Here is a 41,436-nt window from a genome sequence, read left to right as displayed (position 1 = left end):
GCTTCTTGCAATGTGTTGTGTTGCACTTGAAGCGCACTATGGGCTTCTTGCAATGTGTTGTGTTGCACTTGAAGCGCACTATGGGCTTCTTGCAATGCGTTGTGCTGCCCCTGAAGTGTATTGTAACGTTCCTCTGATTCTTCACTTCGCGCCTTATAGCGATCTACCTGCTTTTTCAGCCACCAGAGAGTGATCATACAGATGCCGAGCACACTGATGTCTATGAGGGCAACGGTAACAAAACTGAATTCCATTCTTTTTTGCCTTTGTGCTGTAGGTTTAAGATTTATCGTTGCGGTGTCAATACCTGACTATCTAAGTATAACATTTTTGCTGAAAGGTATCAAGCCTTTTTTGCGAAATTAGCAATGAGCAACTGATGGGTGAGGGAGCGAGCCTCGTCTGCGAGCGGTGAAGAATGCTAATGATTCGCTGCTAACTTCTAAAGAGATTCAGATATTCCTCTAAGACAAAGAGACGGTTACGGGAAAAGCCAGTGACTTCCTTTAGTATACCGAGGTCAGTCAAAGATTTTAGAAGTCTATTTGCAGTTGCAAAGTTCATGTCCAATCCTATTTCAACTAATTTTACGTTGACAATCGGCATAGAGTACATGAAACGAAGCAATTCTTGTGCATTTTTTGCCCGAGACCCCAAGGTTAATATTTTATCTTGATATTCCTGCCGCAGTTCCCTAATCGCTTTAAAGGTCGTGAGCCCGTGTTGAGCGGTGTCAACGATGCCGTTTAAGAAGAATGTAACCCATTGTTCGAGATCGTTTGATTTACGCACCATGGAGAGTGAGTCATAGTATGAATCTCTATGTTTCTCAAAAAATGTAGACATGTACAGGATAGGTTTTCTCAGTATCTTTGCATTAATGAGTTGCAAGATAATTAACAACCTTCCACTTCTACCGTTTCCATCAAGGAATGGATGGATGGTTTCAAACTGGTAATGGGTAATTGCAATTTTAATCAGTTCTGGAATCTGTAGTGATTCGTTATGCCAAAATTTTTCAAGATCGCTTAAAAGATCTGGAACTTCTTCTGCGGAAGGAGGCACGAAAAATGCATCAGAAGGCGATGAGCCGCCAATCCAGTTTTGACTTTTACGAATTTCTCCAGGAGCTCTGTGTTGCCCGCGAACACCGGAGAGCAATATCTTGTGTGCATCTTTTAAGAGTCGTATACAAAGTGGAAGTTCGGACAGTTTGGCTATTGCGAAGTTCAGGGCTTTGACATAATTTTGAACTTCCTCCCAATCATCTCGCCTTTCTGGACTAATCTCTCCTTGTGGTAAAATGGCTTCATCAAGTTCAGTTTTTGTGCCTTCAATTCGATTAGAATCTGTTGCTTCTTTCAGAACGTTCATTTTGATGAAAAAATCGACATCTGGTATGAAATTGGCATAAGCGTTTAGTTCTCCCAAAAGCCTGCCCGCTCGTTCCAGAAGGATGTTTATCTGTGGATTTTCCCAAGCAAAGTGACGGTTTACGATGGACGGCGTAAAACTTTTATATTCTCGCTGTTGTCTGTATGTTCCTGCTATGAAGTCGTTCATATTCTCGTTTTCACCTGTTTTTGATAATACAGAGTTATATATTATCATTTTTCGGTGTTTTTGACAATATAAAATTCTGTATTATCATTTTTTGGTATTTTTTGATAATAGTGAAATTATGGCATTGGCGTTATGGTGTTACGAACTTCATTAACAATAACGTCCGGTTCAATACCTTCGCCTTGACCTTCGAAGTTGAGGAGGATGCGGTGACGAAGGGCAGGGAGCAACACAGTATCAATATCCGTAAAAGCGACGTTGTAGCGTTCATCGAGGAGAGCCTTGATTTTAGCTGTGAGTGCTATCGCTTGCACACTCCGAATCCCGGCACCGAGGTGAACGTAATTTTTCACAATCTCCGGGGCATCCTCGGAATCGGGATGTGTGGCGCGGACAAGCCGGATGATGTAGCGTTCAACATGCTCAGCGATGATGACTTGCGGGACGAGTCGGCGCATCTCGTTGAGGGTTCCCGCATCCGTCACTTTATCTATTGTGATGTCAGTGCCGGATGTCGTGCGGCGGAGAATTTCCACGATCTCGTCTTCACTTGGGAAGTCGATAAGAAGTTTGAATAAAAATCGATCGAGTTGCGCCTCTGGGAGCGGATAGGTGCCTTCCATCTCCAATGGGTTTTGCGTGGCGAGGACGCAGAAGGGTTCTTCTAACGTGTGGCTGGTGCGTCCGACGGTGACAGTGCGTTCTTGCATCGCCTCAAGGAGTGCGGATTGTGTGCGAGGTGTGGCACGGTTGATTTCATCGGCGAGAATGAGTTGCGAGAAAATGGGTCCCTCTTGGAACTCAAACTGTCTTCTACCGTGTTCGTCTTCAACGAGGAGTGTGGTGCCTGTGATGTCCGATGGCATCATATCCGGTGTGAATTGGATACGCTTGAAGGAGAGATTGAGTGCTTCGCTGAGGGTATAGATGAGTTGGGTTTTGCCTAACCCTGGGATGCCTTCAAGGAGTGCGTGTCCGTTGGCGAGTAGACAGAAGAGGACCCCTTCAATAATCGCGTCTTGACCGACAATGCGCTTTTGGACTTCGGCTTTGACATTGTAAAAAGTTTCTCGGAATTGCTGGATTTGGGTCTCTAAGTTCATATTCTCTCAGACTCGGTAGGTGCGGTTTCTAACCGCACCGGACATTACCGAGTTTATTTTTAACTTCATGAAAGCGCGCCAACTGAGGTGTGAGAAATCTTACCAATTGTCTCGCGTGACATAGAGGGAACGGTTTTCCATTGGAAGTGAGATGTGCTTACCGCCCAGTCGATGCGATTCAATCATGCCCATGAGTGTTTCTTGACTGCGCCGCGCAAGGTGGACGGGTCCCTTGGTTTCACGGTCTTCGTCGAGTGCTTCGGCGATGTCGGTAATGCCCATAACAGTACCAGTGGCACGAGAGGTTTCCGGGAACGGTACTTCTTCAAAAAAGCTCCCGTCCTTTTTTCGGAATTGGATTTCTCGGCTGTTGTTCTGAATGCGGATTTTACCCTCCGTGCCGCAGACCTCGTATTCGGGTCCCGTACCTGCGGTGTTGTAGCCGTGGACACCGTTGGCGTAATGGATGTAACCACAGGCGATACCCGGATCAACATTGAGGCGGTTACCATCCCAATCCGAATCTTCGCAGATAATCGCACCTTGCACAAAGTCCACCTCTGGATCACCCGCGAGGAAGAGGAGCATATCGGCGGCATGGGTCAAACCCCAGAGTGCGGAACCCGCGCCGTATTGTGCGATGGAGCATAGGACCCGACCGATTTCGCCTGCATCGACGAGTTCGCGCACTTTGCGATAGATCGGCATGTAGCGACGTTGGGTCCCGTAGTTGAACTTGACACCGTGCTTTTGAACGATGTCTACCATAATGTCTGCCTCTTCCATCGAACAACAGAGCGGTTTTTCGCAGTAGATACCCTTGACACCGTTTTCGGCAGCGAAGACAGTCATATCGGCATGTGGACCCGGCCGCGTGGCGATACAGACGATGTCGGGTTTCTCTTTTTCGATCATCTCTTGGTAGTCTGTATAGGCGCGTTCGGCTCCGTAGCGTTGCCTGATGGCTTCCGCTTTCTCGGCGAAGACATCGGAGACAGCAACGAGGTCTGTTCGTTCACAGGCGACAGCGGCTGCTGCATGAGAGAAGGGTTGCCATATAAAGGCATCAGCTCTGCCTGCAACTTCGTCGTCAATCGTCGCGCCCATCCGTCCGCATCCGATGAGACAGGCTTTATATGTACGTGGCATGATTTTCTCCTTTGTGAGAGGGACGTTTGGTGAGTTGAGCTTCAAACATCCTGTTTAAAATCGGCCCAACTTTTAAGTCTACCGGCTTTCACATCGGCTTCGGCTTGTTCAAGGCTTTTGACAGTTTCAGGATCACTTGCCAATTCATAAGTTGCTTCCCATGCTTCCTTGTCATAAAGGTAGGTCATATAATCTATAGCGGCTTTGAGTTTTTTATTTGGGAGTCTCTCGATTAACATCATAGCTTGCTTTTGCAGTTTTGCATTCTTCATCACAGAACTCCTTAAAAAAGGGTAATTTGCCTTGGATTTTATTAATATGGTATCAGAAGTCTGAAGCGTTGTCAAGTTTTGAGGTGCGGTTAGAAACCGCACCTACCGTGGTTGGGTGAAGTAAAAAATCACTCACCCGTATAGAGTTTCCCAAAGTAAGGTCGGTATCCTGCGGGACCGGGATAGCCGTTCCAATAAGTCGCATCCGTCGGGAATGCAGCTTCACCGCCGCTGCGGAGCCATGCCATCAATGCCGGATCCGTACCCCGCCGTTCGATTTCATCAATCGCTGCAGCATAAAGTTTCACAACAACGTCTGGATGCTCATTGGAAACGTCCTCTAATCCGCCGAGTCGGACGAGTTTTGAGTTTTCAGGTGTCGTCCCGACCTCTAAGCTCCACTCACGGGTGAAGATAGTAAAGAGATTGATGTTTGGATTTTCTGCGGCGTTCTGCCACCGCTCAATGCTTCCGCCTGAGAGCGCGAGTTCTCTATCACCAGATTCTCCGGCGCGCGCAGGCGTTACGATGTCGTGTCCTTCGATACCGTCAGGACGTACCTCACCCAAGATATTAAGGATTGTCGGGAAGAAATCTTGGGGTTGCACAATGACGTTGCTTCTACCCGTGTCGCCTTCGGGGAGTCGGATAAAGAGTGGCACATGTGCTTCCTGCTGACGAACGGGTTGTCCTTTGCCGAACCTACCGCGTTCACCGACGTTTGTGCCGTGGTCAGCGGTAAAGATGACAGCAGTGTTCTTGTCAAGCCCTGTGGATTCGAGTGCGTCAAGGAATTGTCCGAAGCAGTGGTCCATCCATGTCGTTTTCGCGGCGTATTGCGCTTTGATGTGTTGTTTCGCCTCATCTGAGAGTTGTGCGTTACCGCGCGCACCGAGACTGCGCGGATCCACACGACCGTCGTAACCCGGACGGGTATCGTATTTTTTCATGAATTCAAGTGGTGCGTCCCAAGGTTCATGCGGATCAAAGCAATCTACCCAGAGGAAGAAGTTGTCTCGGTTGACGTTATCTTTTAGGAATTGCGCGGCGGTGTTGAAAAGCCTTGCGCAGTTCCAGTCTTCCGGTTTTTTACGATTTCGATTGGCGCGTGCGTAGCTGCGGAGCATGCCAGATTCGGCGGCTTTGTCGTCGATGCAATCAAAGAGTGGTTGGCGTGTCCAGTTGTCGGGCCATACTACGGTATCGGTAATCCAGTCTCTATCGACTTCTGCGCCGCGAACGAAGGTCCAGGCGTGGAAAGGCCAATCGAAATTATGTCCACCGTTGACGAGATGTGGTGTATCGTGAATGAGTTGGGTAGCATAGCCATTCTCTGCGAGCGTCCACGGTAGCGTTTGACGTTCGTGCCGAAGCGGTTTCCACGGATGGATAGGCGCGCCGTATTGTCCGGTGATGACATCCGTCCGATATGGGATTGTCGGAAAACTGGCACAGAAAGCGTAATCGAATGCCAAGGCTTTAGAGGCGAACCGATCAATGTTGGGTGTTTCTATCCAGTCGTTCCCGTTCGCGCCGATGTAGTCGTAGCGAAGTGTATCAATAACGATATAAACGAGATTCATTTGATTTTTCCTTTGGCGTTACCATTTTGGGATTGCGCCGAGCAGAAGTTTCTGTTGTGATGTCCCTTCTTCTCGGAGTTTTGTGACGCGGGGACCGTCAAACGGTTCACGAGATTTCATCCATGCATTTTGGTAGCACATGAGACAGACCCGTCGGCGTTGTGAGGAGGTATTGGCAGCCCCTCGATGCCATGTCCAACCGTCGAACATGACCGCTTGCCCTGGCGATACGAGTACCCGTTTCTCGTCTGGCAGTTCGACGGGACTCGGCGGCGGACGGAACGGTGCCCTATGGCTACCGGGTTGGATGACGGTCGGACCGGTATCGTCGGTAATTTCGTCGAGATAGTATCCGCAGTTAATCTGTGCGGGGAGACTGCCGTAAGGTGTTCCGTTGGGTGCTACGGGCCAGGGACCGTCGCGATGCCAGTTCTGGTCAGGCGTTCCGGGTTCGGTGATTCGTGCTGTCGCGCTGTGCAGTTGGACGCAGGTACCGAGTATGGCTTCCATCCGCTTTAGAACAGGTGGATTGTCGAGTAAGAACGCGAACCTGTCGTCTTCCTCAAGCAGCTCACCGATGAATTGACTTTTATCGTTGCGCTCGTAACTTTCATCGAGTGCCTCGCGCAGCGACGCAATCTGATCGGGTGTTGCAGCGTTATCAATGATGAGATACCCCCAATTCAGGAAGAAGTTGACCTCTTGTTGCAGCTGGTGATCTAATTCGACATTGAGGGTTGGCGGTACGACGCTGGGATTCGCCATCGGTTATACCTCCTGTATTGCTTCTCGGTCAGCAGTTGCCCATTCTTCCCATCGCTCTTCATCGGCGTGGAGGAAACCGGAGTTGCATCGCGGTTGAAGGTGTTCATCCACACCGAGGAGTCGCATGTGTTGATGATTGTTGGCGGCTTTTGCTGCTTCAATCAGTCTTTGTGTATGTGGACCTGTGTGATGGTCGGTGTGTTTCAGCCATGTCAGATTGTAATAGATGCTGAAGAAATAGCGTAACTTCCCGGAGGTGTTTGGTGTACCCGAGTGAATCAGCCCGTTGTGTGTAATGACGACATCACCGGCTTTCATGTGGATAAGCGTTTCATCGGGATGCGGTTTTGCGCGTTCCGTATCTGCCATCGTAATCGGCTTGCGGTGTGAACCGACGATGACGCGAAGGGGACCGAATTCGTCTGTCAAGTCTTGCAGATAGGAGATGGCGTTGATAGCGTTCGGACGGTGATATGCGTCGGTATACGGCACATGCGCCCACCGGTCGCGGTGCCAACCAGAGGCTCTGCCTTCCGCTTTTTCCTTTTCAATTGACGGAAACGCCGCGAGCGTGAGATTGTCTAATTGCACGAAAGGTCCCATCACCTTTTCGACAAACGCAAGGATTGTGGGATGTGAGACAGCGTGCCACATAAGGTCAGGTGCGAGTTCGAGGGTGTTCCCGAACCATGTTTGCCCGTTGTTGGCTGTGGAGAGTTCGGCATGCTTTTCTCGCCAACTTTGCATCTGTGGTTCGTCAAACACCTTCTCAAAGACTGTGAATCCGTCTTTTTTATACGCTTCAAAGCGTTCGTCAAGCGTTGGCATTGGAGTGTTCCTGTTAATTGTTACGGCACACGGCGTGTGCCTACTACTTTAGCGGAGTCCACTTAGGATTGCTTCGCAGAGTTCCATGGTTTTGACAGCCTCATCAAGGTTCGCAGCAGGAAATGAGACAGGTGTATCGGATTTGACGCAATCGAGGAAATACCTGTTTTGTTCAGTCGTGCCGCCGGTGCCTGCATTCGTAATTTTGTGTTGAGCACCGTCGCAGAAAACGGTACCCTGAGAGACCCCTTCAAGATAGGCGGAGATGTCTCTGCCATGAATCTCATAACGTTCAAGGCGAGCATTCGTGGTATAGTTAGCGATGTGTTGGGCAACGCACCCGTTGTCAAAAAGGATAAGCGCGGCGTGAACATCTTTGTAATCAGAGATTGTTCGTCTGACAACGCTATGGACTTCTTGAACTTCGGCTTCGGCGATAGCGCGGATTGCATCGAGGGCGTGGATAGGGGTCTCCAGAAACATATTGTCCATTAGGTGTTCAGGGAATCTACCGCCTCGTGCCAATTGCGTGATGCTCTTATGGAATTCCCCAACGATTTGTGTTACGGGTCCGCGTGCGGTGACTTGCCGTTTCGCTTCAACAATAATCGGATGAAAGCGACGGTTCCAGCCGACCATTCCTTTTGCCCCTGTCCGTTCCGCTGCCTCGCGCAATCCGACCGTTTCTGCAACGCTCATACCCGGCGGTTTTTCTAAGAGCGTGTGGACACCGCGTTCAAAACACGGGAGTGCCGCTTCGCCGTTGAGGTGTGCAGGGGTGGCAACGAAGATAGCGTCTAAGGTCTCGCCGTCCAATAATGCCTCGATGCTCTCATAACGTGCTGAGATGTTGAACATATCTCCAGCATTGTTCCGTGCTGCTTCAATCGGATCACAGACAGCGACAATATCTGTGTCGTCGAATTCTGAGAGGATTTTTATATGACCGCGGCCTCTGCTGCCGCAACCGATGACAGCCACTCGTAGTTTTGACATGGTTTGCTCCTTTCTGATTAGCGTCGGAGATGGGGTGCCTCCATGACCTCGCGCTGTTCCGGGGACATATCCTCAATATAATTTGGATATGAAATTTGGTGCGCGCCTGCGCTGTAAGCTTGGAATCCGGGGCTGAATTTGTAGAGAAGTGCCCGTCGCTGATGGCTCCCCTTCCATGGGAGTGTGCCGTGCGTCAGTGTTTCGGTGAAAATCACAGCGTCACCTGCCTTGACGTTGACTTCGACGACGTGTTTTTGGTATTGTTCGTACCGTTTCATACTGCTTGGACAAGGAAGGTTTGCCTTATGACTTCCGGGTATGATGGCTAAACCACCATCACCGGGACCTTCGTCAGCGAGCATATATTCCACGACAGTCAAACCCGTGTATATCCGTCCGTATTTGAAAAAATAGGCTTCAGAGAAGTTAGGACGTTCAATCCCACCCCCGTGCAGTGTGCCACCCTCTGTGCCTTTTTCCATCGCTATTAATCCGGGACCGTGGTCGAGTCGATATTGTGTGCCTAAAACCTCTGCAAGGTGGGGTTTAATCTTCGGATGCACGAGCAGGTTGCGGAAAGGTTCACACCAAGGTTTTTCCCATGCGAGCATGCCACCCATATCCATACGGTGTGCTGTGCCAACGAGTGCCGGCGACCCACCCGCTAATGAACTGTCGCGTTCTCTCAGTGCCTCAATATGATGGTCAATGGCGGCGTTACATTCTGAGACTTCTTCGGTTGTTAAGGCATTTTCGATAATGAGGTATCCGGTCAAATCGAATAGATATTTCTGATCTTCGTTCATTGCTGGTTCCCCTTCTGTTACGGCACACGGCGTGTGCCTACTACTTTAGCCTGTTGCTTCTTCAATACTTTGCGGTCTACCTGTTACGTCACCACCGAGCCATCGGTAGGGACGCGGGTAGAGTGCTAAAGATCTGTCTTCCAGTGGGAGTTTGATGGGAACGCTGTTTCGGGTCGCCGAGAGTTTTGCAGCGATTGCGACCTCCAGTGCCTGCCGGAGATCCGCACCGGTAATCCATGGACAGCCATCGCCATCGACAGCCGCCAAAAAAGATCGGATTGAGCCGGTAAGATAGCTAAATTCGCTCCACGGATACGGACTATAGTTGGGGGCAAATCGGATACGGTTGCCGTGCGAGTCATAGCCTTTGAAAATCTCAGGAGGGTTCCAATCCCATCGGACGAGGCATTCATCTGTCCAGACATCTACACCCCGGCACGGTGTCGGTGTTCCAAAGACATTACATTCGAGTCCGTTAGTCAACTGAAAGCGTCCGTTGATGATTAAGCCTTCATCGGTTTCTGCTTCTAAAGCCTCTGAAGGTGTTCCCCACGCAATCACTTCTTCAACTTCGGTGTTGGTGAACAACCGCAGTACGGAGATATGTTGACATCCGCCGCCGGAGATTTCGCCGCCAAATCCGTGAACGCTCGCGCCGCTAATGTCCCCAAATTCGCCACTGTGTAACCGAGATGCTGCTTCCTGAACTTCGTTCATTGCGCGTTGTAGGTTCCCGCCAGCGAATACCACGCCTCGTTCACTACACGCTTCGACCATCGCATCTGCATCTTTAAGACGCGCGGCAATTGGTTTTTCCGTGGAGATACCTTTAACACCGGCTTCAGCACAGGCGATGACGGTGTCTTTCATGTATTTCGTGGGTGTGACAACAACAGCGATGTCTGGGACGTCGTTTGCCAATAGGGTTTCTACATCTGGGTAGAGTGCGGCAACATTGAAGCGCGTGCCAAGGACCTCTCGCCGCTGTGTATTGGCATCGGCGATTGCGACAATCTCTGTGTCGGGATAGGTGGTGTATGCCGCTGCGTAGTTTTGACCCATCCGTCCACAGCCGATGATGGCTACCCGATATTTGGTATCGCTCATTTTCAAGTCCCCTGATTTTGCATGTTAACAACGTTACAAAAGTGTGTCAAGGAAAAAGAGCATATTTCAGTCTAAAAACGTGTTTATTTTTTTTTGTTTTTCGTGTATAATGAATTTAGAGATAAAGATGCTAAGTCATTTTAGTGTTGATGGAAACGACACGATAATTAGGTTGCTTTGATACACTCGGGGTAAGGGAAAATGGCTACAAAAATCGAAAAAAGACTCAATGGTTATGTCCCGAACCTGAATGTGCCTTTTGAGGATTTTCAGCAGCAATTAGCTGCTTTCATTCAATCCGAACGCGAGCAACTGAAAGCCCGTATCTTGGCGGGTGAAACTGGGTTCACGGCGTGTAAAGCCCACACGGAGATGTGGGATACAGTTATTCAGAAGGTTTACGAGGTAGCCTCCTTTCAGATTCGGGATGAATACCAGAAGCAGATTGAAGTGCTAAAGATGCTTCCCGATGTTGATACGGATGACTTAGAGGCAGGATTAGAGGAGTGGTTGCCGGATGTCGCACTCTATGGTGTTGGCAGTTACGGTAGGAATGAGCTCTGCTATTTTTCGGATGTTGATGTTGTATACACCTCTTCTGTGGACTTAGAGGATATTTACGATGAGAGTACACTTGAACTGATCCGATGGTTCTACGACTTTTTTGACAGTCTCCATTCGGTGATTCCGGGGTTTGAATTCAGTTTTATTTATCGTCCGCTCGCAGATATAGCGAAGTGGAATTATCAGGATATGACTGCCTTGATTGATATGCGGTTTATTGCTGGCAATGCGGAACTGACAGAACAATTCCGGAGAGCCGTCCGTTCTGAGAAGTCGGATATTTCCCTCGTGCTGGATTTACTAAAATCAAAAGCGGATGCGTTCAAGGCATCTGAGGACACAATCTATCTGAACCAACCGAATGTGAAGACCGGACGCGGGGGATTACGCACGCTTCAATACGCGCTCTGGATATGTGGGCTCCCAGACTTTACAGCGATTCTGGATCTCTACGAACGATACGCTGACGAGCAGCTCATGCCTTCCCTTGATTTCATGTTTAAAGTCCGAAATCTTCTGCATGTTCTCGCCGATGCACCACACGATGATCTCTCCTATCACCCTGAAAGAGGAGACGCGCTTCAGACGGAAGTCGCTCGGGTCCTCGGATTTACAGACGAAACCGACGAGGGACGTTATGCGTTTATGGCGGCGTATTATGCTAAAGCAAAATATCTCCATTTCAAGGCGGAACTTCTCATCCGGAAAATGTTAGCAAACGGGATTCCAATCTCGGATGTCTTGGCTGTCAGAACGGACATGTTGTATTGCATGGACAATAACTTCGGTGAGCTGGATACGAACGAACTCTTTCAGTTGTTCACCTACTTCCAACAGTACGACTTTGAGATTGATGCGTCTCTTTCTACATTTATTTCTCGGTATGTTCATGCGTTTGATTGGCGTTCTTTCCAGAAGCGGATGGTGGAATTGATAAACACACCCGGAGATGTTGAGAAAACTTTGACCCGTCTACACCGACTTAATATTCTGTCGCGTCTGGGTGAAGGGGGGGCACTCTTTGAAAAGGCGATGATGACCCGGAGCGAACGGAGTCTGGATCCATATACTGTCGGGAAGCATACACTCGTTGCGATTGGTCATCTTGATGAAATTCGGGCAACAGAGCCGAGTAGCCCGTTTGGTGGTGCCCGATTTAGCTCGCCGATGTCGCCATCGCCGGCTTCTGAATTGGAGGATCTTAATGCAGCGTTTCGTTCCCTTTCGGATCCAACGCCTCTCTATATGGCACTTTTCCTGCACGATATAGATAAACCCGATCCGACGCATCCAGCGACAGGCGCAGAGAAAGCGAAACGTATTGCCCCGGAATTCGGCTTCAACGCACAGCAGACAGATGACATTTGCTTCCTCATCCGAGAACACTTGGAGATGATAGATTTGGCGCGTTATCATCATTGGGATGAAAGGACGATTTCCGAATTTTGTAAGAAGGTGAACTCTCTGGAACGTTTAACGGCACTCTATCTACTGACGTATTGCGATTCCAAAGCCAACGGTTCACAGAACTTCAGTCATGTCGTTAAACATAACCTGAAGAGTTTGTACGAAGCCGCGCGGACCCGCTTTGTTGGACAGGAAGAAACACAGTGGGGTGCCTTCGCACCTGTTGAAGAATTCCAGCAATTTTTGCACCACATGCCGGTTTCCTATCGTATTAGTGTCTCTCCTGAAGAGATAGCGATGCATATAAAAATGACGGCGCAAATTGAGAGCGCAACGCTGAAAGCAGAAGACACGCCGAGTACGGGAGTTGTTCAATTTGTTGACCGACCTGGATTTACGGAGCTCCACCTATGTAGTCCGAGTCGTATCGGGAAATTGCACACAGTGAGCGGACTTTTCTTCGCCAACGGCATAGATGTCCGAGACGCGCGCGTCTACACCAAGCAAGATATCAACGTTGAATTGGAAATCTATCGGCTCGTGCATCAACCGCCGCATCATAGTGGGGAGCCGATGCCGCTTGATGAGGAACTCAAACGCGATCTGGATTTTGACATACGCAGTCTGCTGGCACAGGAAGTGACGCTTGAGGAGGTTTTTGATAGACACTACGTGAATATGAGTGAAACATGGCTGGTTGATGAAGTTAGTGTTGAGACGACGCGGAGTTATACGGAGATTGTTGTCGTTGGTGAAGAAAAGGTTGGATTTTTGCATTACTTCAGCGGTATTCTTACCAAACTCGGTCTAAATGTTCAGATGTGTAAGTGCTCAGGTTTAGGTGGACAGGCAATCGATCGGTTCTATGTGCAACAAGTGATTGATCCAAAAGCGGTGCACGCCGATATTATGGCTGCATTAGACGCTGAGAACGGAAAATAATTTTGGTTGAGGAGAGAGGTATGAAACAACGCGTCCTTATTACAGGTGCGGCTGGTCAAGTCGGTACGGCACTCTGGCAGGCATGGGAAAAACAGGACACCTACACACTAACGTTGATGGATATTAATCCCATTGCGCAGGCGGAGTCGCGCGTGGTGATAGCAGATATTCGCGACTATGCTGCGATGAGAGAATTATGTCAGAATCAAGATGTCTTGGTACATCTGGCTTACATCCGTCAGGACTCGCTTGGAAAGAATCCGGGTGAAGTGAGCGACATCGGGGCATCTATGACCCTGTTTGAGGCGGCACGCGAGCAAGGTGTCCAAAAGATTGTTTATGCGAGTACGAATCACGTTTCAGGATGGAATGAGCGGTTGAGTTCGCCACCCCGGTTCTCTACCGGTGATCAATTTCGTCCTGATAGTTGGTACGGTGCGATGAAGGGGATGGCAGAGATTGCAGGACGTTATCTCGTTGATGCACACGATATGCGGTTCATCAGCATCCGAATCGGGACTTTCAGCGGCACATATCAGCCGAGTGGAATCCGCCACTGTAGCACACTGCTAACACCGCGAGACTGTGTACAACTTTTTGGATTGGCTGTGGATTACGACGGACCTGTTAAATACTTGATTACTTATGGACGTTCGGCGAATTCCGATGGGTATCAGCAGAGCTTCCTTGATATAAGCGGTGCGGTCGAAGTTCTGGGATATCAACCGGAGGATAATTTGGTTAAAACCCATCTTCACAAATTTCTGTCGGAATAGTCATCGGCTTGTCCCTTGGGTGCCTTATGCGTGAAAATCCTGACTACAACGACATCTACTATCAGAATATGACTGCCCACTCCCAGATAATTGACATTGTAACCGAACGTATTATCCCACTCAGCGAGGTAGCCGCGCCTATTGATTGGGAGGTGCTCTTCGGGAATTCACATCCGGTCGAAATAGAAATCGGATTCGGTAAAGGACGTTTCCTACTTGAAGCGTCGAAACGACATCCGAAAGTTAACTATATCGGGGTGGAACGTGCACAGAAGTACGTCGGATTGACGCGGGAACGGTTTGAAAAGCACATGCGGCATTTCGAGGTGGATAAAGCGTCTGGGACATTCTCAAATGTGCGTCTCGCGTGGACAGATGCAAACTACTTTGTGACCCGATATGTACCAGCGGCATCTGTACAGGCGTATCATATCTATTTTCCCGATCCGTGGCCCAAAAAACGGCAGCGAAAACGCCGAATCTTTCGGAATCAGGAATTTTTGTCTGCATTGACATCTACGCTCAAATCGGATGGTGGTAGACTTTATATCGCGACGGATTATGAAACGTATTTCTGGGAGATTCAAGAACGGCTTTCACAGGTGAATGCTTTACGTCCTGTTGCGGAGAATCTCGGTCCAGATCGCGATATTGCGACGAATTTTGAGATGAAGTATACCTTGGAGGGTAGGGAAATCTATCGGACGGTATATGAGAAATCCTAATTTATCACTAACGCCTTGAGAACTTAAAAAAATGAAATCAGAGCAACTCAGTAATACCACACCTGAATTGTGGCACTCTCTTCCAAATGTGCCGGGGGTTTACCTAATGAAAGCCTCGGACGGCACTGTTATTTATGTTGGAAAGGCTGTCCGTTTGCGAAGTCGAGTACGTTCCTATTTTTCGGTGCAGCTTGCAAACCGAAAACTTGCAGACAAAAGTGGTGAGAAATCCGTGCACGCTCTGACCTCGCAGATGATACGATATGTCACGGAGATCGATTACATCGTCACGGAGACCGAGGTTGAAGCACTAATTTTAGAGAATAATCTCATTAAGGCGCATCAGCCTCGCTATAACGTAAAGCTTAAAGACGATAAACGCTATCCATATCTACGCGTGACCGTCAATGAACCCTTTCCACGTATCCATATTACGCGTAGAGCCGAGAACGACGGTGCGCGGTATTTCGGACCCTATGTTCATGTGCGTTCCACACGCCATATCCTCAAGCAGTTGACGAAACTATTTCCTATCCGTACCTGTACCCTGCCACTCAAAGAAAAAGGCAATAAATATCGGGCCTGTTTGGATTATCACATCGGACGCTGTCCGGGTCCGTGTGCCGATAAAATGGATGTTCGAGATTACGCCGAGATTGTTCGCAAGGTGTGTCAGTTCTTGGGTGGGAATACAGACGCTGTTGTTAAAGAGTTGACAGTGCAGATGGAAGCGGCTGCGGAGGCACTCGATTTTGAAACGGCGGCGAAATATCGGGATACGCTGAAAGACGTTCAACAAGCGATTACCACGCAGAGTTTAGATAGTGTTTCTGCTGCAGATGAGGATGTTATCGGGATTGCCGCTCGGACTGATATCGCCTGCGTGCAACTTCTGCGGGTACGGGATGGTAAACTTCTTGAACGTGAGCACTACTATCTCAACGATGCCGATCCGAAATCTCTCGCGACGGCGTTGAGTGCTTTTATTTCGCAGTATTATCAGAACGCTGTTTTTGTGCCAAAGACGATTGTTTTACCAATGCCGATTGAAGGTGCGGAGCTGATTGAAGCTTGGCTGAGCGAAAAACGGGGGAACCGCGTCGCGTTGCACGTGCCGAGAGCGGGTCGGCTCAGGAAGTTGCAGGCTTTGGCATCGAAGAACGCCGAGATTCTGCTGACACAGCGTGAGCAGAATGTGGTTTATGGCAGTGGGGTTGATCCTGCGCTCGTTGAACTACAGGAACTGCTTGGGTTATCGCATCCCGTCAGACGGATTGAGGCGTATGATATTTCAAATCTTGGTGATAGGTTCGCCGTCGGCTCGATGGTGGTTTTGGAAGATGGAAAACCGGCTTCGGGGGAGTACCGCCGGTTTAAGATTCGTACAGTTAAGGGTCAGAACGATTTCGCGATGATGCAAGAGGTGATCACCCGCCGTTTCCGCCGTGCCCTCGCAGATGATGAGAAATTTAATAAGCTGCCCGACCTAATGTTGATTGATGGGGGCAAAGGACAACTCAGCGCAGCGCAGAAGGCTATGAACTTTTGCCGCAGCTTGCGAGGCAAAACTTGCTATTCAAAAGATGCTGCGTCCAGTCTTCCTGATATTCCGATGATTGCGCTTGCGAAACGGATTGAAGAAATTTTCGTTCCCGGTAAGTCAGAGTCAATTGTCTTGCGGAAAGATAACCCGACCCTACATACAATTCAGCGGTTACGAGACGAAGCGCACCGATTTGCGGTGACCTATCATCGACGGCTCCGGCAGAAGTCGCTAAGCGTCTCGGTACTTGACGAAATTCCGAACCTCGGTCCGAAACGGAAACAGGCACTGCTGCAGCATTTTGGTTCGATTGAGGCGATTCGGGAGGCGAGTTTGGACGGCCTGCTCTCTGTGAAAGGAATACCCCGCAGTGTCGCAGAGAATATTCGGAAGCATCTCTGATTTGCAATGTTAAAGTGCCGCGGCGGACTGCACGGATTTGTGCAATTTGTTTACTGTGTTGCACTGATCTGGGCAGTTACAACACGCAGATTCGCGGACTTGTAGCGTGAGTATAGTGTTTTTGGGTTGGCATGTTATTTGCAACAACTATTTGCAGTCTTAATGTTGGTGCTGGCGCGATTGCAAAATGCGAAGCAGTGTGTCAGCTTTAATTTTGAGTATCTTAAATCCTACAAAATATAAAATAAAAAAATGAGAGAAAGAAACATCAAAATCGCGGCTATCTTACTCATCCTATTGAGCGTTGTCGCGTTGCACGTCCGGCTCTATCGGTTCGCAGAAATAACACATGATGGTGCGTTACAAGTGCTGGTCTGCTTGGGACGCGTCGTCGGGATAGACACAAGCGACGAAGCAGATCAAGTTTTATCGTTCCGAATCCTCTCTGGACAATTCCGTGGCGAGATGATTCAGGTGAACAATATCTGGACGGGCCGCGCCTTTGGGGACCGTGTCATACGGAAAGGTGATGTCCTGTTTCTTGATATTCCGCTTCGCGATCCGATGAATCCGAGAATTGACACCGTTTCAATGCGTGAGTACTTTCGTACGCCGTTTCTGCTTTATCTGGCGGGTGTATTAGGGGTGTTGATGATACTCGTCGCTGGTATGAAAGGGGTCCGGGCGATTCTGACACTCTTTGTTACTGCGCTGACTGTGCTTTATGTCTTAGTTCCGCTAACTGTTGCTGGTTACAATCCGATCGCAATTGCCCTCCTGATTGCTGCCTTTCTGACGTTCACGACTTTCCTACTCATCACAGGGTTTAGTTACAAATTGATCTCTGGTGTAATTGGTACCCTCGGTGGATTAGCTGCTGTCGGGGTATTGTCCGTCCTGAGCCAACACGTGATGGCACTAACGGGCTTGGCGCAAGAGTTCGGTTTCTTGGAACTCGGTCTTGCGTTGTGGCGTACCTCCAGTTCGCATGGCTGGAATTTCACGGGTATTCTCTCGGCGGGTATCATTTTGGGTGCCGTTGGTGCGATGATGGACGTGAGTATGTCTATCTCTTCAAGTGTGCATGAGGTCAAGCAGGTGAACCCGAACATCACCGTCCGCCAAGCCATCCGCGCCGGGCTGAATGTCGGTCGCGACATTATGGGAACAATGGCGGATACGCTCATCTTTGCTTACCTCGGTGCCCACATGATGACAATGCTTCTACCCCGCATCGACTTTCCCGAAGTCGGGATCCTCTATCCATTCCTACGTCTCGTTAACGATGAAGCGACAGCAGTTGCGATTATTCAAGCGGTGGTAGGGACGATCGGATTGGTACTCACGGTTCCGATTGCTGCAGCGGTTGCCGGTTTTCTGACCCAATACGCAAAGGTTGATAAGTCCGAGATTCACGAGGACTTGCCTTCGGAGGAAGAATTAGAGGAGTTATTCCGTGCCGATCCGCCTCGCAGCAAAGCCCGGATCGCTGTACCTATTGCTATGGCGCTCGTCCTGATTGGTACGGTCTTTGTTTACTATCGTACACACGAACTCTCTGCGACGATCTCTGAGCAACGCGATGCCGAAGGAAATCCGATTAATAAGTCGGAGTACGCCAAGGGTAAAGTCATCCGATTGCTTGAGTCGAACGGTAATTTCCTTTTTAATATTGATGGCAGTGCTGCAGGTGAGTTGGACAATCGTATCGTGCCACAAGTTTTGCGTGAGGAATTCAAGCGTCAAGACATCCTATTTTCAGATGAGGTGAATGTCTCAGTCAAACCGTGGAAAGACAGCCGTTGGCTGCTCTTGGATGAGAAGTACGAGCAGACCTATAGCGTCCGGGCAATGGCGGATAGCGAGGAGAATGTCCTCAAGGTCTATGAGTCAAAGAGTGAGCATCATATTCTTGAGGTGGAGATGCTCAGCGGGATGTATAAGGGCAGACGCTTGGTCTTACGGAACATTGTGAATCACAATATGCCGTTGTTGAGCATTCCGGCGGAACCTGGAGATGTTATTCTCTGCCGTGTCGCCGGAGACCCTGATCAGATAGGTCTCGTGAACATCGTTCAAGATTACGGCAGAGACCGGTTTCTGATTTGGATGGTAGGCGGGATGCTCCTGCTGATTATCGTCGTCGGTAGGCTTGAGGGGATCCGGACGGCGTGTGCGATGCTAATTTCTGCAGCGGTCATCTACTTCTTCATGTTGCCCTTAATCTCGGAGGGTGCGAATGCTGTGTTCGTTGTGACGCTGACATCGGGTGTCGTGGCATTTGTGTCTCTCGTATTCGTCATCGGTCCGAGTCGAAAAACTTTTGCAGCGGTGCTTGGAACGATGGGTGGGATTTTGGTCGCTGGCTTAATTGTGCTGTTTGCGCAGCAGCACCTCCATTTTTCGGGGTTGGAGAATGCGATTTCCGCCGATATCGTTGAAGCGACGCGCACGCCGCCGTTCGATTTCGTGCAAATCCTCTTGGCGGGTATGCTGATGGGGGTATTGGGGGTCGCTGTTGACGGTGCGATTGAGGTGGCATCGAGTATGGAGGAGATTCGTAGAGCGAATCCGAATATGCCGACATGGCGACTGATCGCCTCCGGTCTGAACGTAGGCACGGACATCCTCGGCACGATGGTGAATACGTTGGTCTTCGCGTATCTCGGTGTGGAGCTGCTTTTGGTCGTTACGATTGCAGCACCAAATCTCGACTTTTTCAAATCACCGCCGGTGCAGTTATTGAGTATTGGTGTTGTCTCTGCAGAAATCGTTCGGTTGCTCGCTGGAACGTTGGGTCTGGTCTTGGCGATACCGATTACGGCGATAATCTGTGCGTTCTGGAATCCGAAATCTTCAGCATAAAGATGGGATTAATCCGCTATATACTAAAGTTGAACTTACCTTAGTTAGGGGGTCCTCCCGGTGTTAGAGGGTACTTTCCTTCGGCGATCAATCTTTGTCGGGCTTCTTCCAAGCGTTCCTCCCAATTAATCGCTGTTGGATTTTCACCATACGCTTTTATAAGTTTTCCTGCTTCTTCATCCATAAGCCTCTCTCGCTCAAGATAAACCTCGACTTCTTCTTTGTTGGCAAGGTAATAAAGGATGGTGGCGTAGATTTTTTCCATGGATAAAGTCGGAAAACGGCGTAGCAGCTCATCAGGTCCTTTACCTTCTTGATACTTGTTCAACACATGTTGAATAGCGATGCGATGTCCCTTAATACGTATGTCAATTTCGCTATTGAAGTCGAAGTAATCTCGGAGTTCCATTTTCTACCTCTGGTTCTGCGGGAAATATTGTATGACATCTTGATATTGTTCAGGCTTGAAGGATTCCCAAATCCTACGCAACTCCTTGATGTAAGTCCCAATAGAGGTCCGTTGTGGAAAGCAGAGAATTCCCGGTACATGCCTACCCGCCTGCAAATGTTCAATAAGATGCCTGGACATTGTGGTTCGATTGTTCGTAACGAGAACATAGTTGTTGCGCTCAATCCACATCAGAATGTCTGGATCGGGTGTTCCGAGTGGAGGCACGTCCGCGTCTCCAATGAGTCTGACGTGCATTTCGGCGAGTTGTTCCTGAATCGCCCGTTTGAGATGTTCATCTAAGAGAAACCGGGGTTTCATGCAGGTTCATCCCAGATCGGATCAAATTTCCCTTCGGCGATCTGTTTTTCCCGATCTTTTCGCAAGTGTTCTCTTTCTTCAACGAGTCGTCGTATTGACCTCTGAGTTTGCCGCCATTCCTTGTCTAATTTTTTTTTCTCTTGTTTCACGCGTTCTAAATAGGCTGTGACCTCCGTTTTGTTTGCTTCGTAGTAAAGGAGTGTGGCATATATTTTCTCTAAAGGCAGTTTTGGGAAACAACACAGAATTTTCTCGGGCTCTTTGCCTTGTAAATGCTGTTCTAACACTTCGTCAATATAGACGCGATACCCCTTGATGCGGATGCTGGTTTCATCAATGAAGTCAAAATGGTCTCGTACATCCATAGTTTGCCTCCTTTTTGGCGATATTAAAATTGTACATGGAAGCGTGAAAGAAGTCAAGAATAGTTGTCGGTCATCAATTTTAGTTTTCTCTGAGAGAAAAACGCTGACTGCTATGAAGCACAAGCCCCACGCTTTAGCGTGTGGGTACCTATGACGTTGAAGGGTTATGGCATTGGGCACCACGCCATTACCGTCCCAAAGCTCGCAAAGGTGCTATTTTCACCGCTTGTTAGGATGCGCGAACCTTGGACGACAATCCGTGCATCGCGACTCGTAATTTTATAACTGACGGGCGCATCTTTGGCAATCAACGGTTCACCGTTTGCGTCCTTGAGTTTGTCGAGTCGATAGTGGACTGAACGATGTGCAGGTACCTTGAATTCGCAAGAGACATTTTCCAGACTCAGATCCTCATAAAGCACCTCTAAGAGGCAACGCGTATCTCTATCAGCGGTGTTAGAGATACAGATAGACTCATGTGAGAAATACCCGCCGCCGTGCGCTTCCCATTCCTGTTCCGCTGGGGTTAATACCGCCATGTAGCCATCTGGAATAACCCACAGATAAGCCCCATCGCCGTCTGAAGTGTAGGATTTAAGTGCCTCTGCTATTACCTCCGGTTCTTCTGCCACCTGATCCAGCGAAATCACAAGAAATCGGGAGTAACTTCTAATTCCGTTCACAGAGCTTTCGTGTGCTAACTCCCCTCTCACGTTCAAGCATAATGTATTATCTCCTAACATCATGAGGTGACTTACGCCTTGTGATGCAAGCCAATCGCCGAATGCGTCATTCAAGAGGGTTGTTAGGGTTTCAAGCGAGATACCCGCTTGTTTATAATGTTCAATCGTCGTCAGTACTTGTTCAAAATTCATCTAATTCTCCAGATTTACGGGCATTCGGGCGTAAAGCCCGATGCTTTAGCTTTGGGATATAAGCCAGTTGCGTGCGTGTGTCAAGAAAATAAACTTGACTTTTAGTGTAAATTGTGGTATAATTCTTCTATCAGGCTGGCAGACATGCAAAGCATTGTCGCTTGACAATGTGTCTGCCTACCCACTTTGCAGGGGTTAAAAGTCTGATGTCTGATATACCATGAAAACCTACAAATACAAAATCGGGAAACAATCTAATTGTGTTCGTCTTGGCAACCTGCTTGACGATCTGTGGCAGGTGCATAAGTATTTCCATGAGTGGCAACGTCAACGTTATAAGGACGGTCTGCCTTATGCGAACCACGCTGCGATGTGTGAACATTTGACTGATTTGAAACGCACGACGCACCCGCATTGGAAAGCACTGCCGAGTCAAGCCATGCAAGAAGAATTGAAACGGATACACTTGGCGTATGAACGTTTTTTCAAGAAGCTTGGCGGTAGACCGAAGATTAAGAAACGGCATAAGTTCAAGTCCTTGACGCTGAAACAAGCAGGTTGGGTGTTAAAAGACAATCGCCTCATCCTCAACTTCAGAAAATGGGAAAAAGGGAAATGGCGACATGACAAAGTGGCGTATACGTTCCATAAGCATCGCCAATGGCATGGAAATATCAGTCGTATCACGATAAAGCGTGGGGCTTGCGGTAATTATTGGCTCTATATCTTGACCGATTTTGTAGAAACCAAACCGCTGCCAACAACGGGTAAGAGTGTTGGGGCAGACTTCGGTATGAAAGACGCATATTTGACACTTTCGACGGGTGAAAAGATACAACACCGCCAACCTTTGAAACAATCCTTGAAGAAACTTCGGTCTCTCAACAAAGCACTTAGCCGTAAGGTCAAAGGCTCTAATGGTTGGTGGCGGTGTGTGGGACAACTCGCCCGCCTCTATCGGAAAATCAGCAATCAACGTAAAGACTTTCAGTGGCAACTCGCCAGCAAACTCTGTAAGAAGTTTGATACGATTGTGCTTGAAACATTGAACCTTGACGGCATGAAACGCCTGTGGGGACGCAAAGTCTCCGACCTTGCTTTCTACCAGTTTGTTGAGATTTTGCGATATAAGTGTGAAAAACATAAGCGTCAGTTTCTTCAAATCGGGCAGTGGACGGCTACAACGAAACCGTGTAGCGACTGCGGATTTCATAACGAAAACATAACTTTGAACGATAGGCAGTGGATATGTCCTGAGTGTGGGTCTCACCACGACCGAGACATCAACGCTGCAATAAACATTTTGCGGGCAGGGATAGCCGTCCCTTGACGATATGCCTGTAGAACACTACAGGGAAACGCCCGTTGGTGGAGACGGAATAAGACGGTGGACTCTATGAGAAAACCGCACTGTCTATGAAACCGAAGCCCACGCCTTTAGACGTTGGGTGCTATCACACCATCCATCGTTCACCGATACCGAGAAATGCCATCAGTACCTCCAAAAGCACGCTCTCAGCATCTTTTCCGACGAACTGACGGTGTATATCAATATAAGTGCCGTAATCGGTCGCCCATTCACGAAAATAAGTTTCATATTCCCATCCCTCTGCGGTACGGCGTAAAGCCGATCTGTCGGGATGGGGGAGTTTCTGTGTTAAGAGCTCCTGAAGTTGTTTAGCGGTGGGTATCCACAAGTCTTTTGCGTTTTCTGAATCAGGTTGAAGTGCCTGAATCTTAGGGTGTCGGCATTGTTCTAAGTATTTTTGCGAAAGCATCTGTTTTTTGGATGGCTTCATTTTCGATGCCTCTACGTCAATTTTAGAAATATTATAGGGTGAGAACGTTTGGGTGTCAATATTTTCTGTTAATTCATCACAAATTTTTGTCACCTTTTCACAGATATTGCGTTTTACTAAAGCATGTTCTCATATTTTATTTACACATCAAAAATCTCGAAAAACCAAGAAAGGAAAGGACAATGAATTTCCTAATTGTACTCTCTGTGGTATGCGTGAGCGTGCTTGTCAAATTTTCCAGATACGAATAGCCTATCACACAACGAAATTTCGCTTGCAATTTCGCCCTAACTCATGTATAATTTGGCATCGTTTCGTCCGCTGATAACGTCCGGAGAAAATAGATGCCAGACCTTAATATCAAGCCCACGCACAAGCCCATCAAAACGTACTACACCGAACTCGAAAAATATGCACGGCACGGTGCCGAAAACGAAGGCACCGTTCGTGCTGCCTTTCAAAATCTCCTCCAGCATTACTGTTCCCGATCCGATCTCACCCTCCTCTGTGAAAAGACACATTACACGCCAGAGAAAAAACGGATAACGCCTGACGGTGAAGTTGTTGATGCCTTTGGCTTGCCATACGGCTATTGGGAAGCAAAAGATACATAGGATAACCTCTACACTGAGGCAGACAAGAAGTTCGCCGCAGGCTACCCCTCGAAAAATATCGTCATCCAGTCCCCAACCCATGCCCTCCTCTATCAACACGGGCAGCTCCAACTTGACCTTGACATCAGCGAGCCGGGAAACCTCGTCCACATTCTCCAGACCTTCTTCGCCTATCAAGAGGAGAACATCTCCGCATGGTACACCGCAGTCGCCGAATTCAAAGAGACAGTCCCGGAGCTCGGTGAAAAATTAGCAGCACTAATCAAAACCGAACGCCAAAGTAATCCACATTTTCAGGAAGCGTTCACCAACTTCCATCAACAGTGCCAAGCCTCCATTAATCCGAATCTCTCCGTTGCTGCCGTGGAGGAGATGCTCATCCAGCATCTCCTAACAGAACGCATCTTCCGCACTGTGTTTGATAATCCCGACTTTACCCGCCGAAATATTATCGCCCGTGAAATTGAAAACGTGATTGATGTACTAACCGAGCGAACCCTAAACCGATCCGAGTTTCTCCGCCCTTTAGAGCCGTTCTACGCCGCGATTGAGCAGACTGCCGGTACGATTACCGACTTCTCTCAAAAACAAGGTTTTCTCAACACCGTCTACGAGCAGTTTTTTCAGGGTTTCTCCATCAAGGTTGCCGATACACACGGCATCGTCTACACACCTCAACCTATCGTCGACTTTATGGTGAAAAGCGTTGAACACATCTTACAAACCGAGTTTAACCGCTCTCTCGCGGATACGGGTGTGAATATCATTGATCCCTTCGTCGGTACTGGGAACTTCATCGTCCGCATCATGCAGGAACTCGACCCCATCTCGCTGGAGCGAAAATACACTGCTGACCCACCCGAACTTCAATGTAACGAAGTGATGCTCCTACCCTACTACATCGCCAACCTGAATATCGAACAGCAGTTCTACACTGCCACGAACCGATATGCCCCTTATGAAGGTATCTGTCTGGTAGACACGTTTGAAGTGGCAGAAGAACGCCAGATGCATCTCTTCACGCCTGCCAATACCGAGCGCGTCGAAAAACAAAAAGAGACCCCGATGTTCGTCGTTATCGGCAACCCACCCTACAATGCAGGACAGGTCAATGAGAACGACAACAACAAAAATCGCAAGTATGAGACGATGGATGCGCGAGTGCGAGAGACATATTCACAAGACTCTCAAGCGACGAATAAAAACGCACTCACGGATCCTTACGTAAAGGCGATTCGATGGGCATCGGATCGGATTGGTGAGGAAGGGGTTGTCGCTTTCGTGACCAACAACGGTTTTCTTGACGGGGTAGCCTTTGATGGTATGCGAAAACATCTCGCTAAAGACTGCGATGCGATCTACATTCTGGACTTGGGCGGGAATGCAAGGCGGGGATTGAAGGTCTCCGATGCCAATGTATTCGGGATTCGGGTGGGTGTGAGCATCAACTTTTTCATAAAGAGGAATTCTGTAGGAGTTGGGTCTCCGAACCTTTACTACTATCAAACAGACGAACTGTGGAACAGAAAACAGAAATTCGATTTTCTCAATGAGAGTCAACATGCAGGCGGTGTTGTGTGGGAATCTATTCAACCTGACTCGCGACATACATGGTTTACTAAAGGTCTCCACGCCGAATTCGACACCTTTATCCCTATGGGGAGTAAAGCAACGAAAGCGGAAAAGGGCATAGCAGCGAACGTGATTTTTAGTATCTATGGTCGCGGAGTTGTAACCTGTCGCGATGCTTGGGCTTATAATTTTAACAGAAACACCCTCATAGAGAATATGCAACGGATGATTGAAACGTACAACACAGAAACGGATAGATGGAAACGGCAAGAAAGCAAGGGAACAGACATTGATAGTTTTGTAGTTTCTGATGACACCAAAATCAGTTGGAGTGAAGCACTCAAACGAAACTTGCAAAGGGGAAAAACATCTGATTTTTCACAAGAAAAGGTCAGAACCTCCTTCTATCGACCTTTTACCAAGTCAAACCTCTATTTTGACAGAATGATGACGGAGCGTGTATACGTCTTTCCATCTATCTTTCCGATACCAGAAACAGAAGCAGAAAATCGGGTGATTTGTGTTCCGGGAATCGGTGGGCGTGCTGCGTTTTGGTGCTGTATCACGGATGTTATTCCTAATACCTCCGTTATTCCTGTTGATGCCAATCAGTGCTTCCCTTTCTACACCTACGACGAGGACGGCACAAACCGCCGCGAAAACATCACCGATTGGACGTTGACACACTTCCGAACCCATTACCGAGACGACACCATCACCAAATGGGACATTTTCCACTATACCTACGGACTCTTGCATCACCCCGACTATCGCCAGAAATATGAAGCGAACCTCAAACGCGATCTGCCGCACCTCCCAACCCCCTGTCAAGGGGCGAGGGGGTTGCAGCCGATTTCTGGGGATTTGCCAAAGCAGGCGAACGGTTAGCAGATCTCCATGTCAACTACGAATCCCAACCCGAATACGATAAACTCAAATTCGTTCAGAACCCTGACGTACCGCTTGATTGGCGTGTCGAGAAGATGAAACTCTCCAGAGACAAAACGCAGATTATCTACAACAATTTCCTCACAATCGATGATATTCCTCCGAAAGCATTTGACTATCGACTTGGCACCCGTTCTGCTTTAGAGTGGATCGTGGATCAGTACCGTGTCAAAATAGACAAACGGAGCGGCATTGTTAACGACCCGAACCGTGCAGACGATCCGCAGTATATTGTCCGGTTGATTGGGAAGGTGGTTACGGTAAGTTTGGAGACGGTGAAGGTTATTGAAAACTTACCTGAATTAAGTTTCTGAAAATTTCGGTAAGAGTTGTTCCACTTCCTGTCCGTTCATGAAGATTGCCTTTATCTTCGCTGGCGAGGTTTCCCAACCTCGCCTAATTTCCAAGACGCACGTTGTATCAAAGATAAGCCTCCTTAGCCCCGTAGGGGCAGCATATTTATAGACAGAGATTCTACCCACCGCTTCAGCCCCGTAGGGGCGGCATGTTTATGTCATCTCGATTTCTCGATTCCCCTTGATTTTTCCTGTTAAATGTGCTACTGTTTTAACGAGGACAGCAATGGAGGGTTGGGAGGATCTATTATGGGCAAGTTACAATTTGAAATTGAGCAAACCCATAATTCTTTGCATGAATAATTTAGAAATTTTTACGTCCAAAGAATGGGACGAGAACGAAGAACGAAAGCGGGAGTTGATAGAACTTGTTGCCTCTGGCGAGGCTATGCTTATGGTTGGATCCGGGAGTAGCGCGCGTGTTCGCTATGTAACTTGGGATGGACTTCTGCAAGAATTAGAGAATTTAGCTAATAGATGTGGTGCCGGTCTTGATCAAACGCGGAAAGGTGATGCATTAGCATACGCTGAAGACATCAAATCACACATCAAAAATAAAACGGGTGACTTAGGCAGATATTATGCTTTGCTTGATGAACTTTTTAAACCTAAATCTCCAGCCTATGATGAATTCCACAGAATGCTGGTTGATCTTCCTGTTAGAGGCATCTTAACTACAAATTACGATACTGTCCTTGAAGCAGCATTGGTAGAAAAAAAGGATGAAGCATTACGAGAAGGTAAAAAGATTCCTCCTATAGATGGGACCCCTTTGGTAATTGGACCAGATGCGCCTCGACTCATTCACGAATTCTTGCTATCAAGACATAATGATCCTCATATACCACAACGAATTGCACATCTACATGGAATATATAGGTATCGAGAGAGTATTATTTTGAGTGTCTGTGACTACATTAAAAATTACGGGCTGCGCGTTGAACAACCGGATGAAGATCCAGAAACTGAGGACAAATGGACGTTCCATCGGAAATTGTTGTGGGCTGTTTTAGCAACCCGTAGGGTCGTTTTTGTAGGGTTCAGTATGGAGGATCCCTATTTTAAGAAGATGTTAGAAATTGTCAGTGCAGACTTGTGGGGGTGGAACAAATCCATTCACTTCGCAGTTATGGGTATATCTACCGGAGATGATGAAGATACCAAAGATTCAAAGGACAAAGCCAAAAGGCTCAAGGACAAATATGGTATTGCCACCGTATTTTACGAGGTTTTTAAAGATTCACATCAGCGTTTGGAGGATCTTTTCACTGAAATCGTAGGGCAATGTGAGAGTAGAGAGCGATCTATTGAAAATGCCCAGAACCTATCAGGCGATAGTGATCCTTCTGACGATGACGAATCGAAATCCGTGTCAAGTGGATCGAGAGATATATTGAATTGGATTAAACAAGAAGGTCGGCGTATAATAAGGAGAATGAGCGATGAAGATTAAGCGGGAAAAACTACTTAATGATTTGCGAGACTTTGCCGCGCGAGGAAATGGAGTCATTATAGGAAGTCCGGGGGTCGGGAAAACGTACTTACTAAAAGAACTCTACCTAAGCTTAGAATCTCTTGAAATACCGGTATTCATACTTCCTGTTGATCAACTTGGAGATGGTACTGACAAAACTTTACGCGAAGAGTTGTCTTATGAGGGCGATCTGATTGAAAGATTGAAATCCGTTCCTATCTCAGACCAGAAAGCAATCTTATTATTTGATGCCTTTGACGCAGCGCGGGACGAGCAGACGCGCAAAAATTTTCTACGTCTAATCCGAAGCGCAATTCAAGAATTAAAAGGTATATGGAATGTCGTCGTCACCGTCCGAACTTATGATGCAAAAAAATCACAAGAACTTTTAGATCTGTTCGGTAGCCCTGATGACACCAAATATCAGAACGAAGGTGTTTTATGCCGCTATTTCACGATTCCATCCTTCAATGAAGTGGAGATTCTGGAGGCTTTTGACCAGATTAGATGTCCGAAAGCTATCTACTACGATGGTACCCAAGACTTTAAGGACCTCCTCGCAAACCCTTTCAATCTCTGGCTATTAGAAAAAGTTTTGAAATCTTCACAGGATATCCCCGATTTTAGTCAGATTCATTCTGAAGTCCAGCTACTTGATCTGTTTTGGCGACGGCGAGTTAAAAATGAGATCAGCGAGCGCGTTTTGCGCCGAATCTCAAACCCAATGGTTGAGAAATGTTCGTTGACCGTCAAAGTTGACGATATTTATGATGATGTGGACCTTGATAATCCGGTGAGAAAAACCGCGTGGGATAAGCTTCAGAGTGATGAAATCTTGACAAAGGTTTCGTTGAACGGGCAACGGATTGCTTTTTCTCATAATATCCTTTTTGACTACGCAATTAGCGTTCTGCTCATTGATGAGGAACCGCAGCACCTTGAAGATTTTGTCCTTGAAGACCCATCACGCCCGCTTTTTCTTCGACCGAGTCTCACCTACTTTTTCACCCGTCTGTGGTATTATGACTCAGAAAGTTTCTGGAAGGCGTTTTGGCACCTTTTTCCAAGCGATCAATCTGTCCATTTACGCCTTGTGGCGCGTTTGATTCCGACAAGCGTTGTTGCAAATGAAGCACGCGAGATTGAGGATCTGTCACCAATTTTAGAGAAGTTCCAGAACGGAGAAGAAATCGCCAACGAGGCAGTAACACGACTTTTTCAAGCACTCCGGACACTGCCAATTGAAAGGGACGTTTTCTGGAGCGAATTTTTTGATCATGTTTCGGAATACTTGCACGCTAGCTTTGCTTGGGAGTTGGCAACCCACACATGGGATATTCTTGAACAAGCAATAAAGTACAAAAACACGGAAATTATAAAAACTTGTGGGCGGATTGGTCGGCGGTTACTTACATGGGTATGGCGGGAGAGAGAAACAAATGAGAACGACTGGTATAATCGATTTGGTGGTCGTTGGGCTGTGACGCTTGTTGCCAAGACCTATCATACGAATGTCGAGGAATCTCGTGCCCTTCTCGAAAAAGTTCTCCATCTGACGAAAGAAGAGAATTTCCCAATAAGTTTTTTGTCATGGTTGACTGAGCATGTTAATAGTATTTGGACACATGACCCCGAGCTTGTCGTCTCAATCTATCGCACTGTTTTTGCCTACTATGAACTCAGTGGTGTAAAAACAAGTTTCGGTAGTAGCAGCGTTATGCCTATGATAAGTACTCGCCGTCAGGATTACAGGATGTGCCAATATAGATTGGTAAAGCATTTTCCCAAGTTTCTGAAAGCAGCACCGTCCCACGCAACACAAGCAGTAATCCAAAGTTTGAATTTTTTTATTGTGACAGAACATATTGCTCGATATCTTAAAGATAGTGTGACGCTTAACGATATGGTGGAAACATTCAATTTTCGTGGAAAACCTGCTTACTTTATGGAAGACGGCAGTTATATATGGGATGCACGAAATTCCTCCGATGAACCTATTAAAATGGCAGACGCGCTATTTGAATACATCGGAGAATTGGCGAGGTCAGAAGATTCGCGTCTTGATTCACTCCTTTGTATTTTTCGTGATGAAGTAGTAGTCGCGTTCTTCTGGAAACGGCTCTTGAAAGCAGCTTCACAATTTCCCAAGGTTTTCGCTCAACACCTTTTTGAACTTTGTATCGCGGAACCAATCCAGAGATATCCCGAAACCTATTACGAACTCGGTCTATTCTTAGAAGCTGCCTCATCAGAGTTTACGCAGGAACAACTTTGTCAGATTGAAGAACGCATTTTGGCACACCCTATAGAAACAGCCGATGATGAGCATAATGATCTACTTGAAAGACAAAGAAACCGACTTCTTGCACAAATTCCTGTAAATCTGTTGACTACAAATGAAGGAAAGAAAATTCGAGAGAAAATGGCACATGAGAACGATGTCCCACACAATAGACCACTGGTTAGCGTTGAACCTCCCACTTGGTCGGCATATACTGAAGAAGAGGATTTCCAAAGACAAGGTGTTGATACAAGCAAACCACAAAATCAGGAATTACGACGCTTTTCTGGTCCTCTCACTAAATTCAGTTCAGATTGGCAAAATGGTGTACCAACTCCAGCAGCAGCTCGGTTAATTTTACCACGGTTACAAGAGGCGTACACTGCTATAAAAAGCGATATAGGGGCTGATAAAAAAGTAATTGATTCGCTTTGGCATAAATTGAGTGCTTGTGTGTCACTTCTTGGTCGAATTGCTAATAGTCTTGAGAGTGATGCCTTCGCTTTTTGCCGAGAGGTACTCTTGGCAGCGGCGAAACATGAACAGCCCAAATTTAATCCTGAATACGATACTCAATTTGATTTTCCGGGTTATTCGCCTTGTCCACGGCATGAAGCCGCTAGTGGACTACTGAGACTCGCACTTCACCAATCTGATGCCGAAATATTGGACGCAATCGAAATGCTTGCGAATGACCTTGTGCCTTCTGTGCGGATGGTAACAGCAATGGAATTGTTTAAGGTTTCTGTCAAAACGCCTGAAGGATTCTGGCGCATTATGAACAATAGGGCAAGACATGAACAGAATCGCGTTGTTCAAAAGTATCTCTATCATACATTAAATTGGGTTGCTGCAAGAGAAAACGAAAACGAAGATAGGACGACCCGTGTGATGGCGAAACTACTGGCACATACACCACCACCTACAGAAGGATTAGAGCCGTCAGATCCGTTCATCGCTTTATTGGTGGGACTGACAATCGTTCGCCAGAATGGATGGACATCGAAAACAATTGAAGATACGTTTTTCAAAGATCCGATCCGATTTGCTAATCCTCTAGCTCGCCTTGTGACTCAGATCATGGATGATTATGTTATCCCAAGAAATCTTGAAACTCCTGATGGACAGGAAGTTATTGAACGAGGGATTTTGTGGGTAAGCAGGGCAATTGCTGTAGCTGCCGATGCGCTTAAGAAGTTAGGTCCAGCATTATTTAAGAATCCTAACGATGAAGAAGTAAAGGGAAAGTTGCAAGACACATACGGAGTGATTGATGCAGTGATAACGCGCCTTTACTTTACAGTAGCTTACGAAAGAAATAAAGGTGAGGAATCAAAAAATAAAATTCCGTACGAGTTACGCTGCCGCTTCTACAATAAGATCAAGCCTTTAATGGAACAAGTGATTGATTGTGCTCAAGAAAAAGAGTCTGGCATGATGTTCGCACCGACGGCGCACTATTTCATGCAACTCCTAACAAGTTTCCTGAGCTGCAATCCTAAAGAGGTATTGCATTTAGCAGCGGGAGTCGTAAGATCAAGCGAACGGTTCGGTTATAACCTCGATTCTATTGCAGTGAGAGATGTGGTTGAATTCGTTGAAATTGTCCTTGCTGACCACCGGGACAAGGTGCGAGATGGTGAGGCTTTGGAAGACTTACTAAATCTGTTGGATATGTTTGCCAAAACAGGTTGGACGGATGCGCTTAAGCTCATTTGGCGGCTTGATGAGGTTTTTCGGTAGGTTTTCTTACACTTATGTTTTCTGTTAATGGTAGATCTCAGATGAATTGGTTAACAAAAGAGATTCTGAAAATTAATTTTTGAAGGATTGAAAATGAATAGAAGCAGATTTTTTTTCTATGTGTGGCTTTTGTTGAGTGTTTCATTAGCTGCTTATCCGCAAGAACCCATTGAGGTTATCTATCTGATACCTTCAGACCAGCGCGAAGTTGAAGGTAAGTCCAAAGTCTTGGGCGAGATAGTTTCAGCTGTCCAAGCCTTCTATGCTGATGAAATGGAACGGCATGGGTTCAAGCGGAAGACGTTTGAATATGAAAGGAATATTCGGGTTCATAAGAGCATCTATACACTCAAAGAATACCTTTTGGATAGGAATAAGGTATGGTTTGAGTTGGGTCCTGACTCACTCTATACAGGTAGATTTAGGAACGAGAATACGGCTAATATTGTTTTCATGGAAGGCACGGATAGATTAGGGGGCGAAGTTGTTGGGAAACATATTCATTTGCGATGGGGGGAGAATGGGAGACCTGGGGGTAGAGAATTTGGATACCATTTATTGTGGTTACCCGCAGCAGAAACGGATTATTTAGACTGGGCATTGGCACATGAACTTGGGCATGCATTTGGTTTAGGGCATCCGGATGATCCTTTCGTGGAAGGCAAACGTCATCTGATGGGAAAAAATGATCTGACGACAGATGTTCAAGACCTTGTTTTTACTTCAGATGACGCAAGGATTTTAGATACATCGCCTTTTCTTTCTATCCATCATTTGCTAACCCCCACTGAAATAGATGCTGATGTGAACAATGATGGACGTGTGGATTTGTCGGATGTCCTACTTGTCCGACGTGCTATGCAGACTACAATTTTGTATGACACGGACGTGAACAATGACGGCGTAACAGACGAAGTAGATGTCCTGCTCGTGAAACAGAAAGCCATGGAAGCGATCGTTGCAGCTGCTCCGATGCTCCGGCGGAAGCGGGAATTGAAGTTTGTGCCGTGGGGTGCCTTGAAAGGGGGCAAACAGCTTGGAAAATAGAAAAAATCTCTGTATAATACCATTTCTGATTGAAATTGTAGCATAAACTTTTAGTTTGTGCGTTTTTGTAGCATAGGCTGTTAGCCTGTGCACTCAGGTAGGGTTAATGCAATATAAACTTTTAGAAATGGTATAAATCCATTTTTTATCCCAAGGAAAAAACCCATGGAAAAAATAAAAACTGTCGAAATTCACGACAAGGTGTTCGAGGAGACCTATACCGCTCACATCCAAAAAAACGGTGTGAGTTGGCTGGGGTGGATTCCGGAGGTTTCAAAAGTCAAGTGTGAGGAGCCTACAGAAGCCGGATTGCTAAAAACCCTTGAAAAGAGACTACATGAGGCACTCATAGCCGAAGAAGAAGCCTGGGAAAGGAAGTTTGAGGCGGACGTGAAAGCCGGACGGTTAGATCACCTCGCTGATAAAGCATCTAAGAATTATCGAGAAGGCAAATACCGTAGCATAGAGGAACTACAAAAGCTGTTGTAGTATGGCACATATTCTTGATGATGATTTTTGGGAATTTCGCGCAAAACTTCCGCCCAATGTCCAAAGACGCGTTCCTCAGAAATTTCGACTCCTTCGGCAAAATCCCAGGCACCCTTCTCTTCGTTTTAAAAAAGTGGGGGACCTTTGGGTAATACGGGTCAGTAGAGGTTATAGGGCGTTAGCTCGTGAAGAAGATGGGAATTTCGTCTGGTTTTGGATTGGAACGCATGATGAATACGAGAGACGAATATGATAAGCATACTCTTCGTTTCTATACTATAGTTTGGACAATTTGTAAGAATTATAGTGAATCCCGTAATTAGTTATACACTTTTATAATATCATCAATAGAAGTCTGAGCGTTGTATTGACGTATGCGCTTGATGTTGGCAAAATCCTTCTCAATCGGGTTCAACTCCGGGGCATACGGTGGTAAAAACAATAAACTCGCACCTGACCCCTGGATCAACGCCGCCGTCTCAGCACCTTTGTGGAAAGACGCATTATCCATGATCAGAACATGCCTGTCGTCAAGCATCGGACATAACATCTCCGAAAGCCAAGTGTTGAAGGCAACCGCATCGCAACTGCCCTCGAAAAGCAGCGGGGCTGTGAAACAGCCATTCAAGCGTGCAGCAATCAACGTCGTGGGGGTATACCGATGACTTGGCACTTTATCTTCAACGCCGACCCCTCTCGGGGCATAAGCATACCGGCGGAAAGCGGTTTCAGTAAAACCCGTCTCGTCAATATAAACGGGTATTTTGCCATGCGTCTGGGTCGCTGCTTGAAATCCTGACTTTTCGCAACTCTTATTTATGAAACACCCTCATTTTAAGTTAGAATATATAAAAAGAAGAAGTCGTCTAGACGAAAATCTCGTAAGTTTTCCTGCTTGGAAAAATAAGATTCTAAAAATCCAGAATAGATTTTCAGAAATTATGTTAAGAAATATGCTATAATATCTTAAAGCATTTTTCAGAGGAGGTCAGGTAATGCAACGCTACAAAAAGCAGGAAGACTCTGCAACCTAATTATTTTTTTTCAGAAGAGAAAGTTAAACGTCAATAAACCTTTACGGTGACTGGGTTCTCTAACGTTACATGGCACACACTAAATGTTACACCAGTGTAACATTTTTAAGGCGAATTCTCAATATACGGATTGACGCAGATTTCACAGATTTTCCCTCACTCTGGGACAGCAGAATTGACACCGCACAGTCGCTGATCGCTAATTCACATAGACAGTTTGCATGGATATTTTGTTAAATCTAATTTACCATTCCGTGTTTTCACGGAGACGGAACATATTACGTTCAACGAACCCACAGACCACCTGACCTTAGAAAATTCTCCGTGAAGCCTCCGTGAATCGTGTCTATTGGAAGCATCGCGAACGTCGGGAAATCCGCAAAAATACCCCACGGAATGCCACACGCGCATTCCCTGTTGATTCGCAAAGACTCTAAGCAAAAACACTCGCTCCTACAAGAAGTTGTCATCTATTAGCAAGCAGCAGTTGGGATTCGGAGATCTCGCCGACTAAAGAATAACGACTGAGTGTCCACCTCTGAAATTTCAGAGTAAACTTTTTAGAACCTCCTGCAAAAATCTGTAAAAAGCCAGTCACAGTATAGGTTTACGGCTTTTTCTGAAACCTATCATTTTTCAGGTTTACTCTGAAATACTCTGAAAAGCGCGCTATCTCCTTTAAGGAACAGGCTGGGGACTCGCGATAGTCGGAGAAGCTGCGGAACGAAACAAACTTGAACTGAAGGTTCTTGAACCCGAGGAAGGTGCCCATTTCATACTTCAACCTAAAATGGAGAGTGAAAAATGAGTACGATGAAAATTTTGCTTGTCGAAGACGCAAAAATAGAATCTAGTCCTGCAGAGATACCACAAACCTACACAGCTCTCATTCGAGAGAGCGAAGGATGGTGGATCGGCTGGATATTGGAAGTTCCAGGTGTTACGTGCCAAGAGCGGACGAAAAATGAATTATTAGATACGTTGCAAATCACGCTTCGCGAAATCTTAGAAGATGAAACGCTTGAAGTGTCTCGTCGAACAGAAAGCGAGGCTGAAGCGGTAAAGACTTCTGACATTTTGGAATTCGGCGCGCCGCATCAAACAGAGGGCGGGTTTGAGGAAGTAAGAATTGATGTATGAAACGCAGACAGTTGATTAAGCATCTTGAAGAGCATGGCTGTGAGTTGTATAAAGAGGGTCGTAAACATTCGCGATGGCGGCATCCAAAGTTAGGCACTCACACCACGGTGCCCAGACATACCGAAATTCCCAATGATCTTGCCAAGCAAATTTGTAAGCAATTAAAAATTCCGACAATATAATCTGGAGGAAGACTTTGCTGACATGAAAATAACAGAAATTCAGCGTGAATTAGCAACATTACGATTAGATGCCTGGCTCCTCTACGATTTCCGCGGGATAAACCCCATCGCACAGAACGTCGCCAGCTTATCAGGAAAAAATATAACGCGCCGCTGGTTCTGCCTCATTCCCGCACACGGTGAACCGCGATGGTTGGTCCATAAAATTGAGACATCCAACTTCGTTGGGGTTCAAGGACAGATGACACTTTATGCCGGTTGGCAGGAACTGAACGAAGAGATGCGAAAGTTGCTTGCGGATATTAAAACCGTTGCGATGGAGTATTCGCCAAATGCCGAAATTCCATACATCTCACGGGTAGATGCGGGGACATTGGAGTGGATTCGTTCCTTCGGTGTTGAGGTACATACGTCCGCGGACTTAGCACAAAGGGTGGAGGCACGTTTGAGCGACGCACAGGCAGCAGGACATCAAGCCTCGGCACATTTGGTGCTGCAAGCAAAAGATTATGCCTTCGCATGGATCGGTGCACAACTGAAAGATGGGAAAACAATTACGGAATATGACGTTCAGCAGGAGATTCTCGGACAGTTTGATGACATGGACCTCGTCACGGATCACCCACCTATCGTTGCTGTCAACGCTAAGAGCAGCGATCCGCATTATGCACCCACTGCGACAAATACCCAAGAAATTAAAAGTGGAGACTTCATCTTAATCGATTTGTGGGCAAAACAGAAAGAGTTAGATGCTGTTTTCGCAGATACGACATGGGTGGCTTATGCCGGAAAAACCGTCCCCTCACAATATGTTGAAATCTTCGAGATTGTCAAGGAAGCGCGGGACAGAGCCGTTCGATTCATCCGTGAAAAGTGGGGACGCGATGAACCGATTCACGGTTATGAGGTAGACGATTGTGTCCGTGGGTATATCACTGAAAAAGGGTATGGGGAGTTCTTTATTCACCGTACCGGACATAACATCGGCACTGTTATCCATGGGAACGGTGTTAATTTAGATAACTTGGAAACACGCGATAGGCGTACCTTGATTCCAGGGGTTTGCTTCTCGATTGAACCCGGTATCTACCTTAGCGATTTCGGCGTTCGGACAGAAATTGACGTTTTTTTAGCCGGTCGAGGGAGAGACGGCGTAAAAGTGACAACCGCTCCCGTTCAAAATCAGGTATTGCCGTTGCTGTGACCTGATAATTCCGTTTTTTCAGGTCTGTGAGGATGTGGGTCAGATACGTACGTGCGTTCAGTATCCACTGTTCTGCATAGGCGGCGGCGAGTAAAGGAAGTGCCGCAGTTAGACGATGGGAGTCAAGTAGCCACTGCTCTGCATACGCCGCATAGTCTGTGTCCACAAGTCCGTTACTGCCCAACGAATAGACCACGTACCGTTTGTCGTCCCGGGTTTCGATTCTTGGGTCGAGCCGTGTGTCAAGAGATAAGCGTCCGGTTCCATCAATCTCCAGAACCCAAAAGAAGTAGTCTTCATTATGTCCGAGGTAACCAATTTCTACATCGAGTCGGTGTCCGACCTCGGTTTGTATCGGGATGACTGCCATGTCGCGTTTAATGAGAACCGGATAGATGGCTGCGAAAAGGATCTGCTCGTACCCAAGCGGTTGTGCGGCGAACTTGAGAATATCTAAAAGGATTTGTTGTTCGGGGGTCTGTAGTTCTAAACAACATTTTGCGAAGACTTCGTCGCGGACGGCGCGTATTTCAGCAGGCGCATTTGGATCGAGGGGCTGCAGTTGACTTGTTAGCTTCAAAATCCGACGACGTTTGGGGATAACACGCCAAAGTCCCCACTGCCATAAGGTTTGCCACGTCTCCTTTTTCAGTAGTTGGATGAACAGGGCTTTCGCGCTGATAAAGAAGCGTTGCAGTATGTTTTCAGATTGGAAGTTGCGTTGCTCATTTATCATGGTTTTGAGTATGATTTGTGAGTCGGGTCTCGTTGGAAAAATTTGACTTCTCACCGAAAATATTATATAATAATGGGATTAGCAAAAAGCCGGAGTGGTGAAATTGGTAGACGCACTGGACTCAAAATCCAGCGGGCCCTAGGTCCATGTCGGTTCGAGTCCGACCTCCGGCATGTGGCGATGGTTTCAGTAGACCCATCGCCTTTTCTGTTTGCGCTACATCGCAACAATTTTGCGCATCCGTTTTGCGAGATCAATTTGTGCGTCCCTGTCGCCACCGACTTCATGAATGACGTAGCCGTCGTAACCGATGGCACGGAACCCTTCCATAACTGCCTGCCAGTCTGTATCTCCGTCTAATAGGTTGACGAACCGATGGTCGCTGCGGGAGAAATCCTTGAAGTGTACCCGTTTAATACGGTGTCCGAGTTCGCGGATCCAGTGTTCTGGGTAACCGTAAGCCATCATGTTCGCGGTATCAAGATAGGTGCCGACCCATTCGTTATCTATTTCATCAACAATATCTCGCATCTCCTTTGGACTCAGCAAGAATTTGTTCCAGACGTTTTCAAGCCCGATTGCAACTTGATGTTTTGCCGCGGAAGGTGCGAGGTCTTTAAGAATACCGACAAGGTTATCCCAAACCTGTTGGTATGTACCTTCAACGGTAAGTTGTCCCGGATGCAGTAAAATTCCGCCGACACCAAGGGCACCCGCGACTTCTAAGCCGCGTGCCAGAGAGACTGCCCCTTTTTCGCGTGCTGTTGCGTCCAGACTTAACAAATTGCCTCGGTCGGCGTAGCCTGCTGTGATACTGCTGATTTCAATACCTGCGTCGGCACACTTCGCGGCGATGCCTTGTAGTTCCGTATCGCTCATATTAATGTCGGTATCCTGTCCTTCACCGAACGTGAGTTCGACGGCATCGTAACCGGCATCCTGACAGAGCGAAAGTGTATCGTCTAAGGACATACCGCCAAGGATAATTTGGGTAACGCCTATCTTCATTTTCTCTCCTTTTCAATATGAAATTGCGTGGCTGTTAGAGATTGTATACAAAGGTGTCGAGTTTCAAGGCACTGTGGACACCGAATCTCAACGTAGTAGGCATCGTTAAACACGCTATCAATCAGATTATGTGAAGAATCTGTCAACGGATTTCCCGAAAACTGATCCAAGACCTCGTATTCCGTATCGCAATCTGGACAGATTTGCAAGTCGTGTCCGATGTCAGTCTGGTCGAGCCATGGCATTGTTCCTGCCCCTCTTAAGAAGAAACCAAGAATTCAGAAACGGATTTGAGGTATCGACTGGGAAGGCGTACGTTGACATGAACGGCTTCCGCCGCGTATTCCGTATTAAGCACAGTGCCGTGCTTGTAGAGTAAATCCAGCACTTTTCCTTCCGTGTATGGGATACTGAAAGAGAGGTTAGTGCCACGTTCACCGAAACGATGTGCCAAGGCATCCGTTAATTCCTTGATACCGTCCCCGCGTTGTGCCGAGATGGGAAACGCTTCTGGATACTGACTCTTTAGAATTTGTAGGCTTTCTTCGTTTTTGAGATTATCAATTTTATTGAAAGCCATGAACATCGGAATATCGGTGGCATCCAAGTCTTCGAGAACCACGTTCACGGCAGCGATCTGTGCTTCTGCTTCCGGGTGGCTCACATCAACAACATGGAGCAGAAAGTCGGCTTCTGAAACCTCTTCGAGAGTTGCTTTGAATGCTTCGACTAACTGGTGTGGCAGTTTCTTGATAAACCCGACGGTATCACTTAACAGAATCTGCTGCTTTTGTGGCAAATCCACTTTCCGTGTGGTAGAATCTAAGGTTGCGAACAGCTTATCTTCAGCTAAAACAGTTTCGCCTGTCAGCGCGTTGAAAAGTGTTGATTTCCCAGCGTTTGTGTATCCAACGAGTGACACTTTGATTTTTTCAGAACGGTTTTTACGCTGAACGTGACGTTGCTTCTCGATGGCTTGAAGTGCTTTTCTGACCTGCCCGATGTTCCGGCGAACCCAGCGTCTGTCCATCTCAAGCTGCGTTTCACCAGGACCGCGGAGGTGTCTACCGCCGCCGCCACCCGTTGCGAGTCGTGAGAGGTGTGTCCACATCCGTGTCAGACGCGGCAACGCATATTCGAGCTGCGCCAATGCGACTTGGAGTCGCGCCTCTTTGGTGAGTGCGCGTTGCGCAAAAACTTGGAGGATGAGTCCTGTCCTGTCAATAGTGGTAATATCAAATGCCTTCTCAAGGTTCCGATTCTGCCCCGGTGACAGTTCTTCATCAAAGATAATTGCATCGGCGTTGAGTTCTTCAATTAACGGTTTGATCTCTTCCACCTTGCCTTCGCCGATAAAATACGTTGGACTGGGCATGTTGCGAGGCTGGATAGTTTCACAGACGACTTCAATACCAGCAGTTTCTGTGAGTTGACGGAGTTCTTGTATTGATTCTTCAGTTTCGTGCATCAGGGTATCTCTGAGTTTTACACCTACTAAGATTGCGCGTGTAGGCGGATTCGGTGCACGGGTGTCGTAAAATTCTTGCATCAAGCACTCCTTTCTTGTTTTGAAAGTATACCGAAGCACAGGGTCTCAGTCTATCTAACAACAGGGACTTTAGGGTATAGTTTATCAGATCTACGGGCTTTTTTCAATTGAAATCTAATTTTGAGAAGATACTTCAGATTTTCTGATGTTTTTTCTTGTCTCTAAGTTCGTTTTGTGTTATACTTTAATGTCACGATGAAAAATGCTAAAGATTCTACGTCTCCAGTGATTACAATAAATCGAAAGGCGCGGTATGACTATCACTTGCGTGATCGGTATGAAGCCGGTGTTGTCTTGCAAGGCACTGAAGTGAAGGCGATTCGCTCCGGACGGCTTAACCTCACTGATAGTTATGCGCAGGTGACAGACGGCGAAGTCTTTCTGATTGATGCTCATATCGGTCCGTATGAACACGGGAATATTGCAAATCACGAGCCGAAACGGAAACGGAAACTATTGTTGCATCGACGGGAGATCACGAAGCTTGAACGTTCGATCCGTTCAAAAGGAATGACCATCGTCCCGACGCGTGCCTACTTTAGCAACGGTAAAGTCAAATTAGAGTTGGCTGTTGCGATGGGTAAGCGGCTTTATGATAAACGCGATAAAATTGAACGTGAAGCGACTGCAAATGAGATACGGGCATATAATTGATAGCGTTCGTAGACGGATGAATCGGTAGTAGAATCCTATTGGTACAATTTCTATTCTAACCATCTATTTCCTATCTGGGGGTGTCAAGGTTTCGACGAAGGTGAATGAAATATAGGTTGCATGTCGAGGTCTCCGCAGGCCTCGTTAAATAGGCGGAACACTTATAAATGCTGATGAAGAATTAGCATTAGCTGCTTAATA

Annotated in this window: 35 protein-coding genes, 1 tRNA gene, 1 other RNA gene and 1 pseudogene; 17 read left to right on the top strand and 21 right to left on the bottom strand. The window is 47.1% G+C overall.

The window, feature by feature from the left end:
- The 11 genes from OXN25_06250 to OXN25_06200 form a co-directional block, all read right to left on the bottom strand.
- Positions 1–254 (bottom strand): hypothetical protein (locus OXN25_06250; protein MDE0424449.1); only part of this gene is annotated, 254 nt, incomplete at its 3' end.
- 181 nt (positions 255–435) lie between these two features.
- Positions 436–1,563 (bottom strand): Fic family protein, encoded by a 1,128-nt coding sequence (locus OXN25_06245; protein MDE0424448.1) that lies wholly within the window; start codon positions 1,561–1,563, stop codon positions 436–438.
- A gap of 116 nt (positions 1,564–1,679) precedes the next feature.
- Complete coding sequence (locus tag OXN25_06240) at positions 1,680–2,666, bottom strand: AAA family ATPase (protein MDE0424447.1); 987 nt, start codon at positions 2,664–2,666, stop codon at positions 1,680–1,682.
- A gap of 99 nt (positions 2,667–2,765) precedes the next feature.
- Positions 2,766–3,815, bottom strand: coding sequence for a Gfo/Idh/MocA family oxidoreductase (locus OXN25_06235; GenBank protein ID MDE0424446.1), 1,050 nt, complete (start codon positions 3,813–3,815; stop codon positions 2,766–2,768).
- A 41-nt stretch (positions 3,816–3,856) separates the two neighbouring features.
- Positions 3,857–4,087 (bottom strand): hypothetical protein, encoded by a 231-nt coding sequence (locus OXN25_06230; protein ID MDE0424445.1) that lies wholly within the window; start codon positions 4,085–4,087, stop codon positions 3,857–3,859.
- A 128-nt stretch (positions 4,088–4,215) separates the two neighbouring features.
- Positions 4,216–5,670, bottom strand: a complete 1,455-nt coding sequence (locus OXN25_06225; protein ID MDE0424444.1) for a sulfatase — start codon at positions 5,668–5,670, stop codon at positions 4,216–4,218.
- Between the two features lie 18 nt (positions 5,671–5,688).
- A complete protein-coding gene (locus tag OXN25_06220) occupies positions 5,689–6,435 on the bottom strand; it encodes a phytanoyl-CoA dioxygenase family protein (protein ID MDE0424443.1) in 747 nt (248 codons plus the stop codon).
- A gap of 3 nt (positions 6,436–6,438) precedes the next feature.
- Positions 6,439–7,263, bottom strand: coding sequence for a phytanoyl-CoA dioxygenase family protein (locus OXN25_06215; GenBank protein MDE0424442.1), 825 nt, complete (start codon positions 7,261–7,263; stop codon positions 6,439–6,441).
- A gap of 48 nt (positions 7,264–7,311) precedes the next feature.
- Positions 7,312–8,259, bottom strand: coding sequence for a Gfo/Idh/MocA family oxidoreductase (locus tag OXN25_06210; protein ID MDE0424441.1), 948 nt, complete (start codon positions 8,257–8,259; stop codon positions 7,312–7,314).
- Between the two features lie 17 nt (positions 8,260–8,276).
- Positions 8,277–9,065 carry a phytanoyl-CoA dioxygenase family protein gene (locus tag OXN25_06205; GenBank protein MDE0424440.1) on the bottom strand — a complete coding sequence of 263 codons (789 nt, stop codon included), beginning with the start codon at positions 9,063–9,065 and terminating at the stop codon, positions 8,277–8,279.
- 45 nt (positions 9,066–9,110) lie between these two features.
- Positions 9,111–10,172, bottom strand: coding sequence for a Gfo/Idh/MocA family oxidoreductase (locus OXN25_06200; protein ID MDE0424439.1), 1,062 nt, complete (start codon positions 10,170–10,172; stop codon positions 9,111–9,113).
- Between the two features lie 201 nt (positions 10,173–10,373).
- Between OXN25_06200 and OXN25_06195 the strand changes: the two genes are divergently transcribed.
- The 5 genes from OXN25_06195 to OXN25_06175 all read left to right on the top strand — a co-directional run bounded on the left by OXN25_06195 (position 10,374) and on the right by OXN25_06175 (position 19,396).
- Positions 10,374–13,085 carry an HD domain-containing protein gene (locus tag OXN25_06195; protein MDE0424438.1) on the top strand — a complete coding sequence of 904 codons (2,712 nt, stop codon included), beginning with the start codon at positions 10,374–10,376 and terminating at the stop codon, positions 13,083–13,085.
- A 20-nt stretch (positions 13,086–13,105) separates the two neighbouring features.
- A complete protein-coding gene (locus OXN25_06190) occupies positions 13,106–13,861 on the top strand; it encodes an NAD-dependent epimerase/dehydratase family protein (GenBank protein MDE0424437.1) in 756 nt (251 codons plus the stop codon).
- A 26-nt stretch (positions 13,862–13,887) separates the two neighbouring features.
- Positions 13,888–14,586 carry a tRNA (guanosine(46)-N7)-methyltransferase TrmB gene (trmB, locus tag OXN25_06185; GenBank protein ID MDE0424436.1) on the top strand — a complete coding sequence of 233 codons (699 nt, stop codon included), beginning with the start codon at positions 13,888–13,890 and terminating at the stop codon, positions 14,584–14,586.
- A 31-nt stretch (positions 14,587–14,617) separates the two neighbouring features.
- Complete coding sequence (uvrC, locus tag OXN25_06180) at positions 14,618–16,531, top strand: excinuclease ABC subunit UvrC (GenBank protein MDE0424435.1); 1,914 nt, start codon at positions 14,618–14,620, stop codon at positions 16,529–16,531.
- 252 nt (positions 16,532–16,783) lie between these two features.
- Positions 16,784–19,396 carry a YibE/F family protein gene (locus OXN25_06175; GenBank protein MDE0424434.1) on the top strand — a complete coding sequence of 871 codons (2,613 nt, stop codon included), beginning with the start codon at positions 16,784–16,786 and terminating at the stop codon, positions 19,394–19,396.
- Positions 19,397–19,436: 40 nt separating this feature from the next.
- Here the strand turns inward: OXN25_06175 and OXN25_06170 are convergent, their stop codons facing one another.
- From OXN25_06170 to OXN25_06155, 4 genes are all read right to left on the bottom strand, one after another.
- Positions 19,437–19,805 (bottom strand): DUF433 domain-containing protein, encoded by a 369-nt coding sequence (locus OXN25_06170; protein ID MDE0424433.1) that lies wholly within the window; start codon positions 19,803–19,805, stop codon positions 19,437–19,439.
- Positions 19,806–19,808: 3 nt separating this feature from the next.
- Positions 19,809–20,165: a DUF5615 family PIN-like protein gene (locus tag OXN25_06165; protein ID MDE0424432.1), complete on the bottom strand. Its 357-nt coding sequence runs from the start codon at positions 20,163–20,165 to the stop codon at positions 19,809–19,811.
- A complete protein-coding gene (locus OXN25_06160) occupies positions 20,162–20,530 on the bottom strand; it encodes a DUF433 domain-containing protein (protein ID MDE0424431.1) in 369 nt (122 codons plus the stop codon). The genes OXN25_06165 and OXN25_06160 overlap by 4 nt, the downstream gene beginning before the upstream one ends.
- Positions 20,531–20,694: 164 nt before the next feature.
- Entirely contained in the window at positions 20,695–21,405 is a 711-nt protein-coding gene (locus OXN25_06155; GenBank protein ID MDE0424430.1) for a sensory rhodopsin transducer, read from the bottom strand.
- A 220-nt stretch (positions 21,406–21,625) separates the two neighbouring features.
- Between OXN25_06155 and OXN25_06150 the strand changes: the two genes are divergently transcribed.
- The gene (locus OXN25_06150) at positions 21,626–22,735 is read left to right on the top strand and encodes an RNA-guided endonuclease TnpB family protein (GenBank protein ID MDE0424429.1); all 1,110 of its coding nucleotides are present in this window, start codon (positions 21,626–21,628) and stop codon (positions 22,733–22,735) included.
- Between the two features lie 124 nt (positions 22,736–22,859).
- On the opposite strand, the gene OXN25_06145 is transcribed toward OXN25_06150, so the two are convergent.
- Entirely contained in the window at positions 22,860–23,204 is a 345-nt protein-coding gene (locus tag OXN25_06145; protein ID MDE0424428.1) for a hypothetical protein, read from the bottom strand.
- 344 nt (positions 23,205–23,548) lie between these two features.
- Here OXN25_06145 and OXN25_06140 point away from each other — a divergent pair.
- From OXN25_06140 to OXN25_06120, 5 genes and pseudogenes are all read left to right on the top strand, one after another.
- Positions 23,549–26,652: pseudogene (locus OXN25_06140) on the top strand (N-6 DNA methylase).
- 337 nt (positions 26,653–26,989) lie between these two features.
- Complete coding sequence (locus OXN25_06135; protein ID MDE0424427.1) at positions 26,990–28,147, top strand: SIR2 family protein; 1,158 nt, start codon at positions 26,990–26,992, stop codon at positions 28,145–28,147.
- The gene (locus tag OXN25_06130) at positions 28,137–32,192 is read left to right on the top strand and encodes an ATP-binding protein (GenBank protein ID MDE0424426.1); all 4,056 of its coding nucleotides are present in this window, start codon (positions 28,137–28,139) and stop codon (positions 32,190–32,192) included. The genes OXN25_06135 and OXN25_06130 overlap by 11 nt, the downstream gene beginning before the upstream one ends.
- 93 nt (positions 32,193–32,285) lie before the next feature.
- The gene (locus tag OXN25_06125) at positions 32,286–33,239 is read left to right on the top strand and encodes a dockerin type I domain-containing protein (protein ID MDE0424425.1); all 954 of its coding nucleotides are present in this window, start codon (positions 32,286–32,288) and stop codon (positions 33,237–33,239) included.
- A gap of 165 nt (positions 33,240–33,404) precedes the next feature.
- Positions 33,405–33,728 carry a hypothetical protein gene (locus OXN25_06120; protein MDE0424424.1) on the top strand — a complete coding sequence of 108 codons (324 nt, stop codon included), beginning with the start codon at positions 33,405–33,407 and terminating at the stop codon, positions 33,726–33,728.
- A gap of 319 nt (positions 33,729–34,047) precedes the next feature.
- Here OXN25_06120 and OXN25_06115 read toward each other — a convergent pair whose 3' ends face one another.
- Positions 34,048–34,479, bottom strand: a complete 432-nt coding sequence (locus OXN25_06115) for a transposase (protein ID MDE0424423.1) — start codon at positions 34,477–34,479, stop codon at positions 34,048–34,050.
- A 1,087-nt stretch (positions 34,480–35,566) separates the two neighbouring features.
- Between OXN25_06115 and OXN25_06110 the strand changes: the two genes are divergently transcribed.
- The 3 genes from OXN25_06110 to OXN25_06100 are packed head-to-tail and all read left to right on the top strand — an operon-like array spanning position 35,567 to position 37,288.
- Complete coding sequence (locus tag OXN25_06110) at positions 35,567–35,902, top strand: hypothetical protein (GenBank protein MDE0424422.1); 336 nt, start codon at positions 35,567–35,569, stop codon at positions 35,900–35,902.
- On the top strand, positions 35,899–36,084 hold the full coding sequence (locus OXN25_06105; GenBank protein MDE0424421.1) for a type II toxin-antitoxin system HicA family toxin: 186 nt from the start codon (positions 35,899–35,901) through the stop codon (positions 36,082–36,084). Before OXN25_06110 ends, OXN25_06105 begins: the two co-directional genes overlap by 4 nt.
- 22 nt (positions 36,085–36,106) lie before the next feature.
- A complete protein-coding gene (locus OXN25_06100; protein MDE0424420.1) occupies positions 36,107–37,288 on the top strand; it encodes a M24 family metallopeptidase in 1,182 nt (393 codons plus the stop codon).
- Here the strand turns inward: OXN25_06100 and OXN25_06095 are convergent.
- Positions 37,176–38,024: a hypothetical protein gene (locus OXN25_06095; GenBank protein MDE0424419.1), complete on the bottom strand. Its 849-nt coding sequence runs from the start codon at positions 38,022–38,024 to the stop codon at positions 37,176–37,178. The two genes, OXN25_06100 and OXN25_06095, sit on opposite strands and share 113 nt — an antisense overlap.
- A gap of 88 nt (positions 38,025–38,112) precedes the next feature.
- Between OXN25_06095 and OXN25_06090 the strand changes: the two genes are divergently transcribed.
- A tRNA-Leu gene (locus OXN25_06090) sits at positions 38,113–38,197 on the top strand.
- A gap of 43 nt (positions 38,198–38,240) precedes the next feature.
- Here the strand turns inward: OXN25_06090 and OXN25_06085 are convergent.
- The 3 genes from OXN25_06085 to hflX are packed head-to-tail and all read right to left on the bottom strand — an operon-like array spanning position 38,241 to position 40,581.
- Positions 38,241–39,032, bottom strand: a complete 792-nt coding sequence (locus OXN25_06085; GenBank protein MDE0424418.1) for a sugar phosphate isomerase/epimerase — start codon at positions 39,030–39,032, stop codon at positions 38,241–38,243.
- Positions 39,029–39,277, bottom strand: coding sequence for a hypothetical protein (locus OXN25_06080; GenBank protein MDE0424417.1), 249 nt, complete (start codon positions 39,275–39,277; stop codon positions 39,029–39,031). The genes OXN25_06085 and OXN25_06080 overlap by 4 nt, the downstream gene beginning before the upstream one ends.
- 14 nt (positions 39,278–39,291) lie before the next feature.
- Entirely contained in the window at positions 39,292–40,581 is a 1,290-nt protein-coding gene (hflX, locus tag OXN25_06075) for a GTPase HflX (protein MDE0424416.1), read from the bottom strand.
- Between the two features lie 195 nt (positions 40,582–40,776).
- On the opposite strand from hflX, the gene smpB reads away from it, so the two are divergent.
- Both smpB and ssrA read left to right on the top strand, forming a co-directional pair.
- A complete protein-coding gene (smpB, locus tag OXN25_06070; GenBank protein MDE0424415.1) occupies positions 40,777–41,235 on the top strand; it encodes an SsrA-binding protein SmpB in 459 nt (152 codons plus the stop codon).
- Between the two features lie 76 nt (positions 41,236–41,311).
- Positions 41,312–41,436, top strand: a transfer-messenger RNA (tmRNA) gene (ssrA, locus tag OXN25_06065); the annotation flags it as partial.

This window comes from Candidatus Poribacteria bacterium (genome assembly GCA_028820845.1).
GTDB lineage: Bacteria > Poribacteria > WGA-4E > WGA-4E > WGA-3G > WGA-3G.
This window is presented reverse-complemented; position numbering and strand designations above follow the sequence as displayed.

Coding starts and splice junctions, on each gene's coding strand:
- OXN25_06220 (MDE0424443.1), bottom strand. CDS start 6,435: ATGGCGAATCCCAGCGTCGTACCGCCAACCCTCAATGTCGAATTAGAT.
- OXN25_06110 (MDE0424422.1), top strand. CDS start 35,567: ATGAGTACGATGAAAATTTTGCTTGTCGAAGACGCAAAAATAGAATCT.
- OXN25_06125 (MDE0424425.1), top strand. CDS start 32,286: ATGAATAGAAGCAGATTTTTTTTCTATGTGTGGCTTTTGTTGAGTGTT.
- OXN25_06205 (MDE0424440.1), bottom strand. CDS start 9,065: ATGAACGAAGATCAGAAATATCTATTCGATTTGACCGGATACCTCATT.
- OXN25_06230 (MDE0424445.1), bottom strand. CDS start 4,087: ATGAAGAATGCAAAACTGCAAAAGCAAGCTATGATGTTAATCGAGAGA.
- OXN25_06120 (MDE0424424.1), top strand. CDS start 33,405: ATGGAAAAAATAAAAACTGTCGAAATTCACGACAAGGTGTTCGAGGAG.
- OXN25_06095 (MDE0424419.1), bottom strand. CDS start 38,024: ATGATAAATGAGCAACGCAACTTCCAATCTGAAAACATACTGCAACGC.
- OXN25_06150 (MDE0424429.1), top strand. CDS start 21,626: ATGAAAACCTACAAATACAAAATCGGGAAACAATCTAATTGTGTTCGT.
- OXN25_06100 (MDE0424420.1), top strand. CDS start 36,107: ATGAAAATAACAGAAATTCAGCGTGAATTAGCAACATTACGATTAGAT.
- OXN25_06085 (MDE0424418.1), bottom strand. CDS start 39,032: ATGAAGATAGGCGTTACCCAAATTATCCTTGGCGGTATGTCCTTAGAC.
- OXN25_06235 (MDE0424446.1), bottom strand. CDS start 3,815: ATGCCACGTACATATAAAGCCTGTCTCATCGGATGCGGACGGATGGGC.
- OXN25_06175 (MDE0424434.1), top strand. CDS start 16,784: ATGAGAGAAAGAAACATCAAAATCGCGGCTATCTTACTCATCCTATTG.
- smpB (MDE0424415.1), top strand. CDS start 40,777: ATGAAAAATGCTAAAGATTCTACGTCTCCAGTGATTACAATAAATCGA.
- OXN25_06080 (MDE0424417.1), bottom strand. CDS start 39,277: ATGCCATGGCTCGACCAGACTGACATCGGACACGACTTGCAAATCTGT.
- uvrC (MDE0424435.1), top strand. CDS start 14,618: ATGAAATCAGAGCAACTCAGTAATACCACACCTGAATTGTGGCACTCT.
- OXN25_06135 (MDE0424427.1), top strand. CDS start 26,990: ATGAATAATTTAGAAATTTTTACGTCCAAAGAATGGGACGAGAACGAA.
- OXN25_06215 (MDE0424442.1), bottom strand. CDS start 7,263: ATGCCAACGCTTGACGAACGCTTTGAAGCGTATAAAAAAGACGGATTC.
- OXN25_06165 (MDE0424432.1), bottom strand. CDS start 20,165: ATGAAACCCCGGTTTCTCTTAGATGAACATCTCAAACGGGCGATTCAG.
- OXN25_06195 (MDE0424438.1), top strand. CDS start 10,374: ATGGCTACAAAAATCGAAAAAAGACTCAATGGTTATGTCCCGAACCTG.
- trmB (MDE0424436.1), top strand. CDS start 13,888: ATGCGTGAAAATCCTGACTACAACGACATCTACTATCAGAATATGACT.
- OXN25_06160 (MDE0424431.1), bottom strand. CDS start 20,530: ATGGATGTACGAGACCATTTTGACTTCATTGATGAAACCAGCATCCGC.
- OXN25_06170 (MDE0424433.1), bottom strand. CDS start 19,805: ATGGAACTCCGAGATTACTTCGACTTCAATAGCGAAATTGACATACGT.
- OXN25_06190 (MDE0424437.1), top strand. CDS start 13,106: ATGAAACAACGCGTCCTTATTACAGGTGCGGCTGGTCAAGTCGGTACG.
- OXN25_06155 (MDE0424430.1), bottom strand. CDS start 21,405: ATGAATTTTGAACAAGTACTGACGACGATTGAACATTATAAACAAGCG.
- OXN25_06225 (MDE0424444.1), bottom strand. CDS start 5,670: ATGAATCTCGTTTATATCGTTATTGATACACTTCGCTACGACTACATC.
- OXN25_06200 (MDE0424439.1), bottom strand. CDS start 10,172: ATGAGCGATACCAAATATCGGGTAGCCATCATCGGCTGTGGACGGATG.
- OXN25_06240 (MDE0424447.1), bottom strand. CDS start 2,666: ATGAACTTAGAGACCCAAATCCAGCAATTCCGAGAAACTTTTTACAAT.
- OXN25_06245 (MDE0424448.1), bottom strand. CDS start 1,563: ATGAACGACTTCATAGCAGGAACATACAGACAACAGCGAGAATATAAA.
- OXN25_06105 (MDE0424421.1), top strand. CDS start 35,899: ATGAAACGCAGACAGTTGATTAAGCATCTTGAAGAGCATGGCTGTGAG.
- OXN25_06145 (MDE0424428.1), bottom strand. CDS start 23,204: ATGAAGCCATCCAAAAAACAGATGCTTTCGCAAAAATACTTAGAACAA.
- hflX (MDE0424416.1), bottom strand. CDS start 40,581: ATGCAAGAATTTTACGACACCCGTGCACCGAATCCGCCTACACGCGCA.
- OXN25_06130 (MDE0424426.1), top strand. CDS start 28,137: ATGAAGATTAAGCGGGAAAAACTACTTAATGATTTGCGAGACTTTGCC.
- OXN25_06210 (MDE0424441.1), bottom strand. CDS start 8,259: ATGTCAAAACTACGAGTGGCTGTCATCGGTTGCGGCAGCAGAGGCCGC.